Origin of the sequence: Amycolatopsis sp. NPDC051716 (genome assembly GCF_040681595.1) — a bacterium.
GTDB lineage: Bacteria > Actinomycetota > Actinomycetes > Mycobacteriales > Pseudonocardiaceae > Amycolatopsis.
In genome coordinates this window covers 1-53971 of the sequence record NZ_JBFAZA010000021.1, presented here as the reverse complement: position 1 = coordinate 53971, position 53971 = coordinate 1, and the positions used below count along the sequence as shown (strand labels likewise).

At 71.0% G+C, this 53971-nt stretch carries 55 protein-coding genes (1 of these 55 cut by a window edge); 26 read left to right on the top strand and 29 right to left on the bottom strand.

The window, feature by feature from the left end; all coding sequences use genetic code 11:
- The 5 genes in view from AB0M30_RS27465 to AB0M30_RS27445 are tightly spaced (each overlapping or abutting the next) and all read left to right on the top strand, a layout consistent with a single transcriptional unit that may run on beyond the window.
- On the top strand, positions 1-256 hold the 3' portion of the coding sequence (locus AB0M30_RS27465; RefSeq protein ID WP_364589041.1) for an urease subunit beta. 50 nt of this gene lie to the left of the window's left edge; 256 of the gene's 306 nt are visible here — the last part of the coding sequence; its start codon lies beyond the left edge, outside the window; the stop codon is at positions 254-256.
- A complete protein-coding gene (locus AB0M30_RS27460; RefSeq protein ID WP_364589038.1) occupies positions 256-1971 on the top strand; it encodes an urease subunit alpha in 1716 nt (571 codons plus the stop codon). The genes AB0M30_RS27465 and AB0M30_RS27460 overlap by 1 nt, the downstream gene beginning before the upstream one ends.
- A complete protein-coding gene (locus tag AB0M30_RS27455; protein ID WP_364589035.1) occupies positions 1971-2651 on the top strand; it encodes an urease accessory UreF family protein in 681 nt (226 codons plus the stop codon). The genes AB0M30_RS27460 and AB0M30_RS27455 overlap by 1 nt, the downstream gene beginning before the upstream one ends.
- On the top strand, positions 2641-3330 hold the full coding sequence (gene ureG, locus AB0M30_RS27450; protein WP_364589032.1) for an urease accessory protein UreG: 690 nt from the start codon (positions 2641-2643) through the stop codon (positions 3328-3330). The genes AB0M30_RS27455 and ureG overlap by 11 nt, the downstream gene beginning before the upstream one ends.
- Positions 3327-4046, top strand: coding sequence for an urease accessory protein UreD (locus AB0M30_RS27445; RefSeq protein WP_364589030.1), 720 nt, complete (start codon positions 3327-3329; stop codon positions 4044-4046). Before ureG ends, AB0M30_RS27445 begins: the two co-directional genes overlap by 4 nt.
- A gap of 143 nt (positions 4047-4189) precedes the next feature.
- Here the strand turns inward: AB0M30_RS27445 and AB0M30_RS27440 are convergent, their stop codons facing one another.
- Complete coding sequence (locus tag AB0M30_RS27440) at positions 4190-5290, bottom strand: lipase family protein (protein WP_364589027.1); 1101 nt, start codon at positions 5288-5290, stop codon at positions 4190-4192.
- A gap of 88 nt (positions 5291-5378) precedes the next feature.
- On the opposite strand from AB0M30_RS27440, the gene AB0M30_RS27435 reads away from it, so the two are divergent.
- Positions 5379-6089: a TetR/AcrR family transcriptional regulator gene (locus AB0M30_RS27435; protein ID WP_364589024.1), complete on the top strand. Its 711-nt coding sequence runs from the start codon at positions 5379-5381 to the stop codon at positions 6087-6089.
- Positions 6090-6135: 46 nt separating this feature from the next.
- On the opposite strand, the gene AB0M30_RS27430 is transcribed toward AB0M30_RS27435, so the two are convergent.
- Positions 6136-7818, bottom strand: a complete 1683-nt coding sequence (locus tag AB0M30_RS27430) for a hypothetical protein (RefSeq protein WP_364589022.1) — start codon at positions 7816-7818, stop codon at positions 6136-6138.
- A 229-nt stretch (positions 7819-8047) separates the two neighbouring features.
- Here AB0M30_RS27430 and pdxH point away from each other — a divergent pair, with 229 nt between their 5' ends.
- From pdxH to AB0M30_RS27415, 3 genes are all read left to right on the top strand, one after another.
- Positions 8048-8725, top strand: a complete 678-nt coding sequence (pdxH, locus tag AB0M30_RS27425; protein ID WP_103336704.1) for a pyridoxamine 5'-phosphate oxidase — start codon at positions 8048-8050, stop codon at positions 8723-8725.
- A 154-nt stretch (positions 8726-8879) separates the two neighbouring features.
- The gene (locus AB0M30_RS27420) at positions 8880-10166 is read left to right on the top strand and encodes an MFS transporter (protein WP_364589019.1); all 1287 of its coding nucleotides are present in this window, start codon (positions 8880-8882) and stop codon (positions 10164-10166) included.
- Between the two features lie 23 nt (positions 10167-10189).
- A complete protein-coding gene (locus tag AB0M30_RS27415) occupies positions 10190-10747 on the top strand; it encodes a DUF3558 family protein (RefSeq protein ID WP_364589016.1) in 558 nt (185 codons plus the stop codon).
- Between the two features lie 191 nt (positions 10748-10938).
- Here the strand turns inward: AB0M30_RS27415 and AB0M30_RS27410 are convergent, their stop codons facing one another.
- From AB0M30_RS27410 to AB0M30_RS27400, 3 genes are read right to left on the bottom strand one after another with little or no spacing between them, the layout of a single operon-like run.
- On the bottom strand, positions 10939-11763 hold the full coding sequence (locus AB0M30_RS27410; protein WP_364589013.1) for an MBL fold metallo-hydrolase: 825 nt from the start codon (positions 11761-11763) through the stop codon (positions 10939-10941).
- Positions 11760-12596 (bottom strand): MBL fold metallo-hydrolase, encoded by an 837-nt coding sequence (locus AB0M30_RS27405; RefSeq protein ID WP_364589010.1) that lies wholly within the window; start codon positions 12594-12596, stop codon positions 11760-11762. The genes AB0M30_RS27410 and AB0M30_RS27405 overlap by 4 nt, the downstream gene beginning before the upstream one ends.
- Positions 12596-13174 (bottom strand): TetR/AcrR family transcriptional regulator, encoded by a 579-nt coding sequence (locus AB0M30_RS27400; RefSeq protein ID WP_364589007.1) that lies wholly within the window; start codon positions 13172-13174, stop codon positions 12596-12598. The genes AB0M30_RS27405 and AB0M30_RS27400 overlap by 1 nt, the downstream gene beginning before the upstream one ends.
- A gap of 66 nt (positions 13175-13240) precedes the next feature.
- Between AB0M30_RS27400 and AB0M30_RS27395 the strand changes: the two genes are divergently transcribed.
- The 3 genes from AB0M30_RS27395 to AB0M30_RS27385 are packed head-to-tail and all read left to right on the top strand — an operon-like array spanning position 13241 to position 15845.
- Positions 13241-14146, top strand: coding sequence for an aldose 1-epimerase family protein (locus tag AB0M30_RS27395; protein ID WP_364589004.1), 906 nt, complete (start codon positions 13241-13243; stop codon positions 14144-14146).
- Complete coding sequence (locus AB0M30_RS27390; RefSeq protein WP_364589001.1) at positions 14113-14616, top strand: GNAT family N-acetyltransferase; 504 nt, start codon at positions 14113-14115, stop codon at positions 14614-14616. The genes AB0M30_RS27395 and AB0M30_RS27390 overlap by 34 nt, the downstream gene beginning before the upstream one ends.
- A gap of 11 nt (positions 14617-14627) precedes the next feature.
- The gene (locus tag AB0M30_RS27385; RefSeq protein WP_364588998.1) at positions 14628-15845 is read left to right on the top strand and encodes an amidohydrolase; all 1218 of its coding nucleotides are present in this window, start codon (positions 14628-14630) and stop codon (positions 15843-15845) included.
- Between the two features lie 295 nt (positions 15846-16140).
- Here the strand turns inward: AB0M30_RS27385 and AB0M30_RS27380 are convergent, their stop codons facing one another.
- Together AB0M30_RS27380 and AB0M30_RS27375 are read right to left on the bottom strand one after the other, a co-directional pair.
- On the bottom strand, positions 16141-16689 hold the full coding sequence (locus tag AB0M30_RS27380; RefSeq protein ID WP_364588995.1) for a Uma2 family endonuclease: 549 nt from the start codon (positions 16687-16689) through the stop codon (positions 16141-16143).
- Between the two features lie 49 nt (positions 16690-16738).
- Entirely contained in the window at positions 16739-17875 is a 1137-nt protein-coding gene (locus tag AB0M30_RS27375; protein WP_364588992.1) for an acyl-CoA dehydrogenase family protein, read from the bottom strand.
- Positions 17876-17976: 101 nt separating this feature from the next.
- Here AB0M30_RS27375 and AB0M30_RS27370 point away from each other — a divergent pair, with 101 nt between their 5' ends.
- From AB0M30_RS27370 to AB0M30_RS27355, 4 genes are all read left to right on the top strand, one after another.
- A complete protein-coding gene (locus AB0M30_RS27370) occupies positions 17977-18558 on the top strand; it encodes a TetR/AcrR family transcriptional regulator (RefSeq protein ID WP_103336716.1) in 582 nt (193 codons plus the stop codon).
- A 41-nt stretch (positions 18559-18599) separates the two neighbouring features.
- Positions 18600-19541: a carbohydrate kinase gene (locus tag AB0M30_RS27365; RefSeq protein ID WP_364588989.1), complete on the top strand. Its 942-nt coding sequence runs from the start codon at positions 18600-18602 to the stop codon at positions 19539-19541.
- 197 nt (positions 19542-19738) lie between these two features.
- Entirely contained in the window at positions 19739-21055 is a 1317-nt protein-coding gene (locus AB0M30_RS27360) for a citrate synthase (RefSeq protein WP_103336718.1), read from the top strand.
- A gap of 126 nt (positions 21056-21181) precedes the next feature.
- Positions 21182-22528 carry a deoxyribodipyrimidine photo-lyase gene (locus AB0M30_RS27355; protein WP_364588986.1) on the top strand — a complete coding sequence of 449 codons (1347 nt, stop codon included), beginning with the start codon at positions 21182-21184 and terminating at the stop codon, positions 22526-22528.
- A gap of 321 nt (positions 22529-22849) precedes the next feature.
- Here AB0M30_RS27355 and AB0M30_RS27350 read toward each other — a convergent pair whose 3' ends face one another.
- The 6 genes from AB0M30_RS27350 to AB0M30_RS27325 form a co-directional block, all read right to left on the bottom strand.
- On the bottom strand, positions 22850-24040 hold the full coding sequence (locus tag AB0M30_RS27350; RefSeq protein WP_364588983.1) for an ABC transporter permease: 1191 nt from the start codon (positions 24038-24040) through the stop codon (positions 22850-22852).
- Positions 24037-24951 carry an ATP-binding cassette domain-containing protein gene (locus AB0M30_RS27345; RefSeq protein WP_364588980.1) on the bottom strand — a complete coding sequence of 305 codons (915 nt, stop codon included), beginning with the start codon at positions 24949-24951 and terminating at the stop codon, positions 24037-24039. The genes AB0M30_RS27350 and AB0M30_RS27345 overlap by 4 nt, the downstream gene beginning before the upstream one ends.
- Positions 24944-25492 (bottom strand): hypothetical protein, encoded by a 549-nt coding sequence (locus AB0M30_RS27340; RefSeq protein WP_364588977.1) that lies wholly within the window; start codon positions 25490-25492, stop codon positions 24944-24946. The genes AB0M30_RS27345 and AB0M30_RS27340 overlap by 8 nt, the downstream gene beginning before the upstream one ends.
- Entirely contained in the window at positions 25489-25758 is a 270-nt protein-coding gene (locus AB0M30_RS27335) for a helix-turn-helix transcriptional regulator (protein WP_013230147.1), read from the bottom strand. The genes AB0M30_RS27340 and AB0M30_RS27335 overlap by 4 nt, the downstream gene beginning before the upstream one ends.
- A 238-nt stretch (positions 25759-25996) precedes the next feature.
- Complete coding sequence (locus AB0M30_RS27330) at positions 25997-27538, bottom strand: glycerol-3-phosphate dehydrogenase/oxidase (RefSeq protein WP_364588974.1); 1542 nt, start codon at positions 27536-27538, stop codon at positions 25997-25999.
- Complete coding sequence (locus AB0M30_RS27325) at positions 27535-28098, bottom strand: TetR/AcrR family transcriptional regulator (protein WP_103337094.1); 564 nt, start codon at positions 28096-28098, stop codon at positions 27535-27537. The genes AB0M30_RS27330 and AB0M30_RS27325 overlap by 4 nt, the downstream gene beginning before the upstream one ends.
- A gap of 298 nt (positions 28099-28396) precedes the next feature.
- Here AB0M30_RS27325 and AB0M30_RS27320 point away from each other — a divergent pair, with 298 nt between their 5' ends.
- The gene (locus AB0M30_RS27320; protein ID WP_364589299.1) at positions 28397-29815 is read left to right on the top strand and encodes an FAD-binding oxidoreductase; all 1419 of its coding nucleotides are present in this window, start codon (positions 28397-28399) and stop codon (positions 29813-29815) included.
- Here AB0M30_RS27320 and AB0M30_RS27315 read toward each other — a convergent pair.
- The 4 genes from AB0M30_RS27315 to AB0M30_RS27300 form a co-directional block, all read right to left on the bottom strand.
- The gene (locus AB0M30_RS27315; RefSeq protein WP_364588971.1) at positions 29793-30347 is read right to left on the bottom strand and encodes a gamma-glutamylcyclotransferase family protein; all 555 of its coding nucleotides are present in this window, start codon (positions 30345-30347) and stop codon (positions 29793-29795) included. The two genes, AB0M30_RS27320 and AB0M30_RS27315, sit on opposite strands and share 23 nt — an antisense overlap.
- Positions 30348-30412: 65 nt before the next feature.
- Positions 30413-31510: an S-(hydroxymethyl)mycothiol dehydrogenase gene (locus tag AB0M30_RS27310; RefSeq protein ID WP_364588968.1), complete on the bottom strand. Its 1098-nt coding sequence runs from the start codon at positions 31508-31510 to the stop codon at positions 30413-30415.
- A 104-nt stretch (positions 31511-31614) separates the two neighbouring features.
- Positions 31615-32088, bottom strand: a complete 474-nt coding sequence (locus tag AB0M30_RS27305) for an HAD domain-containing protein (RefSeq protein WP_364588965.1) — start codon at positions 32086-32088, stop codon at positions 31615-31617.
- A gap of 52 nt (positions 32089-32140) precedes the next feature.
- Positions 32141-33001, bottom strand: a complete 861-nt coding sequence (locus AB0M30_RS27300) for a sigma-70 family RNA polymerase sigma factor (protein ID WP_364588962.1) — start codon at positions 32999-33001, stop codon at positions 32141-32143.
- A 77-nt stretch (positions 33002-33078) separates the two neighbouring features.
- Here AB0M30_RS27300 and AB0M30_RS27295 point away from each other — a divergent pair, with 77 nt between their 5' ends.
- The gene (locus AB0M30_RS27295; protein WP_364588960.1) at positions 33079-33528 is read left to right on the top strand and encodes a carboxymuconolactone decarboxylase family protein; all 450 of its coding nucleotides are present in this window, start codon (positions 33079-33081) and stop codon (positions 33526-33528) included.
- Positions 33529-33636: 108 nt separating this feature from the next.
- Entirely contained in the window at positions 33637-34872 is a 1236-nt protein-coding gene (locus AB0M30_RS27290) for a hypothetical protein (RefSeq protein WP_364588957.1), read from the top strand.
- A 38-nt stretch (positions 34873-34910) separates the two neighbouring features.
- On the opposite strand, the gene AB0M30_RS27285 is transcribed toward AB0M30_RS27290, so the two are convergent.
- From AB0M30_RS27285 to AB0M30_RS27275, 3 genes are all read right to left on the bottom strand, one after another.
- On the bottom strand, positions 34911-36173 hold the full coding sequence (locus tag AB0M30_RS27285) for a peptidase C39 family protein (RefSeq protein ID WP_364588954.1): 1263 nt from the start codon (positions 36171-36173) through the stop codon (positions 34911-34913).
- Positions 36174-36244: 71 nt separating this feature from the next.
- Positions 36245-36646, bottom strand: a complete 402-nt coding sequence (locus AB0M30_RS27280; RefSeq protein WP_364588951.1) for a PaaI family thioesterase — start codon at positions 36644-36646, stop codon at positions 36245-36247.
- A 53-nt stretch (positions 36647-36699) separates the two neighbouring features.
- Positions 36700-38424, bottom strand: a complete 1725-nt coding sequence (locus tag AB0M30_RS27275) for a TIGR03767 family metallophosphoesterase (protein ID WP_364588948.1) — start codon at positions 38422-38424, stop codon at positions 36700-36702.
- Between the two features lie 211 nt (positions 38425-38635).
- Between AB0M30_RS27275 and AB0M30_RS27270 the strand changes: the two genes are divergently transcribed.
- Both AB0M30_RS27270 and AB0M30_RS27265 read left to right on the top strand, forming a co-directional pair.
- A complete protein-coding gene (locus tag AB0M30_RS27270) occupies positions 38636-39244 on the top strand; it encodes a TetR/AcrR family transcriptional regulator (RefSeq protein WP_364588945.1) in 609 nt (202 codons plus the stop codon).
- Between the two features lie 73 nt (positions 39245-39317).
- Positions 39318-40079, top strand: coding sequence for an alpha/beta hydrolase (locus tag AB0M30_RS27265; RefSeq protein WP_364588942.1), 762 nt, complete (start codon positions 39318-39320; stop codon positions 40077-40079).
- Positions 40080-40095: 16 nt separating this feature from the next.
- Here AB0M30_RS27265 and AB0M30_RS27260 read toward each other — a convergent pair whose 3' ends face one another.
- The 4 genes from AB0M30_RS27260 to AB0M30_RS27245 all read right to left on the bottom strand — a co-directional run bounded on the left by AB0M30_RS27260 (position 40096) and on the right by AB0M30_RS27245 (position 44830).
- Positions 40096-40911 carry a carbohydrate ABC transporter permease gene (locus AB0M30_RS27260; RefSeq protein ID WP_364588939.1) on the bottom strand — a complete coding sequence of 272 codons (816 nt, stop codon included), beginning with the start codon at positions 40909-40911 and terminating at the stop codon, positions 40096-40098.
- The gene (locus AB0M30_RS27255; protein WP_364588936.1) at positions 40908-41816 is read right to left on the bottom strand and encodes a sugar ABC transporter permease; all 909 of its coding nucleotides are present in this window, start codon (positions 41814-41816) and stop codon (positions 40908-40910) included. Before AB0M30_RS27255 ends, AB0M30_RS27260 begins: the two co-directional genes overlap by 4 nt.
- Positions 41813-43102, bottom strand: a complete 1290-nt coding sequence (locus tag AB0M30_RS27250) for a sugar ABC transporter substrate-binding protein (protein WP_364588933.1) — start codon at positions 43100-43102, stop codon at positions 41813-41815. The genes AB0M30_RS27255 and AB0M30_RS27250 overlap by 4 nt, the downstream gene beginning before the upstream one ends.
- 99 nt (positions 43103-43201) lie before the next feature.
- Positions 43202-44830: a long-chain fatty acid--CoA ligase gene (locus AB0M30_RS27245; protein WP_364588930.1), complete on the bottom strand. Its 1629-nt coding sequence runs from the start codon at positions 44828-44830 to the stop codon at positions 43202-43204.
- 444 nt (positions 44831-45274) lie between these two features.
- Between AB0M30_RS27245 and mihF the strand changes: the two genes are divergently transcribed.
- Positions 45275-45586, top strand: a complete 312-nt coding sequence (mihF, locus tag AB0M30_RS27240; protein WP_158264088.1) for an integration host factor, actinobacterial type — start codon at positions 45275-45277, stop codon at positions 45584-45586.
- Positions 45587-45670: 84 nt separating this feature from the next.
- A complete protein-coding gene (locus AB0M30_RS27235) occupies positions 45671-46822 on the top strand; it encodes an isochorismate synthase (RefSeq protein ID WP_364588927.1) in 1152 nt (383 codons plus the stop codon).
- Positions 46823-46828: 6 nt separating this feature from the next.
- Here the strand turns inward: AB0M30_RS27235 and AB0M30_RS27230 are convergent, their stop codons facing one another.
- Both AB0M30_RS27230 and AB0M30_RS27225 read right to left on the bottom strand, forming a co-directional pair.
- Positions 46829-47515 carry a 4'-phosphopantetheinyl transferase superfamily protein gene (locus AB0M30_RS27230; protein ID WP_364588924.1) on the bottom strand — a complete coding sequence of 229 codons (687 nt, stop codon included), beginning with the start codon at positions 47513-47515 and terminating at the stop codon, positions 46829-46831.
- A gap of 93 nt (positions 47516-47608) precedes the next feature.
- Entirely contained in the window at positions 47609-48409 is an 801-nt protein-coding gene (locus tag AB0M30_RS27225) for a lysostaphin resistance A-like protein (protein WP_364588921.1), read from the bottom strand.
- A gap of 182 nt (positions 48410-48591) precedes the next feature.
- Between AB0M30_RS27225 and AB0M30_RS27220 the strand changes: the two genes are divergently transcribed.
- The gene (locus AB0M30_RS27220; RefSeq protein WP_364588918.1) at positions 48592-49551 is read left to right on the top strand and encodes an ATP-binding cassette domain-containing protein; all 960 of its coding nucleotides are present in this window, start codon (positions 48592-48594) and stop codon (positions 49549-49551) included.
- Positions 49552-49556: 5 nt separating this feature from the next.
- Entirely contained in the window at positions 49557-50291 is a 735-nt protein-coding gene (locus AB0M30_RS27215) for a hypothetical protein (RefSeq protein WP_364588915.1), read from the top strand.
- A gap of 54 nt (positions 50292-50345) precedes the next feature.
- Here AB0M30_RS27215 and AB0M30_RS27210 read toward each other — a convergent pair whose 3' ends face one another.
- Genes AB0M30_RS27210 through AB0M30_RS27200 form a run of 3 tightly spaced genes read right to left on the bottom strand, consistent with a single transcriptional unit; the run spans position 50346 to position 51951 of the window.
- Complete coding sequence (locus tag AB0M30_RS27210; RefSeq protein ID WP_360163688.1) at positions 50346-50990, bottom strand: response regulator transcription factor; 645 nt, start codon at positions 50988-50990, stop codon at positions 50346-50348.
- Positions 50981-51592 (bottom strand): ATP-binding protein, encoded by a 612-nt coding sequence (locus AB0M30_RS27205; protein WP_364588912.1) that lies wholly within the window; start codon positions 51590-51592, stop codon positions 50981-50983. The genes AB0M30_RS27210 and AB0M30_RS27205 overlap by 10 nt, the downstream gene beginning before the upstream one ends.
- A complete protein-coding gene (locus tag AB0M30_RS27200; RefSeq protein WP_093949848.1) occupies positions 51589-51951 on the bottom strand; it encodes a response regulator in 363 nt (120 codons plus the stop codon). The genes AB0M30_RS27205 and AB0M30_RS27200 overlap by 4 nt, the downstream gene beginning before the upstream one ends.
- 141 nt (positions 51952-52092) lie before the next feature.
- On the opposite strand from AB0M30_RS27200, the gene AB0M30_RS27195 reads away from it, so the two are divergent.
- On the top strand, positions 52093-53862 hold the full coding sequence (locus tag AB0M30_RS27195; protein ID WP_364588909.1) for a histidine kinase: 1770 nt from the start codon (positions 52093-52095) through the stop codon (positions 53860-53862).
- The last annotated feature ends 109 nt before the right edge of the window (positions 53863-53971 follow it).

Genomic DNA, 53971 nt, shown 5'->3' with positions numbered 1-53971 from the left:
CGGCCGCGCGCGCGTCCGGCTGCTGGTGCGGAACCTCGGCGACCGGCCGGTGCAGATCGGCTCGCACTACCACTTCGCGGCCGTGAACCCGGGCCTCGAGTTCGACCGCGACGCCGCCCGCGGCCACCGGCTCGACGTGCCCGCCGGGACGTCGGTGCGGTTCGAACCCGGGGTGGAACGGGAAGTCGATCTCGTTCCCCTGGCCGGGGCGCGCCGCGTCCCCGGGCTGCGGTCCGAATTTTCGGGGGACTTCTGATGCCGCAGATCGACCGCGAGCGCTACGCCGAGCTGTTCGGCCCGACCACCGGCGACCGGATCCGGCTGGCCGACACCGACCTGCTGATCGAGGTCACCGAAGACCGCTCGATGGGCCCCGGTGGCTCCGGCGACGAGGTGCTCTTCGGCGGCGGCAAGGTCATCCGCGAGTCCATGGGCCAGGGGATGGCGACCCGGGCCGAGGGCGCGCCCGACCTGATCATCACCGGCGCGGTGATCCTCGACCACTGGGGCGTCGTCAAGGCCGACGTCGGCGTGCGCGACGGCCGGATCGTCGGCATCGGCAAGGCCGGCAACCCGGACACGATGGACGGTGTCGACCCGGCGCTGGTCATCGGGCCGTCCACCGAGGTGCTGTCCGGCAACGGCAAGATCCTCACCGCGGGCGGGATCGACTGCCACGTCCACTTCATCTGCCCGCAGCTGGTCGACACCGCGCTGGCCGCCGGGCTGACCACTTTGGTCGGTGGCGGCACCGGCCCGAACGAGGGCACCAAGGCCACGACCGTCACGCCCGGCGCGTGGAACCTCGGCCGGATGCTGTCCGCCATGGACGGTTACCCGGTGAACGTCCTGTTGCTGGGCAAGGGGAACACCGTCCGGCACGAGGCGCTGCGCGAGCAGCTGGCGGCGGGCGCGGGCGGGTTCAAGCTCCACGAGGACTGGGGCACCACCCCGGCGGCGATCGACGCCTGCCTGACGGTCGCCGACGAAGCCGGCGTCCAGGTGGCCATCCACACGGACACGCTGAACGAGGCCGGCTTCCTGGAATCCACTGTGGACGCCATCGGCGGCCGCTCGATCAACGCGTACCACACCGAAGGGGCCGGCGGCGGGCACGCGCCGGACATCATCCAGGTCGTCTCGCTGCCGAACGTGCTGCCGTCGTCGACCAACCCGACCCGCCCGCACACGGCCAACACCCTCGACGAGCACCTCGACATGCTGGTGGTCTGCCACCACCTCAACCCGTCGGTGCCCGAGGACCTCGCCTTCGCCGAGAGCCGGATCCGGCCGACCACGATCGCCGCCGAGGACGTGCTGCACGACATGGGCGCGATCTCGATGATGAGCTCGGACTCGCAGGCGATGGGCCGGATCGGCGAGGTGATCATCCGGACCTGGCAGACCGCGCACGTGATGAAACGCCGTCGCGGCGCGCTGCCGGGCGACGGCGCGGCCGACAACCTGCGCGCGCGTCGCTATGTCGCCAAATACACGATCAACCCGGCCATCGCGCACGGCATGGAGACCGAGATCGGCTCGGTCGAGGTCGGCAAGCTCGCGGACCTGGTGCTGTGGGAGCCGAAGTTCTTCGGCGTCCGCCCGCACGTGGTGCTCAAGGGTGGCTTCCCGGCCTGGGCGGCGATGGGCGACGCGAACGCGTCCATCCCGACGCCGCAGCCGGTCATGGCCCGCCCCATGTTCGGGGCGAACATCGGGGCGGCGCTGAGCCTGCACTTCGTCGCACCGTCTGCTTTGGACAGTGGCTTGCGTGAGACCTTCGGCATCACCCGGCCGCTGGTCGCGGTGTCGAACACGCGCGCGCGTACGAAGGCGGACATGGTGCTCAACGACACGACGCCGGACGTCCGCGTCGAGCCGGACAGCTTCGCGGTGCACGTCGACGGCGAGCTGGTCGAACCGCAGCCGGTGACGGAGCTGCCGATGGCGCAAAGGTACTTCCTCTTCTGATGGACCTCTCGGCGCTGATCCTCGCGGACTCCCGCTTCCCCGGCGGCGGGCACGTCCACAGTGGCGGGCTGGAGGAAGTAGTTTCCCGCCGCCTGATGACGTCGGTTCGCGACCTGCCGGGATTCCTTTCCGGACGGTTGCGGACGGCGGGATTCCTGGCGGCCGTTTTCGCCGCCGCTTCGGCGCACGCGGCCGCGCGATCTGTCCCACCTGGACATTGGTCGCGGTTGGACGCCGAGCTGGACGCGCGGACGCCGTCGCTCGCTCAGCGGGAGGCGTCGCGGGCCCAGGGCCGGGGAACCGCGCGGGCCGGGCGGATCGCTTGGCCTTCTCCCGTCTTGGCTTCGCTGCTGGCCGAGACGCCACGGCCCCACCATCCGATCGTGCTGGGCGCGCTGTCCGGCGTCGCGGGTGGGTCGCCGGAGGACGCGGCGATGGCGGCCGCGTACCTGTCGGTCAGCGGGCCGGCCAGTGCCGCGGTGCGGTTGCTGGGGCTGGACCCCTTCGCGGTCAATGCTGTGGTCGCGCGGCTGGATCTGCGTTCGGTTTGTTCGGACGCGGCCGCGGTGGCGGGCGACGACCCGGCGTCACTGCCGTCGCCGGGGTCGCCCGCGTTGGATCTGTTCGCCGAGGCGCACGCCCGGCACCACCAGGAAGAGGTGCGTCTCTTTGCCAGCTGAAGGCCACGGCCACGGGCACTTCCACGAGGTCAACTTCGACCCGACGGCCGCCGAACCCGACCACTACGACGCGGCGCCCACCGCGGGCCGCGCGTACCGGATCGGCATCGGCGGCCCGGTCGGCTCGGGCAAGACGGCGCTCACCGCGGCGCTCTGCCGCGCGCTGGGTGACGAAATCAACCTCGCCGTCGTCACGAACGACATCTACACGACCGAGGACGCGGACTTCCTGCGCCGCGCGGGAGTGCTGGACCCGGAACGGATCGAGGCGGTGCAGACCGGTGCCTGCCCGCACACCGCGATCCGCGACGACATCACCGCGAACCTCGACGCCGTCGAACGGCTCGAGGAGAAGTTCCCGGACCTGGACCTGGTCATCATCGAGAGCGGCGGTGACAACCTCACGGCGGTGTTCAGCCGCGGCCTGGCGGACAGCCAGATCTTCGTGGTGGACGTGGCGGGCGGCGACAAGGTGCCGCGCAAGGGCGGCCCCGGCGTCACGACGGCGGACCTGCTGGTGATCAACAAGATCGACATCGCCCACCTGGTCGGCGCGGACATGGCCGTGATGACGTCGGACGCGCACCGCATGCGTGGCTCGCTGCCGGTGATCACGCAGTCGCTTGTGGACACTCCGGACGCGCCCGACGTGGCCGGCTGGGTCCGTTCCCTGCTGTGAAGGCCCACGCCCGGTTGACCGCGTGCTTCGACGGCTCGCGCACGGTGTTGCGCGAGCTGCGTTCGATGGCGCCGCTGACGCTGTTCCCGCGCCGGCGGTCCGGGGCGACGGCGGTGGTGCACCTGGTCAACTCGGCGACTTCCCCGCTGGGCGGCGATGACCTGCTGCTGACGGTGCGGGTGGGGCCGGGGGCGTCGCTGCGCCTTTCCGGCGTCGCGGCGACGCTGGCTTTGCCCGGCCTGCACGGCGAGGAATCGTTGTCCACTGTGGATGTCGTGGTCGAGCCGGGTGGGTCACTGGAGTACCTGCCCGAGCCCACGGTGATCACGGCGCGGGCCCGACACCGAGCGGTTTTCCGCGCTTCGCTGGCTCCCGACGCGTATTTGCACACGCGGGAGGTGCTGGTGCTGGGGCGGGCCGGGGAAAGGCCGGGTTCGCTGACGACTTCGCTCTCGGTCACGCGGGGTTCGGTGCCGGTGCTGCGCCAGACGCTTTCGGTGGGGGATGCGGGGTTGGACGGGAGCCTGGCCGTGCTGGCGGGGCGCCGGGTGCTGGCCACGGACCTGGTGGTCGGCGGTCCGGAAGAGCCGGCGGCTTCGGGTGAGTGGTGGTCGCGGAGCCCGCTCGCCGCCGGTGGCTCGCTGGTGACTTCACTGGCTCCGGACGCCGTCACGGCGATGAAGGGGCTGGCGGAGGCGGGAGCCGAGGCGTTCTGAGCAGCCCCCGTTTTCCACGCTACCGGGAGGGACCGACGGTTTCGGGTGCCCGAGTCCGTGAAGGCCACCTTGCGGGAGCCCCGCAAGGTGGCCTTCACGGCTTTTCCGCGACCGCGGGCGGCCCCCTGCGCCGCCCAGCGGTGTCAGAACTTCGTGCCCAGCCAGGTCATCGCCACCGGGCCGCCGATCGAGACGCCGCCGATGTGTTCCAGCAGCGGGAACTCCTGCCACGTCACCGCCGCGCCCAGGGACTGCCAGCGGTCGCGCAACGCCGTTCCGACGCTGAACGGGATCAGCTCGTCCAGCGTCCCGTGGTACAGGTACACCGGCGGCTTCGGCGCGGTCGTGCCCAGGTAGTTCTCCGCCAGCCGGGCCTGCCAGTGCGGGTCGTGGATCGGGTCCGGCACCGTGACGAAGTCCCGCAGGTGCGCGAACGGTGCCGCCGCCCCGAGCTCGATCGTGCACGCCTTCGACACCCGGGCCACCGCCTCGCGGCCGCGGTCGTTGAGGATCGAGGCGAACGGCACGTCGGGGTACGCCGCCGCGAAGCCGGTGGCCGCGCCGAGGACCAGGCCGAACGCCGCGCCGCCGTCGTTGGAGGCGAACACCGCGTTCAGGTCCGCCGGAACCCCACCCGCCGCGACTCCGACCACGTTCAGCGAAGGCGCGTACGTGGCCTGCAGTTCGGCCGCCCACGCCGCGGCCTGGCCGCCCTGCGAGTAGCCGAACACGCCCACCGGGCCGGCCGGGGACAGTCCCGCGCCGGTCACCCGGGAGGCGGCCCGCGCCGCGTCGAGCACCGCCCGGCCTTCGGACTGCCCGACCGCGTACGTGTGCGGTCCCGGCGTGCCGAGCCCTTCGTAGTCGGTGACGACAACGGCCCAGCCCTGCGTCAACGCCTGCGCCAGCAGCGCGCTTTCGTTCTCGATGCCGTGGGCCAGGAGGTTCGAGGGCGCGCACTGGTCGCCGAGGCCGTGCGTGCCCACCGCGTACGTGATCAGGGGTCGCGGGCCGCCGCGCGTCCACGGCGTCGGCGGGACCAGCAGCGTGCCGGAGACGGCGTTCGGTTCGCCGGTCGCCGAGGTGGAGCGGTAGACGAGGTGCCAGGCCTTGACGGGCGCCGGGAACGGACCGACGAACACCGTCGTCGGCCGCTGTTCGAGGAGAACGCCCGGGTCCGCGTGCGCCGAGGGGGCGGCTGTCACGAACAGGAGCGCGACGGCGACCAGTAACCGACGAAGCATCGTTGCCTCCGGTGTTTGGTAATCAAGGTTTTCACAATTTAGCCAGCCCGGTAGGATCCGGCAATCCCTCAGAAGGAGGAGACACCCGTTGGCTCGCACGTACGGCGGCGTCGCACCCGAACAACGTCGCGCCGACCGCCGCGAGCGGCTGCTCACGGCCGGCCTCGAACTGTTCACCAGCACCGGCTTCCGGCAGACGAAGATCACCGAGGTCTGCGCTCGCGCGGGCGTGTCGACGCGGAACTTCTACGAGGAGTTCACCGGCAAGGAGGACGTGCTGCGCACCCTCCACGACCGGATCAACAGCCTGGCGCTGGAGCACGTCACCGCCGCGCTCGACAAGGTCGCCGAGGCCGACGCCATGACCCGGATCGCCACGCTGCTCGACGTCTTCATCGACACGGTCACCGTGGACCCCCGGCTCCCGAGGCTCAACTACGTCGAAGCCGTCGGCGTCAGCGCGGAGCTCGAGGAGCAGCACCAGGTGTGGGTCGACCGCTGGGCGACCTTCATCGAGACGGAGGCGCGGCACGCGGCCGAGCACGGCGCCGCGCCCGACCGCGACTACCGGCTGACGGCGATCGCCCTGGTCGGCGCGGCCACCGGGCTGCTGCGCGAGTGGCAGGCGCACGAGCCGCCACTGCCGGTGGAGGACGTCGGCGCGGAGCTGCGCGCGCTGATGCTGGCGGCCATCATGCGCCCCGTAAAGATCTTGGAAATCCCCGGCAACCCGGGCGCACTCTCCGGCGTGGAACAGTCGAGCCGGGTGGGGGAGCAGGGGGGAGCCCGGCGAACGTGAAGGCCCTTTCCCGGCCGTCGAGGCCGGGAAAGGGCCTTCATGGACGTTACGTCGTGCGAGCCGTCGGCAGGCCGAGCGCGACCGGGCCGGTCGTCTGGCACACGTCGTGGCAGGTGTTGTCGAGCGTGCAGCAGAGCGAGCAGATCGGGCCGTCCTGCTTCGCGCAGTCGGCGACGTCCGGCAGTTCGTACGGATCGCCGCAGACCGAGCAGGTGTGCGTGGCACGCAGATCGACGTCGACGTCCGGGCCGGCGACCGTGTTCGGCCGGGCCAGGTAGTACTTGCCGCGGGTCGCCACCGCCAGCACCGGCACCAGCACGACCGCGATGACCAGCGCGAGCAGCGGGCTGAACGCGGCCAGGAACGGCCCGAACGCGCCGAAGTACGCGGTGATCGACACCGCCGACGCGACCACCATCGAGCCGAACCCGACCGGGTTGATCTTGTGCAGGTAGGCCCGCTTGAACTCGATGTAGCGCGGCGAGAGGCCCAGCGGCTTGGCGATCACCAGGTCGGCGCAGACGGCGCCGATCCACGCGATGGCGACGTTCGAGTAGAAGCCGAGGATCTTGTTCAGGAAGCCGAACGCGCCGAACTCCATCAGCGCGAGCGCGATCCCGCAGTTGACCAGCACGTACCAGACCCGGCCGGGGTGCTTGTGCAGCACGCGGGAGAAGAAGTTCGCGAACGACAGCGAGCCGGAGTAGGCGTTCGTCGTGTTGATCTTGATCTGCGAGACGACGACGAACAGCGCGGCGAACGTCAGCGCCACCGGCCCGAGTGCGGGTTTCACCGCTTCCAGGTAGGGCGCGATCGGCTCGAGCGCGTGCGTCTTCCCGACGACACCGAGGGCGAGGAACGCCAGCAGCGCGCCGCCGATCTGCTTCGCGGCCCCGAGGATCACCCAGCCGGGTCCGGCGGCGAGCACCGCGGCCCACCACGACCGCTTGTTCTCCACGGTCTTTTCGGGCATGAACCGCAGGTAGTCGGCCTGTTCGCCGATCTGCCCGATCAGCGACAGCGCGACGCCCATGCCGAGCCCGAACCCGATCGCGGAGAACCCGGAGCCGGTGCCCTCGGTGCCGCCGAAGTGCGCGAACTCGGCGAACTTGCCGGGCTCCCGGACCAGCACGACGACGAACGGCAGCACCAGCCCGGCGAGCCACAGCGGCTGCGTCCAGGTCTGCATCTTCGCCACCGCGCCCATGCCGTAGAGGGCGAAGGGCAGCACGATGAGCGTCGCCAGCAGGTAGCCGATGGGCAGCGGGATGCCGAGGGCGAGCTCGAACGCCTGGCCCATGATCGAGCCTTCGAGCGAGAAGAAGATGACGGTGAAGCTCGCGTACACCAGCGACGTCAGCGTCGACCCGAAGTAGCCGAAGCCGGCTCCGCGGGTCAGCAGGTCCATGTCCACTCCGGACTTCGCGCAGGCGGCCGCGATGGGCACGCCGGTCACGAAGATGACGACGGCCGCGGCGAGGATGGCCAGGACGCCGGAGGTGAAGCCGTAGGAGAGCACGATGCTGGCGCCGATCGCGAAGTCGGCGAGGTAGGCGATGCCGCCCAGTGCCGTCGTCGCGACGACGAACGGGGACCATTTCCGGAACGAATGGGCGGCGAAGCGCAGTGAGTAGTCCTCGCGGTTCTCGTTCGCCGCGAGCGGTGCGTACTGGCGTTTCGGCGTGGCGCCTTCTTCGGCTTCTTCGGCGCTGGACAGGGTCTCGGTCATACCTGCCTCCGGGGTGGTGGGGAACGGGCCGAAGGTAGGTGCGTGCTGTATCGATCCTGGTCCGGCGGGTAACGCAGGGGTTACGGCTTGTTGTCATGCGGTTACGAGCAGGTGGCGCGGACGAGGTGGCGGGTGTCACCGTTCAGTGGGTTCCGCTGCCGCTCGTGAGGCCCTAACGTGCGCAGGAGCCGAAGTGACAGCTGCCCCGACCGGGTACGGAGGTTTGGCGATGATGCCGGAGATCGAGGACCAGGTGGAAGACGCCGTAGTGCGCCTGCCGGGAATGCGCGTCGCCTACGACGGCGCGGCGTTCGACGAATCCGCGCTGGCGGCCACCTGGACGGACCAGCTGCAGGGCTGGCTGAACCAGGCCGTCGCCGCCGGCATCGCCGAACCGAACGCGATGGTGCTGGCGACGGCGGACGCCGAAGGCCGCCCATCGTCCCGGACGGTGTTGTGCAAGGGCCTCGACGACCGCGGCGTGGTGTTCTACACGAACTACACGTCCTCGAAGAGCCACGACCTGACGGCGACGCGGTACGCGTCGGTGACGTTCCCCTGGTACGCGCTCCACCGCCAGGTCCACGTCCGCGGCGAGGTCGAGAAGGTCGGCGTCAAGGAGACGGCGGAGTACTGGGCCCAGCGTCCCCGCGGCTCGCAGCTGGGCGCGTGGGCGTCCCCGCAGTCCCGCGTGGTGGACGGCCGCCGGGCGCTGGAGAACGCGCTGCACGGAATCGAGCGGCGGTTCGCCGACGTCGAGCAGATCCCGGCCCCGCCCCACTGGGGCGGCTGGCGGATCCGCCCGGACCTGGTGGAGTTCTGGCAGGGCCGCGAAGACCGCATGCACGACCGGCTGCGGTACGTCCGCAACGACGACGGCTGGAACATCGAGCGCGTGGCGCCGTGAGCCCAAGCGCCCCAATGTGGCCTTCGGTGCGTTCAACGCACCGAAGGCCACATTGGGTGCGTTGAGCGCAACCAAGGCCACATTGGGGCGCTGGTTCGCCGGGCGACATAAATCACGCGACTCGAGATAGTTAGCCCGGCTAAGCTGATGTGTCGTGACTGGTGAACCGGGGACCCTGCCGCCCCGCTCGGGCTTGCGCAAGGTCCTCGGACGCATCATCGTCGACACGCGGCCGCTCAAGATCCCGGCCTTCCGGCGGCTCTGGCTGTCCACTGTGGTCACCGCCGTCGGGACCCAGCTGACCGCCGTCGCCGTGCCCAAGCAGGTCTTCGACCTCACCGGGTCCTCCGCCTACGTCGGCCTCACGGGGCTCGTCGCCCTCGTTCCCCTGCTGATCTTCGGGCTCTGGGGCGGCGCCGTCGCCGATGCCGTCGATCGGCGGAAGCTGCTCTTCGTCACCAACGTCGGCGTCGCGATCACCTCCGCCCTCCTCTGGCTGCAAGCTTTCGCGAACTTCGGCTCCGTCTGGCTCGTGCTCGGCCTGCTCGCGGTCAACCAGGCGTTCTTCGCGATCAACATGCCCACCCGCGGTGCCGTCGTCGCGCGGCTCGTGCCCGCCGAACTGCTGCCGTCTGCGAACGCCCTCAACAGCACCATGTCCACCTTCGGTGCCGTCTTCGGGCCGCTGCTCGCCGGTGCGCTGATCCCCGTCCTCGGCCTGTCCACCCTCTACCTGATCGACGTCGTCGCCCTGACGATCACCCTCCTCGCCGTCTGGCGGCTGCCGTCGATCCCGCCGCTCAACGGCCTTTCGCGCCGCGCCGGGCTCCGGGACGTCGTCGACGGCTTCCGGTACCTGGCCGGGCAGAAGATCCTGCTGGCCTCCTTCGTCGCCGACATCATCGCCATGGTCTTCGGGATGCCGCGGGCGCTGATCCCGGAGATGGCCGAGCGGACCTTCGGCGACCCGCCCGGCGGCGGCCCCGCCCTCGGCTGGCTCTACGCCGCCCTGCCGCTGGGGGCGATGCTGATCGGGCTCTTCTCCGGCTGGCTGACGCGCATCCACCGCCAGGGTGTCGCGGTCGTCGTCGCGATCTGCGCGTGGGGTGCCGCCGTGGCCGCGTTCGGGCTCGCGCACTCGCTGTGGCTCGCCGTCGTCTTCATGGCGCTGGCCGGCGCCGCGGACATGGTCAGCGCCGTCTACCGGATGGCGATCCTGCAGGTCGCGACCACCGACGAGATGCGCGGCCGGCTCCAGGGTGTCTTCACGGTCGTCGTCGCCGGAGGTCCGCGCATCGCCGACCTCACGCACGGCTGGGGCGCCGCCGCGTTCGGCACCACGGTCGCGGCGAGCGCCGGCGGCCTGCTGGTCATCGTGCTGGTCTGCGCGTCGATGTTCTTGCTCCCGGCCTTCTGGCGATACCGGGCGCCGACGACGTAAGCCGATCGGGTTAGGGTGCGAACATGCGTACCCTTGTTGTCGCTTTTGTCGCTTTAGCCGCGTTGACCGCCTGCTCCTCCGGGGACGAACCGTCGAAGGCCCCTTCGTCCTCCGCGGCCCCGAAGCCGAAGCCGGCGCCGAGTACGAACGCCGTCGCCGGGTCGCTCGACCCGTGCAAGCTGCTGCCCGCGGAGGCCGTGTCGAAGGCGCTGTTCCTCGACAACCTCACAGCGGTCCCGGGCCCGGTCCAGGACAACGCGGCCAGCGGCGGCAAGGCGCGCACCTGCGAGTACCGGCACGACGGCACGGCCGCGGGCGCGCTCGCGGTGACCCGCTACGAGGGCAAGCAGGGCAAGCCCGCCGAGATGCTCGCGTCGATCAAGAAGGCGAAACCGGGCGCGCAGGACGTCCCGGGCTTCCCGGACGGCGCGGTCTACTACGTCGACGACCAGAAGGCGGCGACCCTCGTCTCGGCCGAACTGGTGGCGGGCACGCCGGTCCTGATCAACTACTCCGGCCCGGCGAAGATGACGCCGGAGCAGATCGCGCCGCTCGTCAAGCAGGCCCTCGCGGCGAGCTGATCAAGCCCGGACGACGAGCTGCCGCTCGCGCCGGCTGATCAAGCCGCCCGACGAGCTGCCGCTCGCGCCGGCTGATCAAGCCGCCCGACGAGCTGCCGCTCGCGCCGGCTGATCAAGCCGCCCACGAGCTGTCGTTTCCGCCGGTTCCGGCGGCCGGGTGCGGGGCCGGCCGACCCCGCACGCCGGCCGGATCACCGGCGCAGCGCGGCCAGCTCGATCGGGCTGTGCGCCGAAAACACCGTGACCTCGTCCTGGTGGGTCCGCGCCAGCTCGTGCAGCCGCGCCAGGTTCTCCAGCCTCGGCCCGCGCAGCGTCTGGACGATGTTCTGGAACGCCGTCAGGCCCGGTGGGCAGTGCGGGGCCACCGGGTTCAGCTGCCCGTGGAAGAAGTAGGCGTCGCCGGCGTGCAGGAGCCAGCCGTCGCCGGTGTCGACGGCCACGCCCGTGTGGCCGCGCGTGTGTCCCGTGAGCGGGACCAGCAGGATCTCCTCCGGCAGGCCCTTCAACGACCGGACCGCTTCGAAGCCGAACCACGGCTCGCCCGTCTCGTCGTACGTGCTCCACAGTGGGCGGTGCGCGAACTGCGCCGCGCGGTAGCGGTTCTTCTCCGCCGCGTTCGCCGGGGACGTCGCCGCCCGGTGCTCCTCGGCGCGGACGTGCACGACGGCGTTGGGGAAGTCGGCGAGGCCGCCCGCGTGGTCGACGTCGAGGTGGGTCATCACGATGTGGCGGACGTCCGCCGGGTCGAGGCCGAGGGCCTTGATCTGCGCGACCGCCGTCTCGGCGGCCACGGGCTTGGCGCCGACCATCGCCATGAACGGCCGGCCGAGCCACTCGCCCGGGCGGGCCACGCCTTCGCTGCCGAACCCGGTGTCGACCAGCACCAGGCCGTCGCCGGTCTCGATCAGCAGGCAGTGGGCGACCAGCTCCGCCCGCCGCAGCAGGCCGGGCTCCCCGTCGAGCAGCTTGCCACCCGCCGGGCGCATCGATCCGCAGTTCAGGTGGTGCACCTTCATACGCTGCTCCTGGTGCTCAGCCGGAGGAATTCGGTCTCGTCGTGCGCGGCGAAGACGGTGACCTCCGCGCCGTGCTCCTGAACAAGCTGACGCAGGCGGCGGTGATTGTCCAGCCGGGCGCGCGGCACCGTCTCCATGTGCCCCTCGAACCACTTCAGGCCCGGCGGGCAGTGCGGGGCGGTGGGATCGACCTGCCCGTGGAAGAAGTACGAGTCGCCGGCGTTGAGCAGCCAGCCGTGTCCGGTGTCGACGGCGACCCCGGCGTGCCCGCGCGTGTGCCCCGACAGCGGGACCAGCAGGATCTCCGGCGGCAGGCCGTCGAGCTGCCGGACGGCGCCGAAGCCGAACCACGGTTCGCCGCTGTCCGCATAGGACGTCCACTGTGGACCATGAGCGAACTGGATCCGGCGGTAGCGGCCGCGTTCGGCGGCGTCGTGCGGCTCGGTGAACGCCCGCAGCTCTTCGGCGTAGACGTGCACGCGTGCCCACGGGAAGTCGATCAGCCCGCCCGCGTGGTCGAGGTCGAGGTGGGTCAGCACGATGTCCCGGACGTCGGTGGGGTCGAAGCCCAGCGCGCGGATCTGCGCGATCGCCGTCTGCGCCGGGTCCGGGACGGGGTTGGACTGGCGGACGAACCCGGCGCCGAGCCAGGCGGTGCGGTCGACCGCGGCCGGGGTGCCCATGCCCGTCTCGACGAGCACGAGACCGGTGTCGGTTTCGAGCAGCAGGCAGTGGCAGACCATCGTGGCGCGCCGGAACAGGCCCGGCCGGCCGTCGATCAGCTTGCCGCCCAGCGGGCGCAGGGTGCCGCAGTTCAGGTGGTGGACACGCATCAGGCGAACTCCCGGTCGAGGGTGGTGTGCAGGTGGGTGGCGACCGCGCGCAGCGGCGCGAGGTCGCGGCGGGTGCGCGCCAGCAGCAGCCCGCCTTCGATGGTGGCGAGCACGATGGTGGCGATCTCGTCGGCGCGCTCGGCCGAAAGTCCTTGTCCGGCCAGGTAATCCGTGAAGATCGTGTGCCACGACGAGTACCCGTCGGCGCAGGCTTCGCGGATCGGCTCGCTCGCCGCGGCGGCGTCCAGCGCGACCGTCGCGAGCGGGCACCCCCGTTGGAAGTCCGATCCGGTGAGGAAACCCGCGAGCGCGTCGACCGCGCGGTCGATCCCGGTCGCGGGGTCGGGAGCGTCGTCCAGGATGGCTTCGAGGAGAGCGCCGGTGCGCTCGCTCGACAGCCGGACGGCTTCGGTGGCGAGCTGCTCCTTGCCGCCGGGGAAGTGGAAGTAGAGCGACCCCTTCGGGGCGCCGCCGGCCGTGGTCAGCTGGGTCAGGCCGGTGGCGTGGTAACCCTGGGTCTGGAACAGGTCGGCGGCGGTGTCGAGCATCCGCTGCCGCGTGTCGGTGCGGCGAACCATGACCGAACCGTAGCGCAAACTATGACGACCGGTCTAGTGACTTCGCGGATCGGTAAGGTCGTCCGCATGGGCAACCCGACCGGTCAGCAGTTCGAGATCACCCGCGGCAACGCGCGCGCCGTCGTCACCGAAATCGGTGCCGGGCTGCGCGCCTTCGAAGTCGGCGGCGTGCCGTACGTCGAGGAGTTCCCCGAAGACGCGAAGCCGCCGATGGGGGCCGGGCAGGTGCTGCTGCCCTGGCCGAACCGCACCAAGGGCGGCCGGTGGACGTTCCAGGGGGAGACCCAGCAGCTCGACATCACCGAGGAGGCGCGCGGCAACGCCATCCACGGCCTGACCCGCCACCTCGAGTGGGAGCTGCTGGAGCACGCCGAATCGTCGGTCACCCTGGCCGTCGACGTCGAGGTGCAGCCGGGCTGGCCGGTGCCGCTGCGCGCGACCGTCACGTACGAGGTCGCGCCGCGCGAACTGACCATCACCCACGAGATCCGCAACGAAGGCGAGCAGCAGATCGGCGTCGGCGTCGGCACGCACCCGTACTTCCGGATCGGCGACGTCCCGACCGACGAGCTGACGCTGACGCTGCCCGCGAGCCGGGTCCGGCCGTCCCGGCCCGACGAGCAGATGCCGTACGCCGAGGAGCAGGACGTCGAGGGCACGGAGTACGACTTCCGCGCCGGCCGCGTGCTGGCGGGCGTCAACTTGGACACGGCGTTCGGCGGCCTCGCGACGGCTGACGACGGCAAGCACCACATCGTTCTCAGCCACGACGGGCAGGAACTCCTGGTCTGGACCGGCCCCGACTTCCGCTGGGCGCAGGTGTTCACCCCGGACGACCTGGTCGGCCGCGGCCGTGCGGTCGCGATCGAGCCGATGACCTGCCCCGCCGACGCGCTCAACACCGGCACCGACCTGATCGAGCTGGCGCCGTCGGCGTCGTGGTCGGGCAGCTGGGGCATCCGGGTCCGGTGACGCCGCTTCGCCTGGACGTCGCCGACGCGGGTGAAGTGCTGACGCTGCAACGCGCCGCGTACGTCACCGAGGCGCGTGCCCACGGCGACCTGGACCTGCCGCCGCTGCTGGAGACCCTGGACGAGACCCGGGCGGCGCTGACCGGGCTGTCCTGGGGCGTCCGGGAAGCGGGGCGCCTGGTGGCGTCGGTGCGGCTGACGGTGACCGGGCCGGTCGGGGTGATCGGGCGCCTGGTCGTCGCCCCGGATCGGCAGGGGGCCGGGCTCGGCGGCGGGCTGCTGCGGTTCGCGGAGTCGGCGGCGCCTGAGGAGGTGACGGTGTTCCGGCTCTTCACCGGCTCGAAGAGCGTGGGGCCGTTGCACCTGTACGCCAAGCACGGCTACCGCGAGACGCACCGGACACCCGAGAACGACCACGAGCTCGTGCACTTGGAGAAGGCCCGCGTGCACGTCCCCGGACGAGTTCGTTAGCGTGGCGAACTATGGCGAAGGCAATTGTCGGGGGCTATGTCGTCCCCATCGACGGTGATCCCATCGACGGCGGCACGGTCCTGATCGACGGCGGCAAGATCGTCGCGGTCGGCACCGAGGCCGACGTCGACATCCCGGAGGACGCCGAACTGGTCGACGCGGCCGGCACCTGGGTGCTGCCCGGCTTCATCGACGCCCACGCGCACCTGGGTGTGCACGAGGAGGGCGAGGGCTGGTCCGGCAACGACACCAACGAGATGACCGACCCGAACGGCGCCCGCTTCCGCGCCGTCGACGGCATTGACCCCTACGAGCCCGGCTTCGACGACGCGCTCGCGGGCGGCGTCACGAGCGTCGTCATCAAGCCCGGGTCGGGCAACCCGATCGGCGGCCAGACGATCGGCGTCAAGACGTGGGGCCGCAGCATCCTGGACATGATCTTCGCGGAGCACGTCAGCGTGAAGAGCGCGCTGGGCGAGAACCCGAAGCGGGTGTACGGCGAGAAGAAGCAGACGCCGTCGACGCGCCTGGGGGTCGCGGCGATCCTGCGCGAGGCGTTCACCAAGGCCCGCAACTACCAGGCGAAGCGCGCGCACGCGGAGTCCGAGGGCAAGCCGCACGAAGTCGACCTGACGCTGGAGACGCTGTCGAAGGTCCTCGACGGCGAGCTGTTCTGGGACCAGCACGTCCACCGCGCGGACGACATCGTGACGGCGATCCGGCTGGCCGACGAGTTCGGCTACAAGCTGGTGATCAACCACGGCACCGAAGGCCACCTGATCGCGGACCTGCTGGCTTCCCGCGAGGTTCCGGTGATCCTCGGCCCGCTGTTCACCACGAAGTCCAAGGTCGAGCTGCGCCACCGCACGCTGCGCTCGGCCGGCATCCTGGCCCGCGCGGGCGTGAAGATCGCGATCACCACCGACCACCCGGTGATCCCGATCAACTTCCTGGTGTACCAGGCGGCCCTCGCAGTGAAGGACGGCCTCGACCCGGCGACGGCGCTGCGTTCGCTGACCGTCAACCCGGCGTCGATGCTGGACCTCGACGGGCAGATCGGTTCGCTGAAGCCGGGCCTGGACGCCGATGTGGTGCTGTGGTCGGGCGACCCGCTGGACGTGATGAACCGCGCGCTGCGCGTCTTCGTCCGCGGTGACGAGGTGTACCACTTCGACGAGTCACTGGGCGAGGGCGTGTCCAAGGACCGCCGGTACCGGGAGACGCGCTGAGTCTCGGGTGGCACGCCGGTAACCGGGCGGTTCCGGCGTGCTGCCCGTCCGTTCGGGCCGCATCGCCCGGCGAAGCTCACGCAGGAAACTGCGCCGATCACGCCGGACAGCCATGGTCGTCTGCGGCACGCCGAGGAGTTCGCGCTCGACGAGATCAAGGTGCAGCTGCGCCCGCGCAGCCGCGCCGAGCTGACCGGGGGACGTTGCTCAGTGTGTGCGAGCAGGTCCGTGTCGGCGGCGATGCGCGTTCCGCTGCGGTGAGCCGCGCCCACGCGGTCTTCGGCTCCCGGGCGGATCAGCCGAGCAGCGCGGCCAGGTCGATCACGACCGGGAACGGGACGTCCGTCGTGAAGGTGCCGGTGACCGCCGGCGCGTCGGCGTAGCCCGATTCTCCGCCTCGGTGGCAGGCGACGAGCGAGACCGGCTCGGCGGTGTCGACGATCCAGTAGTGCGGGATCCCGGCGTCGGCGTACTCGTCGTGCTTCACCTGGTAGTCGGTGCGCTTCGAGTCCGGTGCCACGATTTCGACGACGATGAGCACCTCGTCGGCCCGGAACAGGCCGTTGCCGCGGGCGAGCGCGGCGCGGCCGACGACCAGCAGGTCCGGCCGGCGGGCGAAGCCGGGTTCGCCCTCCGGTGCCAAGCACAGGTCGAGGTCGTTGCGGACGACGAAGGCGAGCCCGCGCGGCAGCTGCCGTTCGAGCTGGCCGGCCAGCAGGCAGACGGCCACGTCGTGGCTCCGGCCGGAGCCGGGCGAAGTCACCACGCGGCCCTCCACCAGCTCCGTGAAACCGGTGCCGTCGAGCGCCGCGTATTCCGCGATGGTCAGCAGATGACCGGGCATGCCACCACGGTATCCGTCCCCAGCGCGCGACACGGGTCGCTGGATCGGGCTACGCGTTCTTCAGTTCCCGCGCGATGACGACCCGCTGGATCTGGTTGGTCCCTTCGAAGATCTGCGGCACCTTCGCCTCCCGCATGTACCGCTCCACCGGGAAGTCCCGCGTGTACCCGGCGCCGCCGAGGACCTGGACGGCGTCCGTCGTCACCTTCATCGCGCCGTCGGTCGCCACCAGCTTGGCGATCGACGCCTGCCGGTTGAAGGGCATCCCGCGGTCACGGCGCCGGGCCGCGTCCAGGTACAGCGCCCGGGACGCCTCCACCGTCGCGGCCATGTCCGCCAGCAGGAACTCGACGCCCTGGAAGTCGATGATCGGGCGGCCGAACTGCGAGCGCCCCTTCGCGTACGCCACCGCTTCGTCCAGCGCCGCCTGGGCCAGGCCCACCGCGCACGCCGCGATCCCGAGCCGGCCCGAGCTCAGCGACGACAGCGCGATGCGCAGCCCGGCACCCGGGGCGCCCAGGAGCCGCTCGGCCGGGACCCGGGCGCCGTCGAAGATCATCTGGGCGGTCGGCGAGCCGGTCAGGCCCATCTTCCGTTCGCGCGGAGCCGCCGACAGGCCTTCGGTGGCTCCGTCGACCAGCAGGCAGGAGATCTCGTCCGGGCCCGTGCGGACCATCGTCGTGTAGAAGTCCGCCACCCCCGCGTGGGTGATCCACGCCTTGGTCCCGTCGACGACGTAGTCCGAGCCGTCGAGACGCGCGCGCGTCGACAGCGCCGCCGCGTCCGAGCCCGCCTGCGTCTCGGACAGCGCGTACGCGCCCAGGAGCGAGCCTTCGAGCATGTCCGGGAGCCACCGGTCGCGCTGCTCGTCGGTGCCGTACTGCGTGAGCGCGTAGCAGGACATCGTGTGCACCGACAGCCCGACGCCGACAGTCATCCACGCCGTCGCGATCTCCTCCAGGACCTGGAGGTAGACCTCGTACGGCACGTCGCCGCCGCCCCAGCGTTCGCTGTAGGGCAGGCCCAGCAGCCCGGACTTGCCGAGCAACCGGAACTGCTCGCGGGGGAACTGCTCGGCTTCCTCGGCCGCTGCCGCGCGAGGCGCGAGCTCGTCGCGCGCGATCTCCGTCGCCAAAGCGACCAGATCCTCGGCTTCCGATGAAGGCAGCAGGCGTTCGGCGGGCATCGTTGTCCTCCAAAGCGGTACTGAAAACAGTACTGTGGGTCAATCCAGAGTACAGTACGACAGGCCTGGGGTGGCCGGAAGACGTAGGAGATAGTGAGCCGATGCGCCCCGAACCCCGCCGACGGCCGACCGCCCGCCAGCAGGCGCTGCTCGGCGATCTCGAGGCGTTGTTCCTGGCCGAGGGCTTCGCCGTCTTCACGCTGGACGACCTCGCCGGCCGCCTGCGCTGCTCGAAGTCGACGCTCTACGCGCTCGCGCCCAGCAAGGAGCAGCTCGCCGTCAAGGTCGTCACCCGGTTCTTCCGGGGCGCCGCGGAGCGGATCGAGGAGCGCATCGCCGGGATCGACGACGCCCGCAAGCTCATCGGCGAGTACCTGGCCGGGGTGGCCGAGCACCTCAACCGGGCGTCGGCGGCCTTCATGCGTGACCTCGCCGAATTCGGCCCGGCCCGGGAGGCCTACCAGCTCAACAGCCGGTTCGCCGCGAACCGGCTCCGGCAGTTCATCGACAAGGGTGTCGCCGACGGGGTGTTCCGCGACGTCCACGCCCGGCTGGTGGCCGAGATGACCGGGCTGATCATCGAGGGCATCCAGACCGGCGTGCTCGCCCAGCGGACCGACGTGTCCGACGCCGACGCGTTCACCGCTTTGGGTGAGCTGCTGCTCGGCGGCTTGAACAAATAGCGGACAGGAATTGTCAGGCCGGAGTCAATTAAACTGCCGTCGTGATCGTCGTAGGCGGAGAAGCTCTGGTCGACCTGGTTCCCGGCGACCCCCTGGATTCCACAGTGGACGGTGGGTTGCGCGCGCTGCTGCCCCGGCTGGGCGGTGGGCCGTACAACGTCGCGCTGGCCGCCGGCCGGCTCGGGGTGCCGGCGGCGTTCCTCTCCCGCGTGTCCACCGACCGCTTCGGCGAAGCGATGGTCGAGCGGCTGCACGCCTCCGCCGTCGACACCTCGCTGCTGCAGCGCGGCGACGAGCCGACGACGCTGGCCGTCGTGGCGCTCGACGCGAAGGGGGCCGCGCGCTACAGCTTCTACGTCGAGGGCACCGCCGACCGGCTGGTCGCGGATCCGGGTCCGCTGGCCGACGCTGTGACAGCGCTCTCACTCGGCACGCTCGGCATGGTCCTCGAGCCCGGCGCCTCGGCGTACGAGGCGATGCTGCGGCGCGAAGCGGCCCGCGGCGTGCTGACCGTCCTCGACCCCAACATCCGCGAGGCGCTCATCACCGACCCGGCCGCCTACCGGGCCCGGTTCGCGTCCTGGCTGCCGGACGTCCGGCTGCTGAAGATCTCCGACGACGACGCCGCGTGGCTCACCGAAGGCGCCGATCCGGTCGCCGCCGCGAAGACGTGGATCGAGTCCGGTGTGGACGCCGTGGTGCTCACCCGGGGGGCCGACGGGCTCTCGGTGATCACCGCCGCAGGTGAGCTGGCCCACGTGCCGTCGCGAAAAGTCACCGTCGTCGACACCATCGGCGCGGGCGACACCGTGCACGGTGCGCTGCTGGCCTGGCTGCACACCCGCCAGGCCACCGACCTGGCCTCCCTCGACGCCGGCGCGTGGCGCGAGGCGCTGGAGTTCGCGGCGAAAGCGGCGTCGATCACGGTCTCCCGCAGCGGCGCCGAACCGCCCACGTCCGCCGACATGGCGGCCACCGTGTGAACCTGGTCCCAAAGGGGCCCCCAGGAGCAACGTCACCGCTGCGCGAAGGCGGGTTTCTCGACTAGCGTAGAGGGGCATTCTTCATACCCCAGCGGGGCGGTGTGCAGCGAGGCGCCAGTGTTTCCTCGCGTGAACACGTGGCTACCTGTGGAACGTACAGGCGCCGCCGGCCCGTGCCCAACGTGAGAGGGACTTGCATGTCCGACGCGACGACTGCGGGGCAGTCCGGCGGAGAAACCGCGAAGCTGACCCTGCCGAGTGGCGAGCACGAGTTCAAGATCGTCCACCCGGTCGAAGGCGCGCCGGGGATCGAACTGGGCAAGCTGCTGGCGCAGACGGGGTACATCACCTACGACCCCGGTTTCGTCAACACCGGTGCCGCGTCGTCCGCCATCGCCTACATCGACGGTGACGCCGGCATCCTCCGCTACCGCGGGTACCCGATCGAGCAGCTGGCCGAGAAGTCGACCTTCGTCGAGGTCTCCTACCTGCTGATCTACGGCGAGCTGCCGACCGAGACCCAGCTGGCCGACTTCACCGGGAAGATCCAGCGGCACACGCTGCTGCACGAAGACCTCAAGGCGTTCTTCAGCGGCTTCCCGCGCGACGCGCACCCGATGCCGGTCCTGTCCAGTGCGGTGTCGGCGCTGTCGACGTTCTACCAGGACTCGCTCGACCCGTTCGACGAGCCGAACGTGGAGCTGTCCACGATCCGGCTGCTCGCCAAGGTGCCGACGCTGGCCGCCTACGCGTACAAGAAGTCCGTGGGCCAGCCGCTGCTGTACCCGGACAACTCGCTCGGCCTGGTCGAGAACTTCCTGCGGATGACGTTCGGCTTCCCGGCCGAGCCGTACGAGGTCGACCCGGACGTCGCGAAGGCGCTCGACCTGCTGTTCATCCTGCACGCCGACCACGAGCAGAACTGCTCGACCTCGACCGTGCGCCTGGTCGGCTCGTCCGAGGCGAACCTGTTCGCCTCGATTTCGGCGGGCATCAACGCGCTGTTCGGCCCGCTGCACGGCGGCGCGAACGCCGCGGTGCTCGACATGCTCGAGGGTATCAAGAACGACGGCGGCGACGTCGCCAAGTTCGTCGAGCGGGTGAAGAACAAGGAAAAGGGCGTGAAGCTGATGGGCTTCGGGCACCGGGTCTACAAGAACTACGACCCGCGCGCGAAGATCATCAAGAACACCGCGGACGAGATCCTCGGCAAGCTCAAGGGCGGCGACCAGCTGCTGGAGATCGCCAAGAAGCTCGAAGAGACCGCCCTTTCGGACGACTACTTCATCGAGCGCAAGCTGTACCCGAACGTGGACTTCTACACCGGCCTGATCTACCGGGCGCTGGGCTTCCCGACGAAGTTCTTCACGGTGCTGTTCGCGCTCGGCCGGCTCCCGGGCTGGATCGCGCACTGGCGCGAGATGATCAACGACCCGGCCACCAAGATCGGCCGCCCGCGGCAGATCTACACCGGCCACGCTTCGCGGGACTACACCCCGATGTCGGAGCGCTGATTCGTTTCACGCGCACGGGGTTTTTCCGGGGGTTCCGGGTGGCGGAGCCCCCGGCCCGGGGCGAAGCCCCGGATGAAACAACGTCCCGCCGTGCATTCGCACGGCGGGACGTTTACGTTTACCGGCGTGACTCGAGAAGCCCCGGTCGTCCTATGGTTCCGCCGTGACCTGCGGCTGGGCGACCACGCCGCGCTGCTGGAGGCGTCGAAGCACAGCAAGCACGTGCTCGCGCTGTACGTCCTCGACGAGGCGCTCCTCAAGCCGTCCGGCGCCGCCCGTGAGGCCTTCATGTACGGCTGCCTGGAGAAGCTGGACGAGCAGCTCGGCGGCCGGCTGATGCTGGTCCGCGGCGAACCGGCGGCCGAGGTCGTGAATGCCGCGAAGAAGATCGGCGCGGCCGCGGTGCACGTCAGCGCCGATACCGGGCCCTACGGCCGCCGCCGGGACGCTTCGGTGGCGGAAGCGTTGGCGGAGCACGACATCGAGTGGGTCGAGACGGGCTCGCCGTACGCCGTGACGCCGGGCCGCGTCACCAAGCCGGACGGCGATCCCTACCGCGTCTTCACTCCCTTTTACCGGGCGTGGACCGCGCGCGGGTGGCACTCGCCCGCCGACACCGGACCATCCCTTGTGGACTGGGTGGAACCGCCGCGGTCGCTGAAGATCCCGAAGGCGCCCGCGGTTTCGGCGACGCTGCCCGAACCCGGCGAGCAGGCCGCGCTCGACGTCTGGCACGAATTCCTGGACGACGGCGTCGAGACCTACGACGAGGATCGCGACCGCCCGGACCGCGAAGGCACCACCCGGCTTTCGCCGTACCTGCGCTGGGGGTGCATCCACCCGCGGACGATCTTGGCGGACCTCGACGGCGACGACCGCGTCGGCGCGAAGTCGTTGCGCAGCGAGATCTGCTGGCGCGAATTCCACGCCGACGTCCTGTGGCACCGCCCGGAAACGGCGCGCGAGAACTACGACCGGCGCTTCGACGGGATGAAGTACGACGACGACCGCGAGGCCTTCGAGCGGTGGTGCGCGGGCCGCACCGGTTACCCGATCGTGGACGCCGGGATGCGGCAGCTGCTGGCCGAGGGCTGGATGCACAACCGGGTGCGGATGGTCGTCGCGAGCTTCCTGGTGAAGGACCTGCACCTGCCGTGGTGGCTGGGCGCCCGCCACTTCATGAAGCACCTGGTGGACGGCGACCTGGCGTCGAACCAGCTGAACTGGCAGTGGGTCGCGGGCTGCGGCACGGATGCGGCGCCGTACTTCCGCATCTTCAACCCGACGACCCAGGGCGAGAAGTTCGATCCGGCCGGCGACTACGTGCGCAAGTACGTGCCGGAGCTGCGTTCCGTGGCGGGCAAGGCGGTGCACAAGCTGAAGGACCGCCCCGGGGAGTACCCGGAACCCATGGTCGACCACGCCCACGAGCGCCAGGTCTCCTTGGAGCGGTACGGCAAGATCACGTCGTGATCAGCGGCTTGACCCGCCACACGACCGCGAGCGCGGGATCACCGGTGGAGCTCGGCTCGATCCGGTCGACGGCGAAGCCCTCCCGCTCGTAGAAGAGGCGCTGCCGAATCTTTGCTCGTCCAACAGGAGGTCCCCCCAGGGGGCCCCCTGATTTCACGTTACCGCAGGGGTCCGACAGTTTCGGCGGTCAGAGCGCCGGCCTGTGCGTTGGCCGCGCTGCTCGGGGTGCACGTACCGATCAGCGGGGCGTAGTGGGCCCCGACGTGAGCTTCGCCGAACCGGTGGATCGCGCTCACGTCGCCGGGCCCCGCCGCCCGCACCTCAGCCACGCAGGGCTTCCGACAGCTTGATCCGGCTGCCGATCCGCAGCACGCTGTTGCCGTAGATCTTCCCGCCGATCCAGGTCAGCAGGGCGACGAGCGCGATCGTCAGCGCCAGCGACAGCCCGATCTCCCAGCCCGCCGCCGCGCCCGTCGAGATGCGGGCCGGCATCAGGATCGGCGACAGCAGAGGGATCAGCGAGACGATCTTCGTCGCCGAGCTCGCCGGGTCCTGGACCAGCAGGTTGAAGCCGGCGATGAACCCGACGACCAGGATGATGTTGAGCGGCCCGACCACCGACTGGGTGTCCTCCTGCCGCGACACCAGCGACCCCAGCGCGCCGTAGATGGTGGCGTACAACAGGAAGCCCAGCAGGTACCAGAGCAGGCCCCACAGCACCGCGCCCGTCGCGAAGCCGGACAGGGTGAACACGCCGGTCGCCGCCGCGGCGCCCAGCCCGACCACCGCGAGGATGACCAGCTGGGTCAGGCCGACCAGGCCGAGCCCGATCACCTTGCCCAGCAACAGCTGCCACGGCCGCACGCTGGCGAGCAGGATCTCCACGACCCGGCTCGACTTCTCCTCGACGACGCCCTGCGCGACCATCATCCCGTAGGTGATGATGCTCATGTACAGCAGGAACGCCACGACCAGCCCGACGACCAGCCGCTGCGTCTGGTCGGCCGGCTCCGGCGAGAGGGCGTCGTCCTGGACGTGGGTGCCGTTGACCCTGGCCATCACCTCGGCCGGTTCCAGCTGCGCGGACGACAGCACGCCGTCGAGCACCTGCTGCTGGGCGACCTGGTCGAGCACCCGGCGCAATCCGCTGTCCAAAGAGGACTTGTAGGTGGCGGTCAGCTGCGCCGCGCTGCCCGAGACGAGCGCGTCGACGTCGCCGTCTTCGACCTTCTTCCGGCCTTCCGCCGCGTCGGTGACGACGACCGTGCTGATCTCACGGCCGGAAAGCGCCGCTTCGGTCTGCAGCTGGCGGGCGATCCCGATCGCCTGGCCGGTCAGCCCGACGGTCTTCTTGTCCGACGAACCGGCCAGCGACGTCTGGAAGAGGACGTACCCCAGCAGCAGCACCAGCAGTACGCCGGTGCCGACGACGAACGACCGCGTGCGCAGCCGGGTGTTCAGCTCGCGCTTCATCACGAGCCAGACGGCGCGGCGGCCACTCAACGTCCTCATCGCGGTTCCCCCTTCTCGGACACGGCGTCGCGGAACAGCTCGGTGAGCGAACGGCGACGGCGGCTGAACTCGGTGACCGGCCCGGTCGCCAGCGCGGCGGCGAGCACGGCCTGGTCGTCCGCGCCCGGTTCGAGGTCGAGGACGGTGGTGGTGCCGTGGTGTTCCAGCACGCGCACGCCGGGCAGGTTCGCGGCCCAGCCGTTGCTCGCGGCGGGCGCCGTCACGACGAGCTTGCTGCGCGCGCCCGAGGTCAGCTCGTCGACCGTGCCGACGGCGACCATCCGGCCGCTGCGGATGATCCCGACCCGGTCGCACAGCCGCTCGACGAGGTCGAGCTGGTGGCTGGAGAACACGACCGGCACCCCCGCGGCGGCCTTCTCCCGCAGGACGCCGCTCATCACGTCGACGGCGAGCGGGTCGAGGCCGGAGAACGGCTCGTCGAGCACCAGCACCGCGGGGTCGTGCACCAGCGCGGCGGCCAGCTGGACGCGCTGCTGGTTGCCGAGGCTGAGCTTCTGCACCTCGTCCTTGCGGCGCTCGGCCAGCCCGAGCCGGGTGATCCAGTTCTCGGCGTTGCGGTGGGCCTCGCCGGTGCTGAGCCCGTGCAGCTCGGCCAGGTAGACGAGCTGGTCGAGCACCTTCATCTTCGGGTACAGCCCGCGTTCTTCCGGCATGTAGCCGATGTGCGTGCGGGTTTCGTGCGTGACCGGCCGGTCGTCGAAGCGGACTTCACCGCCGTCGGCGGCCAGCACGCCCAGCGCGATCCGCATGGTGGTGGTCTTGCCGGCGCCGTTGCTGCCGACGAAGCCGAACAGCTCGCCGGCGTGGACGTCGAACGAGACGCCGTCCAGCGCGACCTTGGCGCCGTAGCGCTTGGAGATCCGGTCGATCTCCAGTGTCCCCTCAGGCATTCCCCATCCCCTCCTCGAAGTCTTCGGGGTCGTCGTCCGGCAGTGACCAGCCCAGCACGATGGCCGGGATGGTGGTGCCGGTGACCAGCAGCGCGGACAGCATCATCGCGCCGCGGACGCCGCCGTTTTCGGTTTCGGCGATGAACAGGCTGTACAGCAGGGCGATCACCATCAGGTAGCTGAGCGCCTGGTAGCCGATGTAGGTGACGCGGTGGCGCCACTCGCGCTCGCGTTCGTCCAGCAGGCGCGAAAAGCTGTTGGTCATCCGCCCGGTCAGGATGCGCAGCGTCAGGAACGCGGAACCGCCGATGACGAGCCCGCTCAGCCACAAGGCCGGAAAGACCCATTCCGGCGCCACCTTGAACCGCGTCGCGCCGGCGATCATGATCAGATCGGCGACGACCAAGATGGCGACGAGCGTCCGGCGGTGCTTCCGGGTGCGCCAGCCGGGCAGGTGCCGGGCCCGTTTTCGTTCGGCTGCCTCGAGCTTGTCGAGCTGGCGTTCCCAGTAAGCCGCGAGGCGGCCCGGCTGCTCGGTCATGCTCCCCCCTCGCGATAGACCTGGGTGGAAAGCGGCGTGAACGGCTCGCGGCTGAAGACCGCCTCGACGGGCAGGTCGAACACCGCGCAGATCCGGAACGCCAGATCCAGGCTCGGATAGTGGTCACCCCGCTCGAGCGCGCCGATGGTCTGCGGGTTGACATCGACGGCACCGGCAAGCGTGGCTCGGGTCATCCCGCGCTCCGCCCGGAGCACGGGAAGCCGGTTGTAGATCGGCAGCTCTTTGCCGCGTCTGACCGGACTCATGGCACTAACTGTTGCAAAAACCCAACGGGACGTCAACTCAAGAGAACATCAAGTCCGGTTGTGCACATGGGTGGTGGGTTGTGGATGAGTGGGTGGGGCGGGCGGCTGAGCGGCGGTTTTGTCGGTGGGGGCCGATAGACTGGACTTGGGCACGGCCCCCTAGGGAGGGCGGGGAGCTGTGTCGGCGGGGAGCTGTGTCGGCGGGGAGCTGTGTCGGCGGGGAGCTGTGCTGCCGACGTCAGGCCAGTCCGGCTAGCGACTTGTCGACAAGTTCCGCCACTCGCGCCCGCGCCGCCTCGGCGTCCGACGGGATCAACGACAGCCGCGTCCGGCGCTCCAGTACGTCCTCGACGTCCAACGCTCCCTCGTTCCGGACCGCCCACACCACCTCGGCCGCCGTGATCTCCGTTCCCGGGGCCACCGGGGCCGCGAACTCCGCGTCCACCTCGCCCAGCGCCGCCACGCGGGAGGCCTCCGTGCCGTACCGGGCCACCAGGCGGGGCGCCGCGTCCACAAAGGACAGCTCTGATCGGGGAGCGGCTCCCAGCAACGGCAACCGGGCCGTTCGGCACGGGGTCGCCGGGAGCCCGGCGAGGCGGACCGCCGCGTCGACCGCGTCCTCGGCCATCCGGCGGTACGTCGTCAGCTTGCCGCCCACCACGGTCAACAGCCCGTCCGGTCCGGCCAGGACCGCGTGCTTGCGGGAAAGATCCGCCGACCGGCCGCTCGTCCCCTCGACCAGGGGACGCAGCCCCGCATAAGACCCGGCCACGTCCGCCCGGGTCAGCGGCCGGGCGAGCACCGAGGAAGCCAGCGACAACAAGAAGTCCACATCGGACTCGGGAACCACTGGCACGGACGGGATCGGGCCCGAGACGGGCTCATCGGTGAGTCCCAGGTAGACCCGGCCGTCCGGCTGGGGGAGTAGGAAGACGAACCGGTTGGTCTCCCCGGGGACGCCGATGTTCACCGATGTCGTCCCCATCGGCACCGTCCCCGGCGCCAGTACCAGGTGTGAACCGAGCGATGGCCGCAGCCGCACCGAACCCGTCAGCGTTCCCGCCCACACCCCCGTCGCGTTGATCACCTGCCGGGCGTGGATGTCCATTGTGGAACCCGAAAGACCGTCGCGCACTTGAACGCGGTCCGCGGCAAGCGTAATGGCCGACAGCCGCGTGAGGATGCGCGCACCGAACGATGCCGCCGTCCGGGCGAGGGAAACCACCAGCCGCGCGTCGTCGACCAACGCGCCGTCGTAGGCCAGCCAGGCGCCGCGCAAGCCGTCGGGGGACAGGCCCGGCGCCAAGGCCAACGCCAGCGGCGCCGGGATCGCCCGCGGCCGCGGCAGCACCGACGACGGCGTGCGCGCGGCCCGGCGCAGCACGTCCCCGGCGCGCAAGCCGGCCGCGACCACCCGCTCCTGCGCGCGGGAAGTGCTGGGGTACCACGGAAACAGCTGCGGCATCGCGCGGGTGAGGTGCGGTGCCGTGCGCGTCATCATGATCCCGCGCTCCACCGCGCTTTCGTGCGCCAAGCCGAGTTCGCCGTGCGCCAGGTATCGCAGGCCCCCGTGGACCAGCTTCGACGACCAGCGCGACGTCCCGAACGCCAAGTCGTGCGCCTCCACCAGCGCGACCGACAGGCCCCGCGAAGCCGCGTCCAGTGCGATACCCGTGCCGGTGACGCCGCCGCCGACCACGACGACGTCGACGCGCTCGCCCGACGCCAGCTCCGCGAGCTCGCGTTCGCGGCGCCGCGCGTTGAGCGAGCCGGACGTCATGGCCGCAAAGCCGCGTCGAGCACGTGGGTGAACTCGGCCATCAGCGCCACCTCGTCGACGTCCACGGTGGCCGGCCGCAGGGAGAACGCGAACGACTGCACCACCAGCAGCACCGAACGGGACTGCACCGCGACCGGCGCCCGCCGGATCGAGCCGTCCTGGTGGCCGGCCTCCAGCAGGGCGTGCAGCGCCTGCTCGGCGAACTTCTGCGTCGCGCCGAGCCGCTCCACGATGTACGGGAGGACGAGCTCGGGGTCGACGTCGAGCAGGGTGCGGAACAGCGGGTCGGTCGACAGCGCGCGGACACCGGCCGCGGCGATGAGCACGAGCCGGTCGCGGCTGTGCGCGGCATCCGCGCCGCCTTCGCTCGCCGTGCGCAGCAACCCGCTGAACTCGCGGGTCATCAGGGCGGCGAGCACGCTGCGGACGTCGGGGAAGCGGCGGTAGACCGTCATCCGGCTGACGCGGGCGGTGCGGGCGATTTCGGCGAGTGTGGTGCGGCGCACACCGACGGCCAGCACGCACGAGCGCGCGGCGTCGAGCAGCACGTCATCGGCCACCCGCGTCGCCGTCTGGCGGTTGCGGGTGTCCGCGAGCGCGGAGGAACCTGCCGTCTGCGTGGTGTGACGTTTTACGTCCATGTGTCACACTGTAGTCGTGAACGCTCTCATTGACCACCGCCTCCGCCGGTCCTGGACCGAGGAAGCCGCCGGCGCCGCCCCGCTGCCCGCGCGAGCGGCCAAGTGGCTTGAACAGCGTATCGGCCAGACGGCCCCCAGTGCTGCTCCAGCAGACGATTTGCCGGTGGAAATACCGTCACCGAAACTGGCGAAACCTGCTGGGGAAGCGCTTGCGGAAGTGGTCGGCGCGGAGAACGTGCTGGTCGACGCCGCGGCCCGGCTGGCGCGGGCGACCGGACTGTCCTACCTCGACCTGCTGCGGCGCCGTGCGCCGTCTGCGGAGTTCCCGGTGCCCGACGCGGTCGTGCTTCCCGCCGACCCCGACGAGGTCCAGGCGGTCCTCGACGTCTGCGTCCGGCACGACGTCGGAGTGGTGCCCTTCGGTGGCGGAACGTCGGTGGTCGGCGGGGTCGCCGCACTGCGCGGCGAAAAGACGTCGGTGATCGCGCTGGACCTCGTCCGGCTCGACGCGCTGGTGTCGGTGGACGCCGAGTCGCGCATCGCCGTCCTGCAGGCCGGTGTCCGCGGGCCCGAAGCGGAGCGGCTGCTCGCCGGGCACGGCCTGACGCTCGGGCACGTCCCGCAGTCGTTCGAGCGCGCCACGATCGGCGGCTTCGCGGCGACGCGCTCGGCCGGCCAGGCGTCCTCGGGCTACGGGCGGTTCGAGGACATGGTGACCGGCGTGCGGCTGGCCACCCCGCGCGGCCCGTGGAAGCTCGGAGTCGCCCCGGCGTCCGCGGCCGGGCCGGACCTGCGCCAGCTCGCGATCGGCAGCGAGGGCGCGCTCGGCGTGATCACCGAAGTCGCGCTGCGGGTGCGGCCGGCGCCGCCGGTCCGGCGTTACGAGGGCTACGCGCTGCCGGGCTGGGCGGCCGGCGCCGAAGCGGTGCGGGACCTCGCGCAGCACCAAGCGCTCGCCGACGTCACCCGGCTGTCCGATGTGGACGAAACCGAGGTGTCACTCGCGCTGAACGCCGGGGTGAAGACGGCGGCGCTGCGCCGCTACCTCGCCGCGCGGGGCGTGCGACGGCCGTGTTTCCTCATCGTGGGCTGGGAAGGCACCGCGCACGACGTGGCGCTGCGCCGCCGTGAGACGGCCCGGCGATTGAAGGCATCGGGTGCCGTGCGCGTCGGCAAAGCTCTCGGCGAGTCGTGGCGGCACGGCCGGTTCGCCGGGCCCCGGCAGCGGGACACGTTGCTGGACATGGGCATCTGCGTCGAGACGCTCGAGACGGCCGCGTACTGGTCCAATGTGGACGAGCTGCGCGACGACGTCCGGGCGGCGCTGACGGCCGCGCTGGGCAAGGCGATCATCATGTGCCACATTTCGCACGCCTACGAAACGGGTGCCTCGCTGTACTTCACGGTGCTGACGGCCCGCGACGAAGCCGACCCGGTCGGCCAGTGGCAGCGCGCGAAGGCGGCGGCCTGCGAGGCGATCGCCGGGCTGGGCACCATCTCGCACCACCACGCCGTCGGCGTCGACCACGCGCCTTACCTGAGCGCGGAAATCGGTGCGCTGGGGGTCGAGGTGCTGCGCGCGGCCAAGTCCGCGGTGGACCCGACCGGGATCCTCAACCCCGGAAAGCTGGTGTGACGACCTCGCAGGGCACGCCGTGGCCGTCGGCCGCGACGCCGTCGAGCCGGGCCGCTTCGGTCTGCGGGACGTCGGAGGTGCGCACCGGCGCGCCGCCGACCAGCAGGGGATAGCGGATCGGCGCGGCGCCGACGTACGTGTGGACGTCGGTCAGGCGCGTGCCGTCCTCGAGGGTGATGTCGGGGTCGGTCAGCCGGGCCAGGTGGTAGCGGGTGCCGCGGCCTTCGCAGCGGTCCAGGACCGCGAGCTGGTCCGGCGTCACGAACCAGATGGCGTGCTCTTCGACGCCCGGCAGCGCGGTGAGGGTCGCCGGGCGCTGGTCGTCGACCACGCGGAAGCCGGCCGCCCACACCGCGGCGAGCCCGGCGCAGCGCGCGTGCGCCACGACGACCGGGCCTTCGAGGCCGAGCCGGGCGCGCAGCCAGGTGATCTTCGACGGGTTCGCGTTGGAACCGTAGGCCAGCACGGCCATCCGGTCGCGCCAGCCGTCCGGCGCGGTGTCCAGGGGGTGCCCGACGCCGTCGACGTGCACGAACGAGTGACCCGGCCGGGTGCCCGGGTAGGGCTCGGCCGGGTACTCGTCGTCGGTGAAGAGGGTCAGAACGTCACCACGCTGCGCAGCACGTCACCGTGGTGCATGCGCTCGAAGGCCTGCTCGACGCCGTCGACGCCGATGCGCTCGGTGACGAACTTGTCGAGCGGCAGCCGGCCCTGCAGGTAGAGGTCGACGAGCATCGGGAAGTCCCGGCTGGGCAGGCAGTCGCCGTACCAGGACGACTTGAGCGAGCCGCCGCGCGAGAAGAAGTCGATCAGCGGCAGGTCGTTCAGCCGCATCTCCGGCGTCGGCACGCCGACGAGCACGACCGTGCCGGCCAGGTCGCGCCCGTAGAAGGCCTGCCGCCAGGTTTCGGGCCGGCCGACCGCGTCGATGACGACGTCGGGGCCGAATCCGCTGGTGGCCTCCTGCATGGCCTCGACGACCTGCTCTTCGCTGAGGCCCTTGCTGTTGACGGTGTGCGTCGCGCCGAAGTCCTTCGCCCAGGTGAGCTTCCGGTCGTCCATGTCGATCGCGACGATCGTGGTGGCGCCGGCCAGCTTCGCGCCGGCGATGGCGGCGTCCCCGACCCCACCGCAGCCGATGACGGCGACCGAGTCGCCGCGCGTGACGGCGCCGGTGTTGATGGCCGCACCGAGCCCGGCCATGACCCCGCAGCCGAGCAGCCCGGCGACCGCGGGTTCGGCCTCGCGGTCGACCTTCGTGCACTGTCCGCTGTGGACGAGCGTCTTCTCGAGGAAGGCGCCGATGCCGAGCGCGGGCGAAAGCTTGGTGCCGTCGGTGAGGGTCATCGGCTGGGCGGCGTTGAAGGTCGAGAAGCAGTACCACGGCTTGCCGCGCTTGCAGGCCCGGCAGGTGCCGCAGACGGCGCGCCAGTTGAGGATGACGTAGTCGCCCGGCTCGAGATCGGTGACCCCTTCGCCGACGGCTTCGACGACGCCGGCGGCCTCGTGGCCGAGCAGGAACGGGAATTCGTCGTTGATGCCGCCTTCGCGGTAGTGCAGGTCGGTGTGGCAGACCCCGCAGGCCTGGACGTTCACGACGGCCTCGCCGGGACCGGGATCGGGCACGAGGACGGTCTCCAGCGAGACGGGCTCGCCCTTCGCCCGCGAAACGACCCCCTGGACCTCGTACGGCATTCGAACCACCTTCCGGCTGCGCTGCTGGTCGACCGCAGCTAATCACGGATCATGCGGCGATGGCGACATCCGCAGGAGTGAGGTTTTGCGCAACATGTTGCGTCTTACGCAACTTTGGTCAGCCAGCCGACGATGGTCGCGACGTCTTGGCCGGTGAGGCCCGTGCTCGCCTCGACGGTGTGCAGCAGGGCCGGCCCCGGGTGGTGGCCCGCGACCCAGGTCCGGTCGGCGTCGGTGGTTTCGTCGTCGATCCAGGCGAACGGGCGGCCCGCGGCCGCCTCGACGATCGCCGCGGTCTTCCAGTGCAGGCCGGGGATGCCGTCGTCGGGGAAATCGAGCACCGGCAGCGGCGGCAGGCCCAGCAGCGGGGCGACGCACTCGTTGGCGTCCGCCAGCCACGTCGTGGCCCAGACGAGGTCACACCCGAGCCGCAGCAGCGCCGGGCCGAGGCTCGGGTCGACTCGCGACAGCAAGGGATTGCCCAGGTCGGCGTCCGTGAAGACGTCGTACTCCCCGAAACTCCGCCCGAACGGGATCAGCGGGCCGTCGACGTCGAGGAACAGGAGGGGGCGGGGCATGATCTCCGCAGTCTGGCACGGCTGGGTGGGCCTCCGGCCCCCGGTTTCCAGCTTACCGGGCAGCACCGACAGTTCCCGGCGGCTCCGGCAGGTCCATCGACGCCAGCTTCACCGGATCCGCCACCGCCGCGATGTTCGTGATCCGGCCGTCCACCACCGTGAACGCCACCACCGACAGCGGCGTTCCGTCCTCGCGCCACGCCACCACGCCCGGCAGGCCGCCCACCAGCACGCGCCGGCCGCCGCCGGCCGCTCCGAAGCGGGCGCCCGTGGCCACGTTCGTGGCGCCCAGGACCACCACCAGGCCATCCGGTGTGTCGACCGTCAAGCGGACCTGCGGGTCGAGGACGCGCAGCAGCTGCTCGAAGTCGCCGTCGCGGGCCGCCGTCAGGAACGCCTGGACCACCTCCCTCCGCGACGACCCGGCCGGCGGTGAAGGCGTGCGCACTTTGCGGCGGGCCCGGCTCGCCAGCATCTTGGCCGCCGCCGTGGACTTGCCCAAGATGCGTCCGATCTCCTCGAACGGCACCGCGAACAGGTCATGCAAGACGAACGCCAGCCGCTCGCTCGGGCTGAGGGACTCCAGCACCACCAGCAGCGCCAGCCCGACCGAATCCGCCAGCTCCGCGTCCTCGTCCGGGGAGGCGCCGTCGTCGACCGTCACGATGATCTCGTCGTACGGCGCCTCGGGGCGGGACTTCCGCGCGCGCAGCACGTCCAGGCTGATCCGGCCGACCACCGTCGTCAGCCAGCCCTCGAGGTTCTCGATCGACGCCGCGTCCTGGCGCGACAGCCGCAGCCAGGCCTCCTGCACCACGTCCTCGGCGTCGGCGTGCGAACCGAGCACGCGATGGGCCACCGCGCGCAGCCGGTCGCGCTGCGCTTCGAACGTCTCGGCCAGCGTGTCGGACATGGTCGTTACCTTCCTCGGTTCGGCTCCGTCGTGGACATGACGGGCCCGGAGGGGCACAGGTAACCGATGGAGGAACGATGGAACCACGGCTGAAGACCCGGAGCGATCCCGAGGTGACCGGCGCGGTCCAGCAGCTGTTCAAGGTGGTGCACGCCGCCGGCGTCGATCCGCTGCTGCTGGAGCTGGTCCACCTGCGGGCCAGCCAGATCAACGGCTGCGCCCCGTGCACCTACGCCGGTGTGCAGGCGGCGAAGCGGCAGGGGGAGACCGACGACCGGCTGCACAGCGTCGTCACCTGGCGCGAGACGCCGTTCTTCACCGAGCCGGAGCGGGCCGCGCTCGCGCTGACCGAAGCCGCGACCCGGATCGAGGACGGCCAGCCGGGCGTGACCGACGAGGTCTGGGCCGCCGCGGCCGAGCACTTCGACGAGCGGCAGCTGTCCGCGATCGTCACGCACATCGCGCTCAGCGGCTTCTTCAACCGGATCAACCGCGCGATCCGGGAGCAGGCCGGCAAGACCTGGTGAAGTCCGGCGGGGCGCCGGCGAGGCGCCCCGCCGGACCTCGTCAAGCCCGTAACGAGAAGGCCGCCTCGAACCGACATCGTCCGAGAGTGAAGCGATCGGGGGAGTGGCATGAACACGGGCGCCGCAATGGCCGGGCTCGGCCTCCTGATAGCCCTGTTCGGGGTCCCGTTGACCTGGGCGAATCTGCGTCGCACACGCACCGAGCGCACGGTGGGCTACTTCGAACGGGTGAACGAGCACGTACGCCTGCGGCAGTCGCGGCTCCGTGCTCTTGCCGGAGCGGGAATCCGCCCCGAGTGGCAGGCCGACGAAATCCCGATGCTGACCAAGGTCGGGTGGGTTCTTCCCGGCCCGGTTCTCCTCGATTCGATCAGGCTCGAGCGCGAGCCGGAAGGCCGGGATGAGCAGTTCGCGGAGATCCGGAGCCGAGCACGGAGGATGATGCCCAGAAAGCGCGATGGGACCCGCTATGCCGGATACAGCGGCGCACTCGTCGAGCTCGCTGGGATGACGCAGCTGTACAACGGCTGGATCTACCGTCCCACCGGTGTGGTTGCCGAAGGCGGCACGCTGCGCCTCAGCTTCGCCGGCGGTCACTACTTCGATCACCTCGACACCACCGAAGTTCTCGCCTACGAAGCCGCGATCAACGATCTCGCCGGCCGGGCAACCGTGGAGGGCGCGTACCGCAGGTTCCTGAGAGACCCGTTCGATCTCGGCCGCCGCGGAACTTCATTGGGAGTGGTCGTTCTGACGATCCGCGTGTCGGATGACGAGTGCGGCTTCTACATGCACCTGCGTGACGAGCGCAGGGTCGCCGCGGCTCCGGACACGACTCACGTCATCCCGGCCGGCGAATTCACTCCGGCCGACCGGGATCTCGGATCCCGGACGCGGGACTTCGACCTCTGGCACACAGTGATGCGTGAATACGCGGAGGAGTTCCTCGACGTCGAGGAGTCGTACGGCCGCGGCGGCCGTCCGCTGGACTACGAGAACGAGTGGCCTTTCCGCGAGTTGGTCGCCGCAAGAGCCCGAGGTGAGCTTCGGCCTCACGTGCTGGGAATCGGGTTGGACCCACTGACCTGGAAGCTCGAACTGCTTCTGGTCTGTGTGTTCGACGACTCCGCGTTCGACACGCTGTTCGCCAAGATCGTCCAGCGGGGCAAGGAAGGAACGATCGTAGTGGGACCGAAGGGACACGGGATCCCGTTCGAAGCCGAATCCGTCGACCGGTACGTGCACGACGCGAGCACCCGCAACGCCGCTCAGGCTTGCCTCATGCTGGCGTGGCGTCATCGTGTGGGTCTGGGTTTGGTGCACGATCTGCCGGCGGGTGGGTGAGGAGCGGCAGAACACGCTGCTCCTCACCGACCACATCGTCAAGCCGGCGTGATGATGTACGCGACGCCGCCGGGGCCGCCGGCGACGGTGCCGTCCGCGCGGTAGCGCTTGGTCCGCTGCCAGATCTTCTCGAACTGGTCCCGCTTGTAGACGTTGCGCACCCGGTCGTTGCTGCTCGACGCCGGGTCGTTCGCGATCACGTCGCCGTCCTTCGTGAAGCCGACGACGACCATGATGTGGCCCGACGTCCCGTAGCCGGCGCCGTCGAGCTCCGACGACAGGAACGACTGCGACGTGATCACCGGGATGCCCCGCGCGATGTAGGTCTCCAGCTCGTTCAGTGAGTGCAGCCGCGTGATGTGGCCGCGCAAGCCGCGCGACGCCGCGTAGGCCGTGTTGAACGGCCAGTTCCCGGTGCCGTCGTAGGCGTGGTCGTAGGTGTAGCGCGCCGCGAACGCCACCTGCGGGTCGACGTAGTCCGGCGGGATCCACGCCATCTCCGCCGCGGACGGCTTCTTGCCCCAGTACTCGGCCACCATCTCCGTCGATGTCGGGCTGCACCAGGCTTCGCCGCCCCCGCCGTACTGCGGGAACTGTCCCTTGTGGAGGTTCTGCGCGTACGCGGGCACCTTCAGCTCGATCCCGGTGGCCCGCCCGGGCTTCGTCGGCTGCACCTCGAAACGGTCCGGGACGGCGGAAGTCATCGCGCCCAGCAGGCTCACCGACGGCGTCGCGCCCGAGCCGGCTTCGCGGTAGAGGCTGACCCGCAGGTGGTACGACTTCAGCGTCACGTCCGGCTTCATGACCAGCGTGTCGACGTCGACCAGCGCGTTGGCGTCGTCCTGGCCGTCGACGCTGGTGCGCAGGATGTCGGCGTCGCCGCTGGCCCAGTGGCCCAGCACGTACCACGCGGTCTCGGCGCCCGCCGACGTCCGGCCCTGCGCCTCGACCTGCAGCCAGGTCTTCGCGGGCGTCTTCGCGTTCCACGACGCGACCAGCTGCGTCGCGCCGAAGCCCGGCCGGTACGCCGGTGACGTCCACTGGCCGTACTCGTACGTTCTCGTCGTGCCCAGCTCCGGCTCGGTGTGCGCCACCGTGCCGATCGGGCGGGTCAGGCGCAGGCCGTCGCGGGTGAGCGCCACGCCGGCGAAGCCGCCTTCGTGGAACCGGCCGCCGGTCCACTCGTGGTAGTCGATCGCCTCGTCGTCGCGCGGGTGGACGGGCCCGGCCTCGGCGGCTTGCGCGGTTACCGCGGACAACACAACCACTGACAATAAGGTGAACAGCTCGCGTATGCGCATCCCGGCTCCCTGATCGGCCCACCCAGTAGCCAGGAATTTTCGTCGCTCCGGACCGGTCTGTAAACAGGTACCTAGAGGACGGCCTGCGTCTGTGTCACTTTCGCGACCAACTTGCCGTCGTCGTCGTGGATTTCGGTCTCCACCACGACGAACTTGCGGCCGGCGTGCAGTGGTCTGGACGACGCAACGGCGTAGCCCGAACGCACCGCGCGCAGGAAGTTCGTCTTCGATTCGACGGTCGTCGTGCCCTGGCCGCCCTCGGGCAGGTTGAGGAACGCGCACACGGCGCCGGTCGAGTCGGCCAGCGCCATGAGCGCGCCCCCGTGCAGCGCGCCGCCGAGCGTGCAGAGGCTTTCGTCCCACTTCAGCCGGCTGCGGACGAGTTCGCGCCCGTGCTCCAGCACCTCGACGCCGAGGCGTTCGGAAAACGGCATGGAGCGGTGGAAGAGCCGGGTGCCCTCGGGATCGGTCATGCTCGGCAGCTTGCCCGAAGATCGGCGGCCGGGCGATTACCTCCGGCGTAACCTCAGCTCAGCGGGTGGACGAGCAGCAGCTCCGTGTTGTGGTCCTCCGCCGCGCCGACCCGGCCCAGGTCGGTGTGGATGTCGTTGTAGGACAGCTCGCGGTACAGCGACGCAAGCGCTTGCGGCGTCCGGGCGCCGTAGTCCACGGCGTACGGCGCTTCCGCTTCGATCAGGGTCGTGAACAGCGACAACGTGCCGTCGGCGTTGTCCGCGACCTCGACGATCCGCGCGTGCTGCGGGAAGTCGACGTGCGACGCGGTGTTGATCTCCCAGAAGCCTTGCTGCGGCGTGTTCCCGGCGTGCGGCGTGATCTTGTTGAGGTGCGTGTGGCCGTTGACCCAGGCCAGCACGTTCGGGAACCGCTTGAGCAGCGCGACGAAGGCGTTGCCGTCCAGCCGCGGGTCGAGCAGGTGGCGCGAGTCGGGCAGCAGGTTGCCCATCGAGCCGCTGGTGTGGTGGCTGAAGAGGAGGAACAGCTCGTCGGTGACGGCGTGGGTGACCTTGCGGCCGAAGAAGTCGTAGTACGTCGAGCTGCCGCGCTTCAGCGTCGACTCGACCCAGGAGTACTGCGCGAGCCCGATCGAGCCGTCGGCGAACCCGGCGTCGGTGGTGGTGTCGAGGCTGATCCCGGTGATGCCGGGCGCGATCCGGAAGGTGTAGTAGACGTTTTGGCCGTCGGCGTTGGCGCTGGTGAAGCCGTGCCCCACCGGGCCGGGGCCGGTGTTGGCGGCGTCGAGGTGGGCGCGGACGAACTCGCCGGTGCCGAACGGGCGCCGCCGCGCGTCCGGCGTGATCTCGCGGATGGTGCCGCTGCCGCCGAACAGTTCCGCGACCGGGACGCCGGCACCCTTCTTGATCGCGTCGGCGAGCTTCTTCGCGGTGGTCTCGTCCTTGCCGATCACCTTGTACTTCCCGGTGTACCAGGCGTCGATCCCGGGGATCTGCGCCGGCAGCGAGCCGACGATGCTGTCGTCGTGGTTGCCGAAGGTGCAGAACCACGGGACGTCGAGGCCGGGTGCGGTGAAGGACTTCATGCCCGCTTCGAGCAGGCCGGGCAGCTGCGGGAAGCCCTTCGCCGAGTACTTGTCGCCCACGCCGGGGATCGAGGGGTTCCAGTACTCGTCGTTGCCGGAGCTCTGGACGCCTTCGTACGCGTTCGCGTCGCCGGAGTTCGGGGTGACGGTGCCGCCGTTGAGGACCTTGAGGAACCAGTCGAGCTCGATCAGCTCGTGGTTGTCGGTGTTGTCGCCGGTGGTGACCATGAGGTCGAACGGCCGCCCGGTGAACGGGCCTTGCCGCACGCTGTTGACCCGTTCGACCAGCGCGCTGGTGGCGACCGTCCCGAGCGCCTCCTGCGGCCGGTGCGCGGAGCCGATGAACGGGTGCAGGTATTCGAACCGCGCGGGGCTTTCGGCGTCGGTGATGTGCAGGTCGGTGAACTGGACGAAGGCGGAGAGCGCCCGGCGCCGGTCGTCGCGCCCGCTCTGCGGGGTGGCCAGATCGCTCCGGACGACCAGCGGCCAGCCGGGGCCCGCGGACAGGCGCGAGTAGGTGCTGGTGCCCCCGCCGGTGGCGACCTGTTCGAGCGTGGTGCCGGTGGTGGTGACCGAGCGGGTGCTCGTGAGCCGGAGAGCGCGGTCGAGGGCGTTCGCGGTGGGCGTGCAGAGCAGGAGCCCGACACCGGCGGCGCCCGCGGTGGCGAAGGTGCGCCGGGTGAGTTCGGCCATGAGTTTCGCTCCCCAGTCTTCTCGGTTGCCCTGCACCGTGCCGGACGTCGGTGACCGGCCGGTGAACGTGACATTTCGAGCTACCCTGTCACGGGCGTCGGAGTGGGTGTACCGCCGAAGGTTGTGGTCATTTCCGCCGCTGAGGCCGGGCGGCGGGAGGGCCCCGTGGCACACTTCGTCGACCACGAGGCCAGTCAGGGGAGCACGACGCATGACCGATCGCCCGGCCAGGCGAACGCAGGAGCAACGACGCGCGGAGACCGAGCGGCGCGTGGTGGACGCGGCGATGGCGCTCATCGCGCGCAGCGGCTCCCGGGCCGTCACGCTCGCCGAGGTCGGGGAAGCCGCCGGCTACAGCCGCGGCATCGTCTACCACCACTTCGGCAGCCGGGAACGGCTGCTGGAGGCCGTGGTCGACGAGGCGCAGCGGTTCGACGTCCCCGTCTACCAGGGAGACGGCCTGGACTACCTGGTTCGGATCATCGAGGCGTACCTGCGCAACGTCGTGCGGCGGACACCGTCGGCGCGCGCGTTCCTGCAGCTGTGGGGCGAGGCGATCGCGGCCGACCCCGTGCTGGCTCCGCTGTTCGCCCGCCGGGACGCCGACTTCCGGCAGCTCCTGGCGGACGTGGTCCGCCAGGGCGTCGCCGACGGGTCCATCCGGCCCGACGCGAACCCGGCCGCGGCCGCCGTGTTGATCGTCGCCCTGGTCCGCGGGACCGGGCTGCAGCTCATCGCCCAGCCTCCGGTTCGCAACGTCCCCGCCCTCATCCGGGAGGCGGCGCGCTCGGTACGCGGAGCCTTCGCGGTCACGCCGTAGTTTCCGGCCGTGGTCGCCCGCACCGGCCGCTGCTACACTTACTTGCGTACATGCACGCAAGTAAGGAGTCGAGATGACTGTTCCTCTGGTACTCGTGCACGGCAATCCGGAGAACGCCGGCGTGTGGGGACCGCTGATCGCCGCGCTCGGCCGCGACGACGTGGTTTCGCTGTCGCCGCCCGGGTTCGGGGTGCCCGCGCCGGACGGCTTCTCCGCCACCGTCGAGGGCTACCGCGAATGGCTGGCCGCACGGCTGGAGCAGTTCCGGGAGCCCGTCGACCTCGTCGGCCACGACTGGGGTGGTGCGCACGTCGTCCGGATCGCGATGACCCGCCCGGACCTGATCCGCAGCTGGGCGTCGGACGCACTCGGCCTCTTCGACCCGGGTTACGTCTGGCACCCGCGGGCCCAGGTGTGGCAGCAGGAAGGGGCCGGCGAGGCTTCGGTGAAGGAGATCTTCGGCGGCACGCTGGCGCAGCGGCTGGAGGTCGTCGGCGCGCTCGGGATGACCGGCCCGGCCGCGGAACGCGTGGCGGCCGGGATGGACGACGGCATGGGGCGGGCGGTGCTCTCGCTGCTGCGGTCGGCCGTCCAGCCGGTGATGGCCGACGCGGGCCGCGGCCTGGCGAAGGCGCGACAGCGTCCCGGTCTCGCCCTGATCGCCCTCGCGGACGTCGACCAGGCCAGCGGAACGCCCGCGCAGCACCGCTCCGCGGGCGAGGCCGCCGGTGCCGAGATCGCCGAACTCGCCGACACCGGGCACTGGTGGCCGGTGACGGACCCGCACCCGGCGGCGCGCGCCCTGACCGCGTTCTGGTCCCGGTTGGACGGTTAGGCCGGCACGGGCCCGATCAGCCCGTCAAGCCGGACTCGGCCACCCCGCGCACCAGGTACCGCTGCAGGAACGCGAACAGCAGCACGATCGGCAGGATCGACACCGCCGCCGCGAGGAACAGCAGGTTCAGCTGCGGGTTCTGCGCCGTCAACAGCCCCGACAGCGCCACCTGGACCGTCCACGAATCCGGGGACTGGGCGATGATCAGCGGCCACAGGAACGCGTTCCAGCTGCCGATCACGGTGATGACCGCGATCGCCGCGAAGAAGCCCTTCGAATTCGGCACCACGATCCGCCAGAACACGCCCCAGCGGCTCAGCCCGTCGACCCGGCCGGCTTCCTCCAGCTCGCGCGGGAAGTCGAGGAAGTACTGCCGGAACAGGAACACGCTGAACGCGCTGAACAGCCCGGGGATCACCAGGCCGCGGAAGTCCGACAGCCAGCCCAGCGACGAGACGACCACGAAACTCGGCACGAACGTCACCGACGTCGGGATCATCAGCGTCGCCAGCACCGCGTAGAAGATCGGGCGGGCGTGCCGGTAGGGGATCCGGGCCAGGCCGTAGCCCGCCATCGAACAGAGCACCAGCAGGCCGGTCGTCTGCAGGGTCGCGACCAGCAGCGAGTTCAGCAGGCTCCGGGCGAACGGGACGTCCGGAAGCGAGAACAGCCGCGAGAAGTTCTCCCAGTGCACTGTGGACGGGAAGAACGTCCACTGTGGAGACGTCAGGTCCGCTCGCGACGCCAGGCCGTTGCGCAGGAGGAGGTAGAACGGCAGCAGGAAGAGCACCGCCGCCACCGACAGGCAAGCCCACCGCAGGACCGTCCTCATGCCGCCCGCCCGAAGCGCAGCACCCGGCCCTGCAGCAGGGTCACCAGCGCGATGATCAGCGCCAGGATCACCGCACCGGCACTGCCGCGGCCGAGGTCCTGGCCGCCCGAACCCAGCGACGTGTAGTACAGGTAGACCAGCGGCGGCCGGGCGAAGGGCGGGTAGCCGCGGGCGTCGCCCATGATGTTGTAGAACTCGTCGAACGCCTGGTAGGCGTTGATCAGGTTCAGCAGCAACACCGCCACCGCCGTCGCGCGCAGCTGGGGCAGCGTGATGTGGCGGAACACCGGCCAGCCCGGTTTGGCGCCGTCGAGCCACGCCGCTTCGTAGAGCTGCACCGGGATCCGCTGCAGGGCGGCGATGAAGAGGATCATGTAGAACCCCAGCTGCAGCCACAGCCGCGCCGTCACCAGCACCACCCAGTACAGCGGCGGGTGCACCGTCCCGGTCCAGGCGACCGGATCGACGCCGAAGACCGCGAGCACCGAGTTCGCCAGTCCGTATCGGACACCCGAGAACAGCGACGTCTTCCAGATCAGCGACGCCACCACGTACGAGCAGGCGAACGGCAGGAAGAACACCGACCGGAAGAACGCCCGCGCGAACCGCAGCCGGTTGACGCCGAGCGCCAGCGCCAGCGACGACACGAACGTCAGCGGCACGATGAACACCGCGAAGACGCTGAACGTCCCCAGGCTCGACAGGAACGGCTCGTCGGTGAGCATGTGCCCGTAGTTCTCCAGCCCGACGAACTCGGTCGGCGTCACCGTGTTGCGCGCGTCGAAGAACGAAAGGTACGCGCTCCAGCCGATCGGCAGGTAGGCGAAGACCGCCAGCCCGAGCAGGAACGGCCCGACGAACAGCCAGAACGCGCGCGCGTCCCGCCGCTTCACCCCCGGGGTCATCCAAACAGGCGCTTCAGCTCGGCGCGAGCCACCTCGACCGCGGTCTTGACCTGCGCGGCCGGGTCCGCGCCCTCCTTGGCGATCTTCGCGACCGCGTCGGACAGCGCCGTGTTCGACGGCTGCGTCCACACCGGACCGCCGACGAGGTGGCTGTTCTCCTGGACGAACCGGGCCGCGTCGGCGGCCGGGCCGGACTTGAGGTTGTCCGCGCGGCCGATCAGGCTCTGCCGGGCCGGCACGTGGAAGCCGAACTTCGTCGCGAACTCCAGCTGGTCCTGCGTCTGGTCGATCCACAGCCACTTCACGAACGCCTTGGCTTCGGTGACGTGCGCGCTCTTGGCGTTCACCATCGCGCCGTACGCGCCGACCGGCACCGACGGCGCGCCGCTGCCGTCCAGCTTCGGGAAGGGCAGGACGCCGAAGTCGTCGTCGAACGCCTGGCGGATCTTCGGCACGTTCCACAGCCCGGTCCACTGCATCGCCGTCAGCCCGTCGATGAACGCACCCGGGTCCGACCAGTCCGCCGGCGCGCCGAGCAGCAGGGAACCGTTGGCGTTCAACGTGTGCAGCTTCGCCAGCGCGGTCGCCGCGCGCGGGTCGTCGAAGCCGACCTCGCGGTTGCCGTTCTTGAGGTAGTCGAGCCCGGCCGACCACAGCAGCGGGCCGGTGAGCACGCCGACGCCCCCGTCGTTGCCCGCGAAGAAGCCCTTGACGCCGTCCTTCGTCAGCTTCGCGGCCGCGTCGACGAGCTCGTCGACCGTCTGCGGCGGCTGCACGCCCGCGGCCTGCAGCAGGCTCTTGCGGTAGAAGAGCACCTGCGTGTCGGTGGCCTGCGGGATGCCGTAGACCCGGCCCTCGACGGTCTGCGCGGCCAGCACGGCCGGGCTGAAGTCGCCCTTCACCGGCCCGATGACGTCGTCGAGCGGGAGGACCTGCTTCTGCCGCACCCAGTCGATCTTGACCTGTGCCTCGAAGACGTCCGGCACCTTGCTGTTCTGCAGCGCGGTGACGATCTTCGAGTCGTAGTCGCCCGGGTTCCACTGCACGGTCACGGCCGCGCCGGAGTAGCTCGACGCGTACCGCTTGACGGCGTCCTGGACGCCTTCCTCGCCGTACGCGTGGTACCACTGCTGGAGCGCGGCCTTCGGGGCGTCCGACGGCGGCGGGCCCGCCGAGTACGCCGTCGAGGGCGGCGGGTCACCCTGCCGCCCGGTGTTCGACCCGCAGGCCGTCGCCAGCGCGCCCATGCCCGCCAGTGCGAGGAAACTCCGCCTGTTCCGCTGCATCCCCAGAACCCTCCGACGTGCTCTGAAAGGCCACCATAGGGGCGTCAGGGTCCCCCATGGTGACCGCCAGAGGCATGAGACTCGCCGGAGATTTACCCGTTAGAGCTGTGCGATGTCGAGCTTTCCCTCGGAGTAGGACGCGCGGATCCGCTTCTTGTCGAACTTGCCGACGCTGGTCTTGGGCACCTCGTCGACGAACGTCCAGTTCTCCGGCAGCTGCCACTTCGCGACCTTGTCGGACAGGTATTCGCGCAGCTCTTCCGGCGTGACGCTCTGGCCTTCCTTGAGCACGACGGCGACCAGCGGCCGCTCGTCCCACTTCTCGTCCGGGATGCCGACGACCGCGGCCTCGGCCACCGCCGGGTGGCCCATCACCTGGTTCTCCAGGTCGACCGAGGAGATCCACTCGCCGCCGGACTTGATGACGTCCTTGGCGCGGTCGGTCAGCGTCAGGAAGCCGTCCGGGCTGATCTTGCCGACGTCGCCGGTGCGCAGCCAGCCGTCGTGGAACTTGTCGGGGTCGATCTCGGCGCCGCCGTAGTACGACGCGGCGATCCACGGGCCCTGGACCTCGAGTTCGCCGACGGCCTCGTTGTCCCACGGCAGCGCGTCGCCGGAGTCGCCGATCAGCCGGGCCCGCACGGAGGCGGGGAAGCGGCCCTGGGTGTAGCGGTAGCGCCAGGCCTCGTCGCCGGTCGCGTCGGCGGGCGGCCGGGCCACGCTGCCCAGCGGCGACGTCTCGGTCATGCCCCAGGCGTGCAGGATCGGGACGTCGTGCCGCTCCTGGAAGGCGTGCATCAGCGACGGCGGCACCGCGGACCCGCCGACGACGACCTCGCGCAGGTGCGAGATGTCCTGCGGGTGGGCTTCGAGGTGGGCGAGCAGGCCCTGCCAGACGGTGGGCACCGCGCCGGCGAACGTCGGCTTCTCGGCGGCCAGCAGCGCCGCGATCGGCGCCGGCTGGAGGAACCGGTCCGGCATCAGCAGCGACGCGCCGACCATCAGCGACGCGTACGGCAGGCCCCACGCCATCGCGTGGAACATCGGCACGATGGCCAGGGCCTTGTCGTGCTGCGCGAGCCGCATGCTGTCGGTCATGCAGACCTGCATCGAGTGCAGCCAGATCGACCGGTGTGAATACGCGACCCCCTTGGGGTCACCGGTCGTGCCCGAGGTGTAACACATCGCGGCGGCCGAGCGCTCGTCGACGTCCGGCCAGTCGAAGGTGTCGGGCTGGGCGGCCAGCAGCTCGGCGTAGGAGTGCACCTCGACGCCGTCGGGTGCTTCGAGGGACGCGGCGTCGCCGTTGGCCACGATGACGTGCCGGACCGTCTTGAACTGCGGCAACTGCTTCGCCAGGAGGGGGACGAGGGTGCCGTCGACGATGACGACGTGGTCCTCGGCGTGGTTGGCGACGAAGACGAGCTGCTCCGGGAACAGCCGGATGTTCAGCGTGTGCAGCACGGCGCCCATGGCCGGAACGGCGAGGTAGGCGGCCAGGTGCTCGGCGTTGTTCCACATGAACGTGCCGACGCGCTGGTCACCGGTCACGCCGAGGCTCTTGAGGGCGTTCGCGAGCCGCGCGGCGTTGCGGCCGAGCTCGCGATAGCTCTCGCGGCGGGCTTCTGAACCGGTCCAGGTGATGACTTCGCTCGCCGAGTGCACCGACGTGCCGTGGCGGAGCAGGTTCGCCAGCGACAGCTGGCCGTCCTGCATGGTGCTCAACATGGTCGCTCCCGGGGGTCGCTCGCCGGTGAACTGGGGTTGCGCCGACTCTAGTGCGGATCGGGTGAAGCGGGCATGGTCAACTACGGCTCCGTTCGGTCACGGTCGTCGCGCGATCGGGCGACGACCGGACGATGATCAAGATCATTAATTTTCCGGCTTCTCCTTATGTGCAAGGAAATGTGCGCGAGAACAGCGCGTAACGGAGGCTCCACTTCCGGGTGAGAGAGGCCACGCGGCCCACTTCTTGGGAGCGTTTCCGCAGGCCGGAGCGGGTTGCCCGGTATCACCTCCGGGGGTAATAAGTGCGTGTCGGTTGCACGACCGGGAAGCGGGTGGCGTTTACTGGGCCCGTGGCAAGAGACGGCTGAGCAGCGCTTGCAGGAGCAAGCACTCGTAAAAGCTGTCGGCCGCGAAAGCGGAGACCTGAGAGGAAAGGACACTACGTTGGCTCTGCCTACGTTGACTCCGGAGCAGCGCGCCGATGCCTTGGCCAAGGCCGCCGAGGCTCGCAAGGCGCGTTCGGAACTGCTTGCGTCGATCAAGTCCGGCCAGGAGAGCATCGAAAAGGTGCTCAAGCAGGCCAAGGAGAACAAGACCATCGGGAAGACGAAGGTCACCCAGCTGCTGAAGGCCGTCCCCGGCCTCGGCGCGGTGAAGGTCGCCGCCCTGCTCGAGCAGGCCGGCATCGACCCGGACCGGCGTGCGGCCGGCCTGGGCGAGCGTCAGCGCGAGGCGCTCATCGACGCGCTCAAGTAGCGCGTCACCAGGAGCTGCCCGCGAGGGGAGTGTCGCTCGTGACACTCCCCTCGCGGATCTCCCATCGCCTGGGACGCTGGACACGTGAGCTCATCTGATCCGGCAACCCCGGCTGACCTCGCCGCCCGCTACCAGCGAGGCGACTTCCTCTTCACGACGGCCGAGCGCGCACTCCTCGCGCAGGGCACCCTCCGGACCGTCACCGAGACGGACCCGCAGCGGCTCGCCTCGGCGATCCCCGGTGTCCTGGCCGAGACGGGCGCCCCGCTGGCCGTCGGCGTCCTGCCGTTCGACACCGGGCCCGACACGAAGGTGCCGGGCCACCTCGTCGTGCCCCGGACCGTCCACCGCTCCTCGGGGACGCCCTCGCTGCCGCGCGAGACCCTGCCGGCGCCCGTGCGGGTCCGTGCGGTGCCGTCACCCGCGTCGCACATGGCGGCCGTGCGGTCCGCGGTCGCCGCCTTGGCCGAGCGTGACCTGCGCAAAGCCGTCCTGGCGCGGGCGCTGGACCTCGAGTTCGCCGCGCCGGTGCCCGCCGAGAGCATCGTGCGCAACCTGGCCGTGGGCAATCCCCGGCACTTCACGTACGCGGCCGAGCTGCCGGGCGGCCGGTCGCTCGTCGGCGCCACGCCCGAGCTGCTGCTGCGCCGCACGGGCCGGACGGTGTTCTCCTCACCGCACGCGGGGTCGATGCCCCGCTCGGCGGACCCGGTGGCCGACCGCGCCAATGGCGAGGCGCTGCGGACGTCCCGCAAGGACCAGCTCGAGCACGCGGTGGTGATCGACTACGTGGTCGAGGCGCTGCGGCCGTTCTGCCGGACCCTGGCCGTTCCGGCCGGCCCGGAGCTGGTGACGACCCCGGCGATCTGGCACCTGCGCACCCCGATCACGGGCGAGCTGGCCGACCCGGACATCACGGCGTTGGACCTGGCGGCGGCGTTGCACCCGACTCCGGCGGTCTGCGGCACCCCGACCGAGGGCGCCCGCGACCTGGTGAAGGAGCTGGAGCCGTTCGACCGCGACTACTACGCGGGAGCGGTCGGCTGGGTGGACGCGGCGGGCGACGGCGAGTGGGCGGTGGGGATCCGCTGCGCGGAGATCGCCTCGACGTCGATGCGGCTGTACGCCGGCGGGGGGATCGTGGCGGAGTCGGACCCGCAGTCGGAGCTGGACGAGACGACGGCGAAGTTCCGCACGCTGCTGACGGCGATGGGCCTGGAGGACCTGCCGGTCTGAGCCGGCCTACGGAACCCAGTGCTCCTCGGTGACCGCCAGTTCCTCGGTGGTCAGCACCGCGATGGCCGCCCGGTAGCCGTCCGCGGCCTTCAGGTCCGCCAACCGGGTCGTCGCCGGGTCCAGGGCCGGGTCGCCCGAGGCGGTCAGGCGGGGCGGCTCGTCGTAGCGGGAGAACGTGATGCTCTGCAGGGGGATGCGCAGGCCCTTGCCGGTGGCCTTCATCACCGCCTCCTTGCGGGTCCAGTAGACGAAGAACGCCGCCGCCTTCTCCGCCGGGTCCAGGCCCGCCAGGTGCTCGGCCTCCACCGGGCTCAGCGCGTACCCGATCAGGCCGTCGTCCGCGCGGCGGGTGGCCGTTTCGACGTCGAGGCCGACCGGGACCGACGGCGTCGCCGCGACCCCGATCAGCTCGCCCGAATGCGAGATCGACAGCGTCAGGTCCGCACCCGGGACGCTCGGCCGTCCGTGCGGCTTGCCGCAGTCTTCGCAGGTCGCGTCGAACTTCACCGCCTCGACGGCCAGGCCGAGCCGCTCGGCCGCGACCGTCTTCGCCAGGACCCGGCCGGTCAGGAACCGCCGCTTGTCCGCCTCCTGCCGGTACGCCTCGAACCGGCCTTGCTCGGTCTCGTCGAGCAGGCGCAGGAAGCGCGCTTCGGCGGGCAACGGCGACGACCAGCGGACCTCGATCTCCATCACCCCTCCGATCCTTCCGGGCCCGGAAGCCGTTGTCACGAATTCCGGCCGAGGACTGGGGTGTTCCGTCGCGCCGGTCGCCGCCGGCCGGTGTCAGACGTGGGCGTGCCCGGGGACGGCCGGGGTGGGAGCGGACCGCCAAGCCGCGCGGTCGGCGGTCACCACGCCGAAGGCGATCAGGCACCACAACGCACCGGTGAGCCAGTCCATCCGGTCGGCGTCGGCACCGCCGAAGCCGAGCGCGGCGTAGCCGATCGTGCCTTGGGCCACGTGGAAGACCAGCGCCATCAGGGCACTTCCGCCGGTGCGGTTGACCAGCCACACGTAGACCAGGGTGATCGCGAAGGTCACGACGAGGCCGAACGGGGCGAGCAGGCCCGAGGTGACCAGCGGCAGGTGCCACAGCGCCACCACCACGCCGAGGGTGGTGCCGGCGCGCAGCGGTGACCACTTCTCCTGCAGGCGCGGCAGCGCGTAGGCCCGCCAGCCCGGCTCCTCGCCGAGCGGCCCGTCGAGCGGGTTGACGAACCGGATCGCGGCGGCCAGCCCGAGGTCGGTCCAGGCGAGGGTGCCGAAGCTGGGCGCGGGAGCACCCCAGAGCGTCACGTTGGCCAGTGACGCCACCGCCAGCACGGCCAGGGGCATCGCGATGGCGACGGCCCACCAGGTCCAGCCGACCCGCCAGTGCGTCAGCCGCGCGAAGAGGTCCCGGTAGCCGGCCCGGCCGTCGGCGACGCCGATGACGACGACCGCCGCGACCACGGGTCCGCAGGCGAAGAACGGCGTCGGCGAGATGCCGGCGACGTAGAACGGCCAGGCCCACCAGGAAACGGCGAACGCGAGACCGAAGAACACGGTGAGGCGGTGGCGGCGGGTCCACGTGGTGATCGGCATCGGTGCCTCCTGTGTCGGCGTGCGGTTCCCCTCGACGATGCGCCGGGCCGGGTCCGGGCGGCAGCGGGCGGGCCCCGGCGTCCGGTGAGGGTTTTCCCCGTGGCCGCCAGGGTTTTCCCGCTGCCGAGGCGGTGGGGCCGGCGGCCACAGTGGCTTCTCGACAGCGCCACGAGGAGGAACTCATGATCGAAACCCGCGGACTCACCAAGCGCTACGGCCCGACGCTCGCCGTCGACGACCTGTCCTTCACCGTCCAGCCTGGCCGGGTCACCGGCTTCCTCGGCCCGAACGGTGCCGGCAAGTCGACGACCATGCGCATGGTCCTCGGGCTGGACCGGCCGACGTCGGGGCACGCCCTGATCGGCGGCAGACCTTACGAGGACCTGCCGCACCCGCTGCGGGAGGTCGGTGCGCTGCTCGACGCGAAGTGGGTGCACCCCAACCGGTCCGCCCGCGCCCACCTGCGCTGGCTCGCCCGGTCGAACCGGTTGCCGGCCGCCCGGGTGGACGAGGTGCTCGACCAGGTCGGGCTGACCGCGGTCGCCGACCGCCGCGCCGGTACCTTCTCGCTGGGCATGTCCCAGCGGCTCGGCATCGCCGGCGCGCTGCTGGGCGACCCGGGGGTGCTGCTGTTCGACGAGCCGGTCAACGGGCTGGACCCGGAGGGCATCGTCTGGATCCGCCGGTTCATGCGGGACCTCGCCGCCGAAGGCCGCAGCGTGCTGGTGTCCAGCCACCTGCTCCCCGAGATGGCCCTCACCGCGACCGACCTGATCGTCATCGGGCGGGGCAGGCTGATCGCCGAGAGCTCGACCGCCGAGTTCGTCGACGGCGCCGTCACCTCGACCGTGCGGGTGCGCAGCCCCCAGCTGCTCGAACTCGCGGAAGTCCTGCTGCGCGAAGGAATCGACGTGCAGGCCGAGCCCGGCGACGACGAGGCACTGGCCGTCGCCGGCACGGACATCGCCCGGATCGGCGAGCTGGCCGCGGGTGCCGGGGTGGTGCTGCACGAGCTGGCTCTGCAGCGGGCCTCGCTCGAAGAAGCGTTCATGCACATCACCGGGCACGACGTCGAGTACAGCGCCGGCGCACCCGCCGCCGACCGGAACGACTCCGCGGTGCTCGCCGCGGCAGGAAGGTGACCACGATGTCCCTCATCGCAGCCGAACGGATCAAGCTGACGTCGATCAGGTCGCCGTGGTGGTGCGCCGCGTCCGGCGTCCTCGCCACCGTCGGCGTGGGCTCGATTTCCATGGCGGGCAACGAAGACACCGGCTTCACCGGTGTTCCGTCGACCCAGCTCGGCTACGGCCTGGGCATGGCCGTGGTCATGGTGATGGCGACGCTCGCGGTGACCACCGAGTACTCCGTCGGCATGATCCGGACGACGTTCCTGGCCGCACCGGCCCGCGGTGCGGTGCTGCTGGCCAAGACGCTGGTCGTCGCGCTCGCCGCCGGGCTGGTCGGGCTGCTCTCGGCGTTCGGCAGCTGGGCGCTGGGCCTGGTCTTGATGCCGGGCCGTGACCTCGCCCTGCACGGGTTGGCCGAATGGCGTCAGGTCGGCGGGGTCGGCCTGGTCTACCTGGTGGCCGCGGTGTTCGCCGTCGCGGTGGGAATCCTGATCCGGCACACCGCCGGAGCGGTGGCGCTGGTGCTGACCTGGGCGCTGATGGCCGAGTCGCTGCTCGCGATGATCCCCGGGTTCGAGTCGGGTGCCCGCTGGCTGCCGTTCCAAGCCGCCAAGCAGTTCCTGCTCAGCGGCCCGCCCGCGGACGGCGCGGCGCTGACCGAACAGCCGTGGGTGGCGATGGGCTACTTCGCGGCGGTGAGCGGCGGTCTGCTCGCGATCGCGATCGCGGTGGCCAAGCGCAGGGACGCCTGAGGCGAGCCCAGGTGGCCGGATCCGGGAACCGGGTCCGGCCACTTCGGCGTGCGCTCAGCCGCGCAAGTAGGTCAGTACCGCGAGGACGCGCCGGTTGTCGTCCGCGCCCTGGTGCAGCCCGAGCTTGGTGAACACCGAGCGCACGTAGGCCTCCACGGTCTTCTGGCTCAGGTAGAGCCGCTGGCAGATGGCCTGGTTGGACCGTCCTTCGGCCATCACCTTCAGCACGTCCCGCTCGCGGTCGGTCAGCTGGTCGAGCGGGCTGCGGGTGCGCCGGCGCCCGACCAGCTGCGCGACCACGGACGGGTCGATGACCAGCCCGCCGGCCGCGACCCGGCGGATGGCCTCGGTCAGCTCGTCGAGATCGGCCACGCGTTCCTTGAGCAGGTAACCGGCACCGCGCGCGCCGGATTCGATCAGCTGCAGCGCGTAGTGCGGCTCGACGTGGGCCGACAGCACCAGCACGCCGACCGACGGGTGCCGCTCCTGCAGGTCCCGGGCCGCGTCCAGGCCCTCGGTGGTGTGCGTCGGCGGCATCCGGATGTCGACGACGACGGCGTCCGGCGGGTCCTGACGCACCCGGTGCAGCAGCGCCGCGGCGTCGCCGACCTGCGCCACGACGTCGAACCCGGCTTCGGTCAGCACCCGTGCCACGCCTTCGCGGAAGAGGACCGCGTCGTCCGCGATCATCACCCGCATGGCACGTCGGCCCGCACTCGAGTGCCGCTGCCGCGGGGACTCACGACCCGCAGCCGGCCGCCGTGGGCGGCCACGCGGTCGGCCAGCCCGCTCAGTCCCGGGCCGCCCGGGTCGGCGCCGCCGACCCCGTCGTCGCTCACTTCGACGTTCACCTGACCTCCTTGCGCGCGGACCACGACCTCGGCCCGGCCGGCGTGCGAGTGCCCGGCCACGTTCTTCAACGCTTCGAACACCACGAAATAGCAGGTCCGTTCGACCGGCCCGGGGAGCCGCCCGCCGGGCACGGCCGAGACCACGGTGGGCACCGGGCACCGGTCGGTGAGCGAGGCGAGCGCCGGCCCCAAGCCGGCTTCGGCCAGCAGCACCGGGTAGGTGTCGCGGGCCAGTTCCCGCAACTCTGCCATGGCCAGGCCCAGTTCTTCCCGCGCTTCGGTGACGAGGGCGGCCGCGTCGCCGGTGAGCGTCCCGGCGGCCAGGCTCAAGGCCAGCACGGCGGAAGCGAGCCGCTGCTGGGCGCCGTCGTGCAGCCGCCGTTCGAGCCGGCGCCGGAATTCGTCCGCGGCGTCGACGATCCGGGCGCTCTCGGGCGCGGGCGTCGTCACGTCTTCGGCTCCAGGAGCCGCCGGACGAGGTCGCCGCTCAGCGCGGACTTCGCGATGAACCCGACGGCGCTGCTGGCGTCGACGAGCGACCCGTAGTCGTCCCGGGAGCGGCTGGACACCAGGACCACGGCGGGCGCTTCGTCCTGCGCACCCAGCGCCGCGGCGACGGCGAAGCCGTCCATGTCGGGCAGGCCCACGTCCAGCAGGACCACGTCGGGGCGCAGCCGGGGCGCGGCCGCGATCGCCGCCGCGCCGTCGGCCGCCTCGCCGACCACGACCAGCCCGTCGGCCACCAGGACACGGTGGGCGAACGACCGGAACGCGGCGTGGTCGTCCACGATCAGGACCCGGGGAACCATCTCCTCATCGTCGCAGCGCCGCCGGCCGGCAACTACCGGGACAACCCTGGGGATCCGCGGCGGTTCAGCGGTACCGGCCGGGGCCGTCCTGGATTACCGTGCGGCTGCCAGGGGGACCCGTCGACCGCAGCAGGACAGGTCATGGCTTCGGAAACGGCGTTCGCCGGCGGGCAGGCCCGCACTCCCACCCACCGGTTCGCCCGCTCCGGGCACGGACCGGGCTTCTGGCTGCTGCTCTGGGCCGTGGCGCTCGCGGCCGAGTTCGGCGCGCTGGTCCCGATGCTGTTCCCGAACGGGGCACCGGTCGAGGCGATCGACGTCGCGTTCCGGCTGATCGGCGGCTCCTTCGCCGCCTGCGGGCTGATCGCCTGGCGCCGCCGGCCGGACAACCACAGCGGGCTGCTGATGACCATCACCGGCTTCGCCTTCTTCGTCAGTCCCTTGGTGAGCCAGCTCACCTGGCCGCCCGCCCAGGTCGTCGGCCTGTGGCTGCCGGACCTGTGGGTGCTGTTCTTCGTCGTGCTCGTGCTGACCTTCCTCACCGGTGGGCGGGTGCGCACGACGGTGGACCGGGTGCTCGCCGGTGCGGTCCTGCTGGAACTGGTCGTCCTGGCCCCGCTGTTCCTGCTGTTCTCCGGGGTGCCGGGCAACCCGGTCGCCATCTGGCCGCACGAAAGGCTCGCGGAGATCGTCGACGTCGCCCAGCGCGGCACGCTGCTGGCCGCCGTGACCGGCACCGCCGCCGTCGTCGCGGTGCGCTGGCGCTCGGCGTCCACGCCCGGCCGGCGGGCGCTGGCGCCCGGGGTCGCCGGGGCCGCCTGCCTGCTGCTGTTCGGGTGGCTGCTCGTGGCGCAGTTCCTGACCGGCGAGAAGTCGATGGTGCTGCTCTGGATCGGCGTGTGCTCGCTGCTCACGGTGCCCATCGTGTTCCTGGCCGGGCTGCTGCGTTCCCGGCTGGCCCGAGGCGGGCTGGCCGGCCTGTTCCGCGGGCTGCGCACCCTGCGGCCCGACGACCTGCGCGGTGCGCTGGCGAAGGCACTCGGCGACCCCGACCTGGTGGTCGGCTACGTCACCACGCCAGGTGCCTACGCCGACCTGGACGGCCACCCGGTCACCCTGCCCGGCGCCGGGACGTCCCGGTCGGTGGCCGGTGTCGAGCGCGACGGCAGCCGGGTCGCCGTGCTCGTCTACGACCGGTCCCTCGACGACGATCCCGAGCTGGTCGAAGCGGTCACCGCCGCGGCGACGATCGCGCTGGAGAACCAGCACCTGCACACCGAGGCCCGGCGGCGCCTCGCCGAGGTCGAGCACTCCCGCGAACGGATCATCGCCGCCGGGGACGCCGAACGCCGTCGCATCGAACGCAACCTGCACGACGGCGCCCAGCAGGGCCTGGTGACGCTCGCGATGCAGCTGTCGCTGATCCAGCGGCAGATCCGGCGCGACCCCACGGACGCCGAACAGCTCGTCACGTCGGCCAGTGACCAGCTGGCCCGCTCGCTGGCCGAACTGCGCGAGCTGGCCCGCGGCATCCACCCGGCCGCGCTCGACCAGGGCCTGGACGTCGCCCTCGAGGCGCTCGCCACCCGCTCGCCGGTGCCTGCGACGGTGTCGTACGCCGCCGGCCCGCGGCTGCCCCAGCCGATCGAGTTCGCCGCCTACTTCGTCGCGTCCGAGGCGCTGGCCAACGTCGCCAAGCACGCGCGGGCCGGCGTGGTGACCGTGCGCGTCCTGCGCGAGGGCCCCATGGCGGTCATCGAAATCGCCGACGACGGCATCGGCGGGGTGGACCCCGCCGCGGGCTCCGGGCTGCGTGGCCTCACCGACCGCGTCGAGGCGCTCCGCGGCCGGCTGACCGTGGTGAGCCCGGCGGGCGGCGGAACCGTGGTCCGGGCGGAACTGCCGGCGTAGGCCAGGGTTAACCCCAATGCCGGGAAGTTAGGGAGTGGGCGGAGCTGTCAACCCGGTGAGATGGGTAACGGGGTCCCTGCTAGAACAGCGTCGACCAAGATCGATGAAC

What these genes read in the sequence shown, in the direction of transcription:
- AB0M30_RS27270 (WP_364588945.1), top strand. Translation starts at nt 38,636, where the DNA reads ATGACCGATCGCCCGGCCAGGCGAACGCAGGAGCAACGACGCGCGGAG.
- AB0M30_RS27460 (WP_364589038.1), top strand. Translation starts at nt 256, where the DNA reads ATGCCGCAGATCGACCGCGAGCGCTACGCCGAGCTGTTCGGCCCGACC.
- AB0M30_RS27280 (WP_364588951.1), bottom strand. Translation starts at nt 36,646, where the DNA reads ATGACCGATCCCGAGGGCACCCGGCTCTTCCACCGCTCCATGCCGTTT.
- AB0M30_RS27455 (WP_364589035.1), top strand. Translation starts at nt 1,971, where the DNA reads ATGGACCTCTCGGCGCTGATCCTCGCGGACTCCCGCTTCCCCGGCGGC.
- AB0M30_RS27300 (WP_364588962.1), bottom strand. Translation starts at nt 33,001, where the DNA reads ATGTCCGACACGCTGGCCGAGACGTTCGAAGCGCAGCGCGACCGGCTG.
- AB0M30_RS27430 (WP_364589022.1), bottom strand. Translation starts at nt 7,818, where the DNA reads ATGACCGAGACCCTGTCCAGCGCCGAAGAAGCCGAAGAAGGCGCCACG.
- AB0M30_RS27340 (WP_364588977.1), bottom strand. Translation starts at nt 25,492, where the DNA reads ATGACCGAGCAGCCGGGCCGCCTCGCGGCTTACTGGGAACGCCAGCTC.
- AB0M30_RS27250 (WP_364588933.1), bottom strand. Translation starts at nt 43,102, where the DNA reads ATGCAGCGGAACAGGCGGAGTTTCCTCGCACTGGCGGGCATGGGCGCG.
- pdxH (WP_103336704.1), top strand. Translation starts at nt 8,048, where the DNA reads ATGATGCCGGAGATCGAGGACCAGGTGGAAGACGCCGTAGTGCGCCTG.
- AB0M30_RS27405 (WP_364589010.1), bottom strand. Translation starts at nt 12,596, where the DNA reads ATGCGTGTCCACCACCTGAACTGCGGCACCCTGCGCCCGCTGGGCGGC.
- AB0M30_RS27265 (WP_364588942.1), top strand. Translation starts at nt 39,318, where the DNA reads ATGACTGTTCCTCTGGTACTCGTGCACGGCAATCCGGAGAACGCCGGC.
- AB0M30_RS27440 (WP_364589027.1), bottom strand. Translation starts at nt 5,290, where the DNA reads ATGCTTCGTCGGTTACTGGTCGCCGTCGCGCTCCTGTTCGTGACAGCC.
- AB0M30_RS27350 (WP_364588983.1), bottom strand. Translation starts at nt 24,040, where the DNA reads ATGAGGACGTTGAGTGGCCGCCGCGCCGTCTGGCTCGTGATGAAGCGC.
- AB0M30_RS27295 (WP_364588960.1), top strand. Translation starts at nt 33,079, where the DNA reads ATGGAACCACGGCTGAAGACCCGGAGCGATCCCGAGGTGACCGGCGCG.
- AB0M30_RS27360 (WP_103336718.1), top strand. Translation starts at nt 19,739, where the DNA reads ATGTCCGACGCGACGACTGCGGGGCAGTCCGGCGGAGAAACCGCGAAG.
- AB0M30_RS27335 (WP_013230147.1), bottom strand. Translation starts at nt 25,758, where the DNA reads ATGAGTCCGGTCAGACGCGGCAAAGAGCTGCCGATCTACAACCGGCTT.
- AB0M30_RS27375 (WP_364588992.1), bottom strand. Translation starts at nt 17,875, where the DNA reads ATGCCCGCCGAACGCCTGCTGCCTTCATCGGAAGCCGAGGATCTGGTC.
- AB0M30_RS27385 (WP_364588998.1), top strand. Translation starts at nt 14,628, where the DNA reads ATGGCGAAGGCAATTGTCGGGGGCTATGTCGTCCCCATCGACGGTGAT.
- AB0M30_RS27225 (WP_364588921.1), bottom strand. Translation starts at nt 48,409, where the DNA reads ATGCCGATCACCACGTGGACCCGCCGCCACCGCCTCACCGTGTTCTTC.
- AB0M30_RS27200 (WP_093949848.1), bottom strand. Translation starts at nt 51,951, where the DNA reads ATGGTTCCCCGGGTCCTGATCGTGGACGACCACGCCGCGTTCCGGTCG.
- AB0M30_RS27410 (WP_364589013.1), bottom strand. Translation starts at nt 11,763, where the DNA reads ATGAAGGTGCACCACCTGAACTGCGGATCGATGCGCCCGGCGGGTGGC.
- AB0M30_RS27215 (WP_364588915.1), top strand. Translation starts at nt 49,557, where the DNA reads ATGTCCCTCATCGCAGCCGAACGGATCAAGCTGACGTCGATCAGGTCG.
- AB0M30_RS27290 (WP_364588957.1), top strand. Translation starts at nt 33,637, where the DNA reads ATGAACACGGGCGCCGCAATGGCCGGGCTCGGCCTCCTGATAGCCCTG.
- AB0M30_RS27210 (WP_360163688.1), bottom strand. Translation starts at nt 50,990, where the DNA reads ATGCGGGTGATGATCGCGGACGACGCGGTCCTCTTCCGCGAAGGCGTG.
- AB0M30_RS27345 (WP_364588980.1), bottom strand. Translation starts at nt 24,951, where the DNA reads ATGCCTGAGGGGACACTGGAGATCGACCGGATCTCCAAGCGCTACGGC.
- AB0M30_RS27310 (WP_364588968.1), bottom strand. Translation starts at nt 31,510, where the DNA reads ATGCCGTACGAGGTCCAGGGGGTCGTTTCGCGGGCGAAGGGCGAGCCC.
- AB0M30_RS27285 (WP_364588954.1), bottom strand. Translation starts at nt 36,173, where the DNA reads ATGCGCATACGCGAGCTGTTCACCTTATTGTCAGTGGTTGTGTTGTCC.
- AB0M30_RS27305 (WP_364588965.1), bottom strand. Translation starts at nt 32,088, where the DNA reads ATGCCCCGCCCCCTCCTGTTCCTCGACGTCGACGGCCCGCTGATCCCG.
- AB0M30_RS27415 (WP_364589016.1), top strand. Translation starts at nt 10,190, where the DNA reads ATGCGTACCCTTGTTGTCGCTTTTGTCGCTTTAGCCGCGTTGACCGCC.
- AB0M30_RS27275 (WP_364588948.1), bottom strand. Translation starts at nt 38,424, where the DNA reads ATGGCCGAACTCACCCGGCGCACCTTCGCCACCGCGGGCGCCGCCGGT.
- AB0M30_RS27395 (WP_364589004.1), top strand. Translation starts at nt 13,241, where the DNA reads ATGGGCAACCCGACCGGTCAGCAGTTCGAGATCACCCGCGGCAACGCG.
- AB0M30_RS27330 (WP_364588974.1), bottom strand. Translation starts at nt 27,538, where the DNA reads ATGACGTCCGGCTCGCTCAACGCGCGGCGCCGCGAACGCGAGCTCGCG.
- AB0M30_RS27370 (WP_103336716.1), top strand. Translation starts at nt 17,977, where the DNA reads ATGCGCCCCGAACCCCGCCGACGGCCGACCGCCCGCCAGCAGGCGCTG.
- AB0M30_RS27380 (WP_364588995.1), bottom strand. Translation starts at nt 16,689, where the DNA reads ATGCCCGGTCATCTGCTGACCATCGCGGAATACGCGGCGCTCGACGGC.
- AB0M30_RS27230 (WP_364588924.1), bottom strand. Translation starts at nt 47,515, where the DNA reads ATGGAGATCGAGGTCCGCTGGTCGTCGCCGTTGCCCGCCGAAGCGCGC.
- AB0M30_RS27220 (WP_364588918.1), top strand. Translation starts at nt 48,592, where the DNA reads ATGATCGAAACCCGCGGACTCACCAAGCGCTACGGCCCGACGCTCGCC.
- AB0M30_RS27400 (WP_364589007.1), bottom strand. Translation starts at nt 13,174, where the DNA reads ATGGTTCGCCGCACCGACACGCGGCAGCGGATGCTCGACACCGCCGCC.
- AB0M30_RS27245 (WP_364588930.1), bottom strand. Translation starts at nt 44,830, where the DNA reads ATGTTGAGCACCATGCAGGACGGCCAGCTGTCGCTGGCGAACCTGCTC.
- AB0M30_RS27260 (WP_364588939.1), bottom strand. Translation starts at nt 40,911, where the DNA reads ATGAGGACGGTCCTGCGGTGGGCTTGCCTGTCGGTGGCGGCGGTGCTC.
- AB0M30_RS27195 (WP_364588909.1), top strand. Translation starts at nt 52,093, where the DNA reads ATGGCTTCGGAAACGGCGTTCGCCGGCGGGCAGGCCCGCACTCCCACC.
- AB0M30_RS27255 (WP_364588936.1), bottom strand. Translation starts at nt 41,816, where the DNA reads ATGACCCCGGGGGTGAAGCGGCGGGACGCGCGCGCGTTCTGGCTGTTC.